The organism is Cupriavidus sp. UYPR2.512, assembly GCF_000379565.1.
In the GTDB taxonomy this organism is placed as follows: Bacteria; Pseudomonadota; Gammaproteobacteria; order Burkholderiales; family Burkholderiaceae; genus Cupriavidus.
Window position 1 is genome coordinate 1 of sequence record NZ_KB903031.1, and the last position, 56,488, is coordinate 56,488.

Sequence of the window (56,488 nt, forward strand, 5' to 3'; positions counted from 1 at the left end):
AGCACGAAGGTATTGCCGCACGCCAGCGCCACCGGGAACATCCACATCGGCACCATCACCGGGAAGTTGAACGGCGTGATGCCCGCCACCACGCCCAGCGGCTGGCGCAGGTTCCAGTTGTCGATGCCGCCGCCGATGTTGTCGGTGAAATCGGTCTTGAGCAGGTTGGGGATGCCGCAGGCAAATTCCACCACCTCGATGCCGCGCGTGACTTCGCCCCTGGCGTCCGAGAACACCTTGCCGTGCTCGCGCGTGATCAGCGCGGCCAGGTCGTCGTGGTGCTGGTCGAGCAGCTCCTTGAACTTGAACAGGATGCGCGCGCGGCGCAGCGGCGGAGTGTCGGCCCAGGCGGGGAATGCGGCCTGGGCGGCGGCGACGGCATCGGCCACGTCCTGCGCGGTGGCCAGTGCCACGCGTGCTGCGACTTCGCCGGTGGCGGGGTTATAAATATCGGCCAGACGCTGCGATGCGCCGCGTGTCTGCCGGCCTGCGATGCTATGGCCGATGATGGTCTGCACCGCGCTGGCTTCTGCAAGGATGTCTTCCACTTCCGCTCCTGAATGCTGGGTCGCTGACGGCATGCGGCTTGCCCGATCTTTGCGTCTGGTGAAGACGCTGGCGCAAGCATGCGCCAGTCTCGCACTGGCGTCGATGCCGCGCCGCACAAGGCGTACCGGGCCGTATTGAGCGCAAGCTTGGTGCAGTTGCGCGGCCCCGTCCAATGATTTATTGTCAATCGCAATATAAGCCGCGCAAAATATTGCGCTGCACCACACACGCTCCCGCGCCACCTTTCGCCCCGACACTGCCTTGGACCTCCACCACCTGCGCGCCTTCGTTGCCGTCGCGCGCGAGGGCAACCTGACCCGCGCCGCGCAGCGGCTGCACCTGACGCAGCCTGCAGTGAGCCTGCAGTTGAAAGCCCTGCAATCGGCGTGGCGCATCCGGCTGTTCGAGCGCACTGCTGCAGGCCTGACGCTGACCGCCGACGGCGCCGCATTGCTGCCGCTGGCCGAGCGCATCCTCGACGGCGTGGGCGACCTGCAGCACACCGTCAGCGCGATGCATCACACCGTGCGCGGCCGGCTGGCGATCGGCACCATCCTCGATCCGGAATTCACGCGGCTGGGCCCGATGCTGCGCACGCTGGTGGAACGCCATCCGCAGATCGGCACCGAGCTGCGCCACGGCATGTCAGGCTGGGTGCTGCAACAGGTACGCAGCGGCGCGCTCGACGTGGGCTTCTACCTGGGCCAGCCGCCCGACGCCGGCTTCCATGCGCTGACGCTGACGCCCTTCTCGTACTACGTGGTGGCGCCCAAGGGCTGGAAAGAGCGCACCGCGCTGCGCTCATGGGGGCAGCTGGCAACGCTGCCGTGGATCTGGACGCCGCCGGAATCGGCGCACAACCGCCTCTTGTCCGCGCGCTTTGCCCAGGCCGGCGTCGATCCGGCCGGCGTGCCCAAGGTGGCGCATGTCGACCAGGAGGCGTCGATGCTGGACCTGGTGCGCTCCGGCGTGGGGCTGTCGCTGGTGCGCGACGCGATCGCGCTGCGCGAATCGCATGCGCACGGGCTGGTGATCGTGGAAGGGGTCTCGGTGCAGACGGAGCTGACGCTGGTATGCCTGGCCACGCGCCGCGACGACCCGGTCGTCGCGGCAGCGTTCGGCGTGGCCGAGTCGGTGTTCCGGACCTAGCCCAACGTCCCTACTGCTGCAGGTGACGCTGCAGCCAGCCGGTCAGCGCCGCGAACACTTCGCCGCGCAGTGGCTGGGCTTCATTGAAGATCTCGTGGTAGCCATGCTCGAACCAGACCGCTTCGCGCAACTCCGGCGGCGCTTTGTCGAAGAAGCTGCGGCTGCCGGCGGGGTCCACCACGCGGTCGGCGCCGCCGACCAGCATCAGCGTGGGCGCCTCCAGCAGCGCGGCATCGGCCTGAGCCTGCGCCATGCCGCGGATAAAGCTCTCCAGTACGCTGGCGGTGATGGTGGTTTGCACCAGCGGGTCTGAGCGGTAGGCTGCCACCACGGCGGGATCGTGCGACAAGAGCCGCGCATCGATCGGATTGGGCACGCGCAGCCGCGGCGCCAGCAGCAGCACGCGATGCAGCGCCAGCATCGGGCCTGACAGCCTCAGCGCCAGCGCGGGCGAGGACAGCACCAGCGCGCGCACCGGGCGCACGCGCGCGGTGGCAAAGCGCGCCGCGATCAGCCCGCCCATGCTGTGGCCCAGCAGGATCGGCAACTCGTTCCAGCCAGGCACCGCGGCATCGTAGATCTCGGCGAGGTCGTCCAGGTAGGCATCCGGATGGTCCGCCACCATGCGCGCGCCGCCGCTGGCGCCATGGCCGCGCAGGTCGTGCGCACGCACGCGCAGGCCCAGCCCGCACAGCACATCGGCCACATGCTGGTAGCGCCCGGCATGCTCCGCAAGCCCATGCACCAGCAGCACCGAGCCGAGCGGCTCGGCAAAGCGCGCCGGATCGGGCTGCCAGGTGCGCAGCAGCAGTTCGGTGCCGTCGCGCATGCGCTGGCGGCTCTGCACCGGCGCGTGCGTGCCGGCGGGGGTATCGGCAGGAATGCCGGCAACACCGGCAATAGCAGGATCGTCCGTCATCGGTTGTTCCATTCGCGCAAGTCTCCTCCCGGCACGGACCGCCAGCAAAGCGCTGGCGCCGGCTGTCGTTATTCTTTGTGGTGCTGCCTGCTGCCTGCCTAGCCTAGCCTAACCTTGCCTTGCACTGCCTGTCCCGCTCAACTGTGGCAGGCAAGCCTGCCCTGCGCTTGCGGCTGCGTTTCCGGCTGCGCCATATCGGCCAGGATCGGGCAATCCGGCCGGTCGTCGCCGCTGCAATGCTGCGCCAGCTCGCGCAGCGTGTCGCGCATTGCGGCCAGTTCGGCGATGCGCAGCTCCAGGTCGGCCACATGCCGCAGCGTCAGCGCCTTGACGTCGGCGCTGGCGCGGCCGCGGTCATGCCAAAGCGACAGCAGGTTGCGGATCTCGTCGAGCGAGAATCCCAGATTACGGGCGCGCCGCACGAAGCGCAAGGTATGCACCGCGCGTTCGTCATAGCGGCGGTAGCCGCCCTCGGTACGCGGCGGTGCCGCCACCAGCCCGATCGATTCATAGTGCCGGATCATCTTGGCCGACACGCCCGACGCCTGCGCCGCTTCGCCGATATTCATCACTCGCCTCCCTGTGCCGTGGCGGCCCCGGCTTGCGGACGCCAGCGTCGCAGCAGCAGCGCATTGCTGACCACGCTGACACTGGAGAACGCCATCGCCGCACCCGCCACCACCGGATTCAGCAACCCGGCCGCGGCCAGCGGAATGCCCACCACGTTGTAGAAAAAAGCCCAGAACAGGTTCTGCCGGATCTTGCGCACGGTGCGGTGCGAGATCGCCAGTGCATCGGCCACCAGCGCCGGGTCGCCGCGCATCAGCGTAATGCCGGCGGCGTGCATGGCAACGTCGGTGCCGGTCGACATGGCAATGCCCACGTCCGCCGCGGCCAGTGCCGGCGCATCGTTGATGCCGTCGCCCACCATCGCCACCACCGCGCCGCCCTGCCCCAGCGCCTGCACCCGGGCGGCCTTGTCTTCGGGCAGCACCTCAGCCTGCACGTCGTCCAGCCCCAGCGCCTGCGCCACGCGCGCCGCCGCGCCGGCATTGTCGCCGGTCAGCATTACGGTGCGCACGCCGGCCGCGCGCAGCCGTGCGATCGCCGCGGGCGCGCCCGGCTTGATGGCATCGCCAAACGCGACCAGCCCGGCCACGCGCGGCGGCGTGGTTTCGACCAGCCACGACACGGTGCGGCCGTCTGCGCGCAACTGATCCGCCAGCGTTGCCAGCGTGCCTGCCTCTGCGCCCAGCGCTTCACGCAGGCGCTCGCTGCCCAGCTGCAGCGCGTGGCCGTCCACCACGCCGGCAATGCCGCGGCCCGGCAGGGCCTGCACCTCGGTGGCCTGTGGCACGGCCATGCCGCGCGCCTGCGCCGCGGCCAGCACCGCGCGGGCCAGCGGATGCTCGCTGCCGGCCTGCAGCGCGGCCAGCCGCACCAGCAGCGCGCCAGCATCGGCATCGGCGGGATCGGCCGCATGCAGCGCCACCACTTCCGGCTTGCCGACCGTGAGCGTGCCGGTCTTGTCGAATGCCACCACGCTGACGCGGTGTGCCACCTCCAGCGCCTCGGCGTCCTTGATCAGGATGCCGGCGCGCGCGCCGGCGCCGGTGCCGGCCATGATCGCCGTGGGCGTGGCCAGGCCCAGCGCGCACGGGCAGGCGATCACCAGCACCGCCACGGCATTGAGCAATGCGGTTTCCCAGTCGCCGGCAAAGAGGCCCCAGCCCAGCACCGTCACCAGCGCAATGCCCAGCACCACCGGCACGAACACCGCGCTGACCTGGTCGACCATGCGCTGGATCGGCGCCTTGGCCGCTTGTGCGTGCTCGACCATGCGGATGATGCGTGCCAGCACGGTCTCGGCGCCCACCGCCTCGGTGCGCGCCACCAGCAGCCCTTCGAAATTGATGGCGCCGCCGGTGATGCGGTCGCCGGGCTTCTTCGGTACCGGCACGCTTTCACCGGTCAGCATCGATTCGTCCGCGTGGCTGCTGCCTTCGATCACCTCGGCGTCCACCGGAATGCGCTCGCCGGGCCGAACCACCACATCATCGCCCACGCGCACCGCCGCCAGCGGCACGCTCTGCTCCACGCCGCCGCGGCGCACGCGGGCGGTATCGGGACGCAGCGCCGCGAGCGCGCGGATGGCATCGGCGGTCTGGCGCTTGGCGCGGGTCTCCAGCCACTTGCCCAGGCGCACCAGCGTGATCACCACCGCCGCGCTTTCAAAGTAGAGGTGGGGCATGGCGTCGGCCGGCGTGCGCCACATCAGCCACAGCGACAGCCCATAGGCCGCCGTCGTGCCCAGCGCCACCAGCAGGTCCATATTGCCCGCGCCGGCGCGCACCGCCTTCCAGCCAGCCTTGTAGAAGCGCCAGCCGAACACAAACTGCACCGGCGTGGCCAGCAGCCACTGCACCCATGCCGGCAGCATCCAGTGCACGCCGAGCCATTCCAGCACCATCGGCGCCACCAGCGGCAGCGACAGCGCTGCCGAGATCGCCACCGGCCAGGGGCCGTCCCAGAAGGCAGTGCCCTGCCCCGCCTGCGGCGCCTGCGATGCGGCATCCGCCACCGGCGTCGCGCCATAGCCGGCGCGCGCGACCGCGGCCACCAGCGCCGCGCTCTCCGCCGCGCCGCGCAGCAGCGTGACGCTGGCGCGCTCGGTCGCCAGGTTGACCTGCGCGTCCATCACGCCCGGTACGGCGCGCAGCGCCTTTTCGACCCGGGCCACGCATGAGGCACAGGTCATGTCGGCAATATTCAGTTCGATGGTGTCCTGCGGCACCGTGTAGCCGGCATCGGCCACGGCACGGGCGACGGCCGGCAGCACCGCGCCCGAATTGGCGCGCAGCGTTGCGGCTTCAGTCGCCAGGTTGACGGCCACGTCGCGCACGCCCGGCACACGCGCCAATGCGTTCTCCACGCGGCGCACGCACGAGGCGCAGGTCATGCCGTCGACCGGCAGGCGCCATTCGGGCATTTCGTCGCCCAGCCGGTTAGCCGGCCGGACAGGTGGTGAAGCGAGCACAGCGCTGGAATCTGGCATGGTTCTGAGTCATCCACAGTATCGATGTCAGCATCATGGACCTTACCATCATTGGAAGGTCAAGACCGAAGGCACAGGCAGTTGTCGCCACCTCGGAAAGAACAAATTTCCCTTGCGCTTCCCATCATGGGAAGGTTCAAACTACGATTGTCGCGGCCCCCTGCCGCCTGTTTCCGTCCAGGAGATTCCCACCATGATCCAGTTCCACGTCGAAGGCATGTCGTGCAACCACTGCGTAGGCGCCATCACGCGCGCGGTCCAAGCGGTCGACCCGGCGGCGCGCATCAGTGCCGACGTATCCACCCAGGCCGTGCGCGTGGAAAGCGGCGCCGACACGCAGGCACTGCGCCATGCCATCGAGGAGGCCGGCTATCCGGTCAAGTCCATGGCGTGATCGGCAAGGATCGCCCAAAGATAAAGGGCGCCTCGGCGCCCTTTTCACTGTCCGTGTGCCGCGCTCAGAAGCGGTAGCCCACGCTCAGGAAGGTCACCACCGGATCGATCTTGATCTTGGTGTGCGACACGATCGTCACCGGGCCAGCCTGCGTGGTGAAGGTCGCGCGGGTCGACAGCGGCAGGTACGACACCGACAGGCCGACAAACCAGTTGTCGTTGATCGCGTAGGTGGCGCCGATGTTAAACACCGGGTTCCACGACGGCTTGGCGCTGGCGGTCATGTGCGCGCCCGGCACGAATTCGCGGTTGACGAAGTTCTGGTTGGTGATGGTTTCGTCAGTGAACCAGGTGTAGTTCACGCCGAGGCCGACGTAGGGTCGGAACTTGGTCTTGGCGTCAAAGAAGTGGTACTTGACCAGCAGCGCCGGGCTCCACTGCCTGACCGAACCCAGCTTGCCGTATTGGGCGAAGTTGCCGGTGCCCTTGACGTCGTGCTTGGGCGGGATGCCGGCGACCAGTTCGCCGGAGATGTTGTCGGTGAAGTAATGGCTGAACGCCAGGCCGACCGTGTCGGCAGTTTCGATGTCGGCGCCGGTATTGGGCTTGGTCAGGCCGACCGGGCGGCCATTGATGCTGTCGACGGTCAGCGGATCGGCGGAACTGTTCGGCATCACGCGGAACCAGCCCAGGCTGACGATATTGCTGCCTGCCGACTGCGCGTGTGCGGCTCCTGCCAGCGCCATGACAGCACCGGCCGCCAGCATCTTCTTATAGGTCGATTTCATAATCCTCTTACTCCTCTTTCGGTTACTGCCGCGTGCATTATCCGACTAGCCCGTGCGCGACTGTTTCACCGATGACACTGATTCGTAGAGGACGCCCCCTAAAGGGAGGGTTAACCACTAAAAACCAGGGCAGGAGTGGCCTCCAGGGGCCTCCACCGAGGCATCCGCGCAACGGTTTATGCCGCGCGCAGGAAAAAACCCTGAACAAGACGAGGTTTTATGGGTCAGACGCGCAACAGAGAGCGCGCGCCTGCCCCATGCAAGTGCACTCAGGGCGTCACGATGCCGAAGTTCGGCTCGGACTTGTCCATCAGCGCCGTCCATGCCGCCAGCGCCTGCGGGTCGCCGTCCACACGGGCGCGGCCGGCCTGGGTCTCGGCCTGCAGCGTGGTCTGGCCTGCCAGCACGCCCATCAGCACGGCGCGCGGCATGGCCAGCGTGGCCTGCGGCGACGCGTGCTGCGCATCGGCCTTGTAGCGGAACACGCCGTTTTCCACCGTCAGCGCAAAGCGCTTGCCGGTGTCCGGCTGTACCCAGTTCAGCGCCAGCGTCTTGCCCGCGGCGCGGTCGCCGTTAAGGCTGATCGCCAGGTAGTCCAGGAACATGGTGTCGGTCATGGCGCGCAGCACGTCCGGGCTGCCGGCGCGGCGGCCGGCCTTGGGCGGGCCGCCGCGCAGTTCGGCGGCACCGGTCAGGTAGGCATTGCGCCAGGTCGAGGATTCGGCCTGGTAGCCGAGCTGCTCCAGTGCGTCGGCTTCCAGCTGGCGGGCAGCCTGGTTGGACGGATCGGCAAAGACCACGTGCTTGACCACCTCGGCCACCCAGCGATATTCGCCCCGCGCGTACGCCGCGCGCGCCTGCTCCAGCACGCGCGCCGCGCCGCCCATGAACTCGACGTAGCGCTTGCCCGCTTCTTCCGGCGGCAGCGGGTTCAGGTTGGCAGGGTTGGCGTCATACCAGCCGAGGTAGCGCTGGTATACCGCCTTGGCGTTGTGGCTGACGGTGCCGTAGTAGTCGCGCAGATGCCATTCGGCGGCCAGCGACGGCGGCAGCTTCACGCGCTCGGCGATCTCGGCCGGCACGTAGCCCATGTTGGCCAGCCGCAGCGACTGGTCATGGATGTACTTGTAGCCGTCGCGCTGCTTGCCCAGGTAGGTGACGATGTCCTGGCGGCCCCACGTAGGCCAGTGATGCTGGGCGAACAGGACGTCGGTGCGGCCGCCGAAGCGGTCGATGGTCTCGTCCAGCGCGCGCCACCACTGGTTAGCGTCGCGCACCTGGGCGCCGCGGATGGTGTACAGGTTGTGCAGGTTGTGGGTGGCGTCCTCGGCGGCGCACAGCGCCTTCCACTGCGGGAAGTACATCAGCATCTCGGCCGGGGCCTCGGTGCCCGGCGCCATCAGGAATTCGATCTGCACGCCGTCGATGGTGCGGGTTTCGCCGGTCTTGTGGATCAGGTCCGTCGGCGGGATCAGCGTCACGCTGCCGTGCGCCACCCCCTTGCCCAGCCCCGCATCCACCTGCCCGGTGGCCGAGCGCGGCAGGTTGAAGCCATACATGTACTGCGCGCGGCGGCTCATGGCGTTGCCGGCAAAGACGTTCTCGCTGACCGCCTCTTCCATGAAGCCTTCCGGGGCCAGCACCTTGACCCGTCCGGCCTTGACGTCGTCTTCGCTGATGACGCCCTTGACTCCGCCAAAGTGGTCGCCATGGCTGTGCGTATAGATCACCGCGACCACGGGCTTCCTGGGCCGGTGCCTGAAGTACAGGTCGAGGCCGGCGCGCGAGGTCTCCATCGCCGTCAGCGGGTCGATCACGATCAGGCCGGTATCGCCCTCGATGATCGTCATGTTGGCGATATCGAAGCCACGGACCTGGTAGATCCGATCCGTCACCTGGAACAGCCCGTTGTGCATGTTCAGCTGCGCCTGGCGCCACAGGCTGGGGTTCACGGTGGCCGGCGCCTTGTCTTGCTTGAGGAAGCCGTAGGGGTCCAGCGCCCACACCACGTTGCCCTTGGCGTCGCGGATCTCGGTGTTGTCCAGCGTGCCGATAAAGCCACGGCGTGCCGCCTCGAAGTCGCGCCGGTCCTGGAACGGCAGTTGTTGCAGCACGGCCGCATTGGCACGGGCGGTGGCATCGGTGGCGGGATTGCCCGCGGTGGCCGGGGCAGATGCGGCGCCGGCGCTGCCGGCTAGGCCGATGGCGGCTGCAGCCAGCGCGGCGGCGGCTGTGGCAATGGCAGTCGGGTACGACATCGAGGTCTCCTGGAAATCCTGGGGCCGGATGTCCGCTTCCGGCCTGCAGCGCTTCTGTAATTGTACTGAATGTTCAGTACAATACTGGAGTTTGCTGGCAGACCCCGGCCGTTGTCAAATAGGCATCCGGTCCGACTATTCCTGGTTTTTCCTGATTTGCCGCCGGCACCACCTGTCTTCCGCCCCCGCCCATGCCACCGACCCGCCCGGCCGCACAAAAGCCTCCAGCCTCCGTCACCAAGAACCGCCGCGGCCTGGAGACCCGCGAACGCGTCATTGCCGCAACGCGCGGGCTGATCAGCGCGCACGGCTACGCCGAGGTAACCCTGGACCAGATTTCCGCCGAGGCCGGCGTGGCCAAGAGCAGCCTGCTGTGGCATTTCGGCAGCAAGGAAATGCTCCTGGCGGAGGCCGCAACCAGCCTGTTCCGGGACATCGGCGAGGGGCTGGGCGCAGAGCCGCACCGGGGCAAGACCGCGGCGCGGCGGCTGGAAAACGCCTTCGACGGGGTGGCCGACTATTTCACGGCCAATCCGGAAGCCAAGGGCGTCGTGCTGGCCCTGCTGTTCTCAGGCAGCGTGCCGCCCAGCGTGCGCGAGGAGATCCGCCGCAGCTGGGACGCGCATATGCAGGACCTGGTCGATGCGCTGTCCGCGCCCGGGCGCCCACTGCCCGCGCCGATGGCGCGCCTGATGGTGGCCACCATCCACGGCTGCTACTGCCACTGGTATGCCAGCGACCGCAGCGAACCGATCGCCGCCTTCCTGGCGCCGGCACGCGAGCTTTTCAGCGACTGGCTGCGTGCCCGCGATGGCGCGGGGTAATCACCCGCCGCTGGCCAGCACGCAGGCCGCCAGGTCCCACAGCGCGTAGCCCACGCTCTTGAACAGCAACGGGCTGCCAGCCCGCGCGCGGATGGCATCGGCCTGCAGGATCGCGGTCTCGAACGGCTGCACGTCGGCCCAGCCGATGCCGGCCTGCAGCAGGTCGCCGGCCTCATCCTCGATCCCGAACAGCGTATCGGCCAGCAGCCGGCCGCTATCCGCGGCCGCATGGCACAACGCCGGCGGCAGCTCGCACATGTCAGGCCGGAACGCGCCGACCGCGGCAATGAAGTGATCGTCGCGCCAGAGGCCGCTGTCCAGGTCCGGCAGCACCGGGCTGCGGCTGGACGTGACCGTGACCACCATCGATACACGGGGCAATACCAGCGCGACCGACTCGGCCACCTGCGCTTCCACGCCCAGCGTGCGCGCGTGCGCGGCCAGCGCCTCGGCCTTGTCGCGCGTGCGCGAATGCAGCCACACCTTGCCCACGCCCAGCCCGGCCACGAAGGCCTCAAGGTGCGTCAGCGCCTGCACCCCGGCACCGACGATCAGCAGCTCGCCATCCTTGCGCGCGGCAAAACACTGCGCCGCCAGCAACGACACGGCCGCGGTGCGCCGTCCCGTTACCGTGGGGCCGTCGAGCATGGCGATGCGCTCGCCGGTGTGCGCGTCGGCCACCACCACCTCGCCGAGGATATTAGGCAGCCCGCGCTGCGGGTTGCCGGGATGGACGGTGATGTTCTTGGTCATCACCAGGCTGCGGTTGCGCGCGGGCATCACCAGCAGCGTGCCTTCGCCACCTTGCGCATCGCCCACCGGCAGCGCAATGCGCGGCGGCGCCATGGCGGTGCCGTCGCGCAGCTCGGCCAGCATGCCGGCGATGGCTTGCGCCAGTTCGGGATAAGGCAGGCGCGCCGCCGTGCTGGCGGCATCAAGGGGGACGAGGGACATGCGCTGGCTCCGGCAAGACGTTGCGAAGCGCCATTATTGCGCATGGCCGCACGCGCGCTTCAGCCCGCCAGCAATGCCATCACTTGCGGGGCATAGCGCGTTCCCGCGGCTGCGCCGGCCGGGAACACCGCGTCGATGTCAGCCAGGTCCTGCGCATCCAGCCGCACCGCCAGCGCGCCAAGGTTATCGTCCAGGTTGGCGATGCGGCGCGTACCCGGGATCGGCACCACCTGCGGCCCGCGTGCCAGCACCCAGGCCAGCGCCAGTTGCGCCGGCGTGCAGCCCTTGTCCGCCGCCAGCGCGCGCACCTTGTCGACCAGCGCCAGATTGCGCGCAAAATTCTCGCCCGTGAAGCGCGGGTTGGTGCGGCGGAAGTCGTCCTCGGCAAAATCCTCCGGGCTGCGGATTGCGCCGGTCAGGAAACCACGCCCCAGCGGGCTGTACGGCACGAAGCCAATGCCCAGGCGTGCGCAGGTGGCGAGGATGCCGTCCTCGTCCGCGTCGCGTGTCCACAGCGAGTATTCGCTCTGCAGCGCAGTGATCGGATGCACCTGGTGCGCGCGCTCGAGGGTGGCGGCACTGGCTTCGGACAGCCCCAGCCAGCGTACCTTGCCTGCCTTGACCAGGTCCGCCATCGCGCCCACGGTCTCTTCGATCGGCACTGCCGGGTCCACGCGATGCAGGTAATACAGGTCGATATGGTCCGTGCCCAGCCGCTTCAGGCTGGCCTCGCAGCTGGCCCGCACATAGTCGGGGCGGCCATTGACGCCGCGCGTGGCCGGGTTGGCGGGGTCGCGCACCAGGCCAAACTTGGTCGCCAGCACGACCTGTCCGCGCCGCCCGGCGATGGCACGCCCCACCAGTGCCTCATTGGTGTGCGGGCCATAGATATCGGCGGTGTCGAGCAGGTTGAGGCCGCGTTCGAGCGCGTGGTGGATGGTGCGGATCGACTCGGCGTCGTCATGCGCGCCATAGAAGTCGCTCATGCCCATGCAGCCGAGGCCAAGCGGAAAGACGCCGGGGCCGGACTTGCCCAGCTGGCGGGATTGGATGGAAATGGCGTTCGCGGTCATCGAGGGCTCCTGTTGGCCGGTCGGGCACCGGCGGTGCGTCGGATGCGGCAAGTATGGGCACTCGACCGGCGCGGAAACAGCGTGCTACGCTGCATGCATCATGAAGCCAGACTTCACAATCGATGCCGATTCGCTGCCCGCGCTGGCGGCGTTCACGCGCGTGGCGCGGCTGGGCAGCTTTACCGCAGCCGCGGCGGCGCTGGAGGTCAGCCCCTCGGCGGTCTCGCAAACCATCCGCCAGCTGGAAGCGCGCCTGGGCGTGCGGCTCCTGCAGCGCACCACCCGTAGCGTCGGCCTGACCGAGGCCGGCGCCGCGCTGCTGGCGCGCGTGGAGCCGGCGCTGGCAGAGATCGGCGCCGCCACCGACGATATCCGCCAGCAACGCGACCTGCCGGCCGGGACGCTGCGCCTGACCACGCCGACCACCGCCGGCGCGCTGGTGCTGCGCCCGCTGCTGGCCGACTTCATGCGCGCCTGCCCCGGCCTCACCGTCGACGTGGTCACCAACGACCGCTTCACCGACCTGGTGGCCGAAGGCTTTGACGCCGGCCTGCGCCTGGGCGAGGCGCTGCATCGTGATATGGTCGCCATTCCGGTCACCGGCCCGCTGCGCATGGTGGTGGCCGGCTCGCCCGATTACCTCGCACGCCACGGTACGCCGCGCCATCCGCGCGACCTGCACACGCACGCCTGCCTGCACTACCGCTTCGGCCCGCATGGCAGCATCTATCGCTGGCAGTTCGTCGAAGACGGCCGCACCTTCACCGTGGACACGCGCGCCGCGCTGATCGCCAACGACAGGACCCTGCTGCACCAGGCGGCGCTCGACGGCACGGGGCTGATCCACGAATTCCCGGTGCATATCCAGCCCTCGCTCGACAGCGGCCGTCTGGTCACCGTGCTCGACGCGTGGCTGCCGCCGTTTGACGGCCTCTACCTGTATTACCCGAGTCGCGTGCTGATGCCGCCCAAGCTGCGCGTGTTCGTCGATTTCCTGAAAGCCCGCGCCGGCATCAGCGCTTAGTCACCGCCGCCGGTGCGCGCACCGAGGCCCCGCGCACTTCGATGCCGATGCGGTCCACTACCTTGCCCGCGGCATCGAGCAGCTCCACCTGGTGCCGCCCCGGCCACGGCAGCCATGCCACCTCGCCGCCGCGCCCCAGCGGCTTGCCGTCCATGCGCCAGCTGACCGTGCGCGCGGTCTGGCCGGCCACGCCCTCGGCATGGAACCAGACACGCTGCGCCGCGGGCGGCATGTCGGGATCCAGCGCAAACACGGTGCCGTCGGCGGGATTGGCGATCACGGGTGCGGTCGGGCGCGCGGCCGGTGCGCTCACGCTGACGCGCCGGATCGCGGTGCCGGCCAGAAAGACTTCATCGCGCGCTGGCTCCAGCCCGTCGTCAAAGCTCAGCGCCACGCGCTGCACGCCGGCGGGCATGGCGGGCGCGTGGCTGGCGCGCGTGCGGTGCAGCGCTTCCATCACGTCGTGCCAGACCGGCGCCGCGCCTGACACGCCAGAGACATCATGCATGCTCGCGCCACTGGCATTGCCGACCCACACGCCCACGGTGTAGTGCTGCGACCAGCCGATGCACCAGTTGTCGCGCATGTCCTTGCTGGTGCCGGTCTTCACCGCGGTCCAGAAGCGCGTGGTGAGCGGGCTGTCCAGGCCGAAGGTGCGCGCGCGCGCATGGCGGTCCGACAGGATGTCGGCAATCACGTAGCTCGCGCCTGGTTGCATCACCGCTGTCATCGATGGCGCGGCTGCCCCTTCCCGCAGCCGCGGCGGCGCGTAGCGCCCGCCATTGGCCAGTGCCCGGTACGCATTGGTCAGTGCCAGCAGCGACACGTCGGCACTGCCCAGCGCCAGGCTGTAGCCATAGTAGTCGCCGGCCTCGGTCAGCGGCAGCCCCAGCGCCACCAGCCGCTTGTGGAAGCGGTGCGGGGTCACCATCACCAGCGTGCGCACCGCGGGCACGTTCAGCGATGCGGCCAGTGCCGCGCGCAGGCTGACCCAGCCGGCATAGCGGTGATCGTAGTTCTGCGGCACGTAGAGCCCGCCTCCGACCGGCAGGTTCACCGGCCGGTCGTCCAGCAGCGAGGCCGCCGTCACCCGCTTCTCTTCGAGCGCCTGCTCATACAGGAAGGGCTTGAGCGTCGAGCCCGCCTGCCGCAGCGCAGCCGCGTGGTCCACCTGCGCGGCGCCTGACAGCGCGCCCGACGAGCCCACATAGGCCAGCACGTCGCCGCTGGCATTGTCGATCACCACCACCGCGCCGTCCTCGACATTGCGCCCGGCCAGTTCGCGCAGGTGCCGGTCCAGGCTGGTGGCAGCCGCGCGCTGCAGGCGGGCATCGAGCGTGGACGTGATGCGCGCAGGCATGGGTACGCCCGCAGCCAGCTGCGAGCGCGCCTCGCTGGCCAGGCGCCGTGCCAGGTGCGGTGCCAGCTGCGGCGACGCCGCCGACGGCGTGGCCGCCGCGGCGCGCTGTGCCACCGGCCCGGTGCGCAGCAGCGCCAGTTGCGCGAAGCCTTCCAGGCCATCGCACTCGCGCGGCAGGCGCATCTCGCGCAGGATGCCGCAGGCGCGGCTTGCCACTTGCCCGGCTTTGGCATTGGGCGCGCGCACCAGCGCCACCGCCAGTGCCGATTCGCGCGCGTCGAGCCCTTCCGGGTACTTGCCGAACAGCACCTGCGACATCGCCGACAGGCCCACCAGCTCGCCGCGGAACGGCACCAGGTTCAGGTAGGCCTCCAGGATCTGGTCCTTGCTCCAGCTGCGCTCCAGCGCCGCCGCACCCGCGGCCTGCCCCAGCTTCTGCGTGAAGCTGCGGCCCTGCCCCGGCGCGCCCGGCCGGCGCAGGTCCTCGTCGAGCAGCCCCGCCAGCTGCATGGTCAGCGTCGAGGCGCCGCGCGTGCGCGTGTTCCACAGGTTGGCCCAGGCCGCGGCCGCCACGCCCTGCCAATCGACCCCGCTGTGGGCATAGAAGCGCCGGTCCTCCGACAACACGATGGCAGTGCGCAGCGCGGGCGAGGCATCGGCCAGCGCAACCCAGTCGCCACGGCGCGCGCGGAAGTCGTCGCGCACGCGGCCCACGGTGTCGCCGTGGCGGTCCAGCACCACCACGTCGGCACTGCGCCAGTCGGCACGGACCTGCCCGAAGGACGGCAGGGCCATGGCCGGTGCGGACCAGGCCAGCGCCGTCACCAGCACCATGCGAATACTGTGCTGCCTCATGCCTGCCTGCGTCCCGCCACGATGCCCGCCACCAGCAGCACCTGCGCCGCGGCGTAGGTCCACCAGATGCCAAGCTGGAAGGATTCGAACGGCACCAGGAAGCGCGCGATGCCGATCATCATGTCCGAGGCGGCAAAGCACAGCGCCCCCAGCGCCGCCAGCGGCGTGGGCAGGCGCGCCACCAGCGCGCTGCAGGCCATCGCCGCCAGCACGCCCACGTACAGCGCCACCGGCACCGTCAGCGGGCCCATATTGGGCCAGAAGCGGCCCAGCATGGTGCCCGCCACGCCCAGCATGGCGCCGCACGCAATCAGCCGGTGCGGGCGGGTGTCGCCCGCCAGCGGCACCAGCACGCGCAGGTAGGCCAGGTGCGCCAGCAGGAAGGCGCCAAGCCCGCCCATGAACGAATAGGACAGCGCCGGCAACGCCAGCAAGAGATCGCCCAGGGCTGAGAACAGCAGCGCCGTGACCAGCCAGCGCCGCTCCACAAGCGGCCGGTGGAACCACGCGGCGCGTGCCAGCAGCAACGCCATCGCGGTCTTCCACGCGGGCTGCATGGCGATATGCCCGGTCAGCGGCGCGCCTTCAGGCAGCTCGATCGCCACCTGCACCAGCAGCGCGCCATAGAGGATGCCGGCCAGCGTGCCCGCGAGCCACCACTCGCGCACGCGTGCCGGTATCGTCATTGCCGGCCAGCTCATGGGCGTGCCCCCACCGCCAGCCGCGCATTGGGCGCTACGCCGAACACGTCGGGCGCGTACATCGCTTCCACGCGCGAGGGTGGCAGCGCGAAATCGCCGGCGTTGTTCAGCCGCACCGTGTATTCAACCGATATCGTGCCCTTGGGCAGGTAGCCGAAGTACTCCCGATAGGCCTGCGGCGTGCGCTCGGTGTAGGCCGGCCAGGCCGCGCCCTTGCGCCGCTCGCCGCGCGTGGCGATCTCGGAGTCACGGCCCAGGCCGCTGCCGAGGATGGTGGCGCCGGCAGGCACCGGATCGCTGACCACCACCCAGGTCATGTCGGCCTGCGCATCGATCTCCAGCTTGACGCGGTACACATCGCCGCGCGACCACTTGCCCTTCACCGCCTGCTCCTGTGGCGTCACGGTGCGCGTGATGCGGTAGCCCGCGGCCAGCGGCGCAGACACCGGCACCGCCGCCAGCGCCCGCACCGTGGCCCACGGATGGCCGGCGCCGGCGTGTTCCACCTGCAGCGTGCCGCCGTCGGCGCCGGTCGGCCACGGCAGGTCGACGCTGCCCTGGGCCACGCCGTCGGTGCGCTGCGCGCGCGCCCAGTCGAAACTGCGTGAGGCGTCGGCCGCATTGCTCACGCTCGCTCGCGTGGTGCCCGCCACCGGCGACTTCTCGAACGCCTGCGAGAAGCGCGTCACCGCCAGCATGCCCCAGGCATTGGCAGTGGTGGTGCCCCAGGCACCATGCACCTGCCGGCCCAGCAGCCCGGTGGCCAGTTGCGGCGCATCTTCCTTCCAGCCCGGCAGTTCCGACGCCAGCGCCAGCAGGCGCGCGGCATTGGTGTCGCCGCCGGTCATCATCCACCACCAGTTGTCGTTGCGCTCGGTGGAGAACGCCAGGCGCGTGCCCTGCACCGTCAGGCGCGAGCGCAACAGCTGCTGCGCCTCGGCCAGGCGTTGCTCGCGCTGCGGGATGTCCTGCATGCGCGTGAGCAGCAGGGTCCAGTCCAGCAGCGCAGAGGTCGGCCACTGCGCCGGCAGGATCTGGATCGAGCCCAGCATGCGCGCCTGCGCATGGCCGGTGCGCGACAGGGCCTCGAGCGCGGCCAGCTTGCGCGCCTCCAGGTACTGCGTGCCGGCCACTGGCGCCCAGCTGTCGCGGCGGATGCGGCCTTCGACGAAGTCGGTCAGCCCGCGCTCCATCTGCGTGCGCTGCGCGTCGGGGATGCGCAGCGCCAGACCGGCGCGCGCGGCCTCGTCGGTGACCGCCAGCAGGTAGGCGGTCAGCACTTCGCTGCCAAAGTCGCCATCGGCGGTCAGCGGGAAGTACGAGGCCAGCCCGTTCGCATCGAGGTAGGATGGCAGCTGCGTCATCAGCGCGTCCCATGCGGCGGTGTCGTTCAGGCCGATGGCCTTGGATGCGCGCTGCTCCAGGCAAGTGAACGGGTAGTTGCGGAACCACTCGCGCACGCCCGGCATGCCGCCCGCCAGCGACGACTGGAAGCTGACCTGCAGCCCGCCGCGCACCTTGCCCGCCGGATCCGCCAGTGCGCCCGGCGGCGCCTTAATTGGCACCGACAGTGACGGCGACACTTGCGCCAGCGTGGCCTGCTGCACCGTCACAGGCACCGCCGGCACGATCTGCTGCGACACCTTGATGCGGTCGGCCGCGCCGCCCCCATCACGTCCACCCGCCTGCTCGCTCGCCTGCACTTCCCACATCACCGTGCCGCTGCGCGAGTACGCCAGCAGCGCGGGCGCGGTCACGTCCCAGCCGATCTCGCGCGCTTCGCCGGCAGGGATCTGCACGGTCTGCGCCGGCAGGCTGGTCTCATTGCCGAGCAGCGTGCCGCGCGCGCTGGCCTGCACCGTCATCGCGCGCCTGGTGGTATTGCGCAGCGTGAACATAGCGCGGTAGCGGTCGTCCTCGCGCACCAGCAGCGGCAAGCCGGAAATCAGCTGCAGATCCTGCGTCGCGGCGATGGTGGCGCTGCCCGTGCCGAAGCGGCCGAGGCCGAGGTCCGCCACCGCGACGATGCGGAAGCTGGTCAGCGAATCGTTGAGCGGCACCTCGATGCTGGCGCGGCCCTCGGCGTCGAGCTGCACGCGCGGGTTCCACAGCAGCAGCGTGTCGAACAGTTCGCGCGTGGGGCTCTTGCCGCCGCCGCCGCCCGCCGGCACCGCCTTGCGCCCGTAGTGGCGGCGCCCGATGATCTCCATCTGCGCGGTCGACGTTTCCACGCCGTAGCCGCGCCGCTGCAGCATCGCATCGAGCAGGTCCCAGCTGGTGTTGGGCATCAGTTCCAGCAGCGCCTGGTCCACCGCGGCCAGCGCCACTTCGCCGTTGGCGGCGGGCTTGCCGTCGGGCAGCTTCACCTGGATCGCCACGCGGGCCTTGCCGCGCACCGGATAGCTGGCCTTGTCCGGGGTCACGGTAACGTCCAGCCGGTGGCCCGCATTGCCGACGCGGATTTCCGCCAGCCCCAGCCGGAAGGCCGGCTTGGACAGGTCCACCAGCGCTGTCGGCGCGGCGTACTCGCGGCCCTCGCTGCGGAACGCGCGCCACCACTCGCCCGGCTGGCGCCAGCCCCAGGTGAAGAACGAATACCAGGGCACCTCATGCAGGCGCCCGCGCAAGGCCAGCACCGACACGTAGACGTTGGGCCCCCACTCCGGCTTCACCTGCACGCGCACGGTGGGATCGCTGCCATGCAGCTCGACCACCTGCGTCTGGTAGATGCCCTCGCGCTCCACCGCCACCAGCGCGGTGGCATGGCGGAACGGCATGCGCACCTGGAACACCGCGGTGTCGCCCGGCGCGTAGGACTTCTTCTCGGGCAGCAGGTCAATGCGGTCATGGTTCTCGCCGCCGAACCAGAGCTCGCCCTGGCGCGTGACCCAGACCGTCGAGGCCGCCTGCGCGGTGCGCCCGTCCTTGTCGCGCGCGCTCGCCACCAGTTCGATCTGGCCGGCCTGCTCCAGCGCCACGTCGCAGCGCGCGCGGCCCTGCGCATCGGTGCGGGTCTCGCACACGGTGCCGAGGTCGCGCATTTCGGTGCGATTGTCATAGCGGTAGAAGCCGCCCACCACGCGTTTGCGCGCCGAGGTGGTGATGCGTACCCGCGCATTGATCTTGACCGGAGCATCCGCCACCGGCTTGCCGTTGACGTCCAGCACCACGCCATGCACGGCCAGCTTCTGCTTGACCGAGACCCAGCCATCGGTACGGATGCCGGCCACCACCGCCGCCGGCCACACCGGCACGGTCTGGCGCAGCGTCTGGATCTCGCCGTTGGGGTCGGCAAAGCCGGCTTCGAGCAGCAGGTCGCGCGGGGCTTCGGTCTTGGGCAGCTTGCGCAGCGTCACGGTGCCGTTGCCGTTCTTGTCGAGCGTCACCGGCAACTTGTCGGCGACCAGCTTCTGGGCGTCGGCACTGGCATCGCCCTGCTCGCCCTCATCCGTCTCCTCGTCGCCGCCGGCGCTTTCGCGCTGCGCGCGCGGCGGGTTGAACGAGAACTCGTCATAGCCGGGGAAGCTGACGTATTTGTCGCGCAGCAGCGCGGACACGCGCACCGGCAGCCCGGCCGCACCGCCGCCGGAGAGGTAGTGGATCTCCACGCCGACCGGCAGTTCGGCGGGCGCCACCACGGCTCCCGCCTTGCCTGCCACCTGCAGCGTGCCGGCCAGCACCGGCAAGCGGAATGCCTCGACCCGGAAACTGCCGCTGGTGTAGCTGCGCGCGCCGCCATCATCCTGCGCGCCTTCGCCCTTCTGCGTTTCCAGTTCCACGCTGTAGACCCCCAGCTTGGCCGCCGCCGGCACCTGGAAGGTGCTTTCCGCGCTGCGCCCGCCGGTCGCGGTCTGGCGCCATTGCAGCGGCAGCTCGTAGGTCTGGCCGCTGCCTTCATGGCGGATCACCACACGCGTGGGCAGCGGGCGGCTGGCCGGCGGCAGGGCAAAGCCCTGCGCGGTCTCGGCACGGATCAGGTGCTTCATCGACACGGTCTCGCCGGCGCGCAGCAGCGTGCGGTCGAAGATGGTGTGGGCGCGCACCGTGGGTGCGGTGCTGGTGTCGGTCGGCACATTGAAGCGCCAGGTCTCGATGCCGCGGTTCCAGTCCGACATCACGAAGGCCATGTCGGCCTTGCCGCGTGCCTGCGGGTGGCCGGCCGCGATGCGCGCCGAGACGAAATAGCCCGACAGCCCGTTCTGGTCGCAGGCGCCCTCGGGCGCGGCCGCCAGCCTGGCAAAGCGCACCACACCGCTGGCGTCGGTACGCTCTTCGCCAAGCAGGCGGCCGCTGCAGTCGCGCACCGCCACGGCGGCATCGGCAACCGGCTTGCCGTCGTCCAGCGCGGTGACCCAGGCCAGCCCGCTGCGGCTGCCATCGTCTTCATTGCCGGCGCTGCGGCCCAGCTTGAAATGCACGCCCAGGTTGGTAACCAGCGCCGCGGTGCGCACGTACATCGGCGCGCGCTTGCCCAGCAGCGATTCGCCCAGCATCGGCGAGGCGATCTCCACCACATGGAAGCCCGGTTCCGGCAGCGGGATGCCCACCACCTCGAACGGCCGCGGCGCATCGCCCGAAGGCTTGGGCACGGCCAGCTTCTGCACCCCGGGGGCGCGCTCGAGCACAGACACCGAACGCGTCTCGATCGACACCGCATTGCGCGGGTTGCTGACGCGATACGGGGAGCGGCCCGCCAGCACGGCGTCGAGCTCGGCCCGGGTATAGCTGGCCTCATGCATGCGGCGCACCAGGCCAAACCACTGCATCACGGCCGCGTCATCGTCCACGCGCAGCTTCATCACGGTGCCGGCCTTGGCCTGCACGCCGCGCACGGCGAGGTCAGCCTCGACGTTGCGCAGCGTCACCGGCAGCAGCGGCGGGTAGTCGGCCGGCGCCTTGCCGCGCGGCAGCTCGCCGAAGCGTTCCACCACGCCAAACGGCGCCGCGGCAAACTTGGCCAGCGGCGGCATCGATGCGGTGCCCACCTTGAGCGGGAACAGGTCGGCATTGGCCAGCGTGCGGCCGCTGTCGTCCTTCAGGTTGCGCGGCACTTCGATGGTGAACTGGGCCTTCTCCGCGAACGGCGCGGCAAAGGTCAGCGCGCTGACGCTGGCGTCCGGCGCCAGGTCAGGATCGAACTTCGGCGCGCGCGGGCCGGACGGCGTCTTCAGCACCACGCTCTCGGCCAGCTTGCGCGGCACCGGCGAGGAGAAGGTGACCGACATCGGCCGCAGCGGCGTGCACGGCGACTGCGCGTGTTCACGCTCGCAGCTGAAGCTGGCAGTGAAGGGTTCGCGCACGGTGTAGTCAAAGCGGCGCTCGTCGCGCGTGGCCACGCCGGAGGGCGTGGCAATGCCAGCGCCCAGAACCAGCTGCACCCGCGCCGCCGCCGGCAGCCGCTGCTGGCAGGCAAGCAGGTGCACGGCATCGGGCGCCTGTCTGGCGATGCGTTCCCAGTGGATGGCTTCGAGCACGGCATCGCGCTCCTTGCCAGTGAGCAACCGCACCGGGATGCGCTCGCCCAGCCCCTGCGACTGGCACCAGGCGTGCTCGCGCACCGAGGCCGCGGTGGCGGCGCCATTGAAGCGCAGCGCAAAGACCTGGTCTTCCTCGATCTCGCCGCCCGAAGGCCGGCTGGACACGACCGTCGGGCCGCCGGTCTCGAACCGGTACTCCGGCTTGCCGGCATAGGCGGTGCCGGCCACGCTGCGCAGGCCGGCACGCATGCGTACGGTGCAGCGCACGCCCGGCGGCAGGTCGCTGGCAAAGTCGTAGACCCAGTTCTTCGCATCGATCCAGCGGGCCTGCCCGCCGGTGCTGGCGCCGGTGCAGGAAACCGCCGCGGGCGCGGTGGCCTGGACGTCGCCCATCGGCACCATGGCCTCGTCGAAGCGGACTGCCACCTGCCTGACCTGCCCGACCGTGCCTTCGGGGGAGAAGCGCGTCACCTGCGCGGCCTGCGCGCTGCCGGCTGCCAGGATTCCAAGCGTGGCCACCACGGCCAGGACTGCGCGCCGCGCATGCGATTGCATTGGCAACCTGCCAAGACCCCGATCCGCTCGGGCGACGATTCCCTTCATGCTGCCATCCTCCGTTCCCGCCACGTTTGCGGCACCCGGCGAGGGTGACACGCACGCCACAGGAGCGCAAGACCAGCACGCAAACCTGCGACGCGCCGCGGGAAAAGTTTCAGCGCAGGTGCGACAACGGGAGCGGGCCGTCGCACTTGATGGCGGTCAGCACGATATTCGAACGCACGCTTTCCACGCCGGGCACGCGCATCAGCCGCTTCATGGTGAATTCGGCCAGCGTGGGCAGGTCGGGCACGACCACGCGGATCAGGTAGTCAGCCTCGCCGGCCACCGAATAGCACTCCTGCACTTCTTCCAGCAGCAGGATCTCTTCACGGAAGCGTTCGATGATGGTGTCGGCATGGTGGGCCAGCTTGACGCTGATAAAGACCATCACCCCCAGGCCCAGCGCCTGCGAGGACAGGTTGACGCGGTAGCCGGTGATGACGCCGTCGGCTTCCAGCCGCGCCAGCCGGCGCCCGACCTGGCTGGGCGACAGGTGCACGCGTTCGGCCAGCTGCTGGTGTGTGGTGCGGCCGTCGGCCTGCAGGACGGCCAGCAGCGCGAGGTCGAAGGGGTCCAGGGAGATGCCGGGGACAGTCATACACAAATTCCGCATTCTTTACTTTAATGATGCACATTATATGCATCATTACACCAAAACCAGCGGATTTTGCGGCCATTCTGCATGCCTGACTGTCTAAACTACGCAGTAAATCCGCATTCATGCTGCCGCCGATGCAGCAAGCACGCATTAACAAGGAGACGCGCACCATGTCCATCGCCACGGCCACTGAAGCTCCCGGCGCCTTCCAGGGCACCCTGACCGACAAGCTCAGGGAACAGTTCGACGCCGGCCTGCTGTCCGGCCAGGAACTGCGCCCGGACTTCACCATCGCCCAGCCGGTGCACCGCTACACCAGCACCGACCACGCCATCTGGCGCAAGCTGTACGAGCGCCAGGCCGCGATGCTGCAGGGCCGTGTCAGCGATGAATTCCTGCAGGGCCTGGCTACCCTGGGCATGGACAAGGACCGCGTCCCTGATTTCGACCAGCTCAACGAAACCCTGATGCGCGCCACCGGCTGGCAGGTCGTGGCCGTGCCCGGCCTGGTGCCGGACCAGGTGTTCTTCGAGCACCTGGCCAACCGCCGCTTTCCGGCCAGCTGGTGGATGCGCAAGCCCGAGCAGCTGGACTACCTGCAGGAGCCGGACTGTTTCCACGACGTGTTCGGCCATGTGCCGCTGTTGATCAACCCGGTCTTTGCCGACTATATGGAGGCCTACGGCAAGGGCGGCCTGAAGGCGGCCGGGCTGGGCGCGCTGGAGATGCTGTCGCGGCTGTACTGGTACACGGTTGAATTCGGCCTGATCCGCACCCCGCAGGGCCTGCGCATCTACGGCGCGGGCATCCTGTCGAGCCAGGGGGAGTCGGTCTACAGCCTGGATTCGGCCAGCCCCAACCGGATCGGCTTCGATGTGCGCCGCATCATGCGCACGCGCTACCGCATCGACACCTTCCAGAAGACCTATTTCGTGATCGACAGCTTCGAACAGCTGTTCGACGCCACCCGGCCGGACTTTGCGCCGCTCTACGAAGCACTGCGCGCGCAGCCGACGCTGGGCGCGGGCGACGTGGCGCCGGGCGACCAGGTGCTCAATGTCGGCACCCGCGAAGGCTGGGCCGATACCGAAGACATCTGATCCGACCCTCCCCGGCAAACCCGCGGCGGCCCTGCCCCGCTTCGCGCTTTGTGAAACAATGCCGGCATGCCCGCCGCCACGGCGCGGGCGGGCCGGCTGTCCGCATGATTTGCGGCCTTCGTTTTCGTTACGACCAGATCGAGCCCCCTATGACCCCTCTTTCCCCGCAAGCCCGTGCCACGCTGCTGGCAGACCTGCCCGGCTGGACCACCGTCCCGGACCGCGACGCGATCTTCAAGCGCTTCACCTTCCATGACTTCAATGCCGCCTTCGGCTTCATGACGCGCGTGGCGATCCAGGCCGAGAAGGCCGACCACCACCCGGAATGGTTCAACGTCTACAACCGGGTCGACATCACGCTGTCCACGCACGATGCCAATGGCCTCACCCAGCGCGACATCGATCTGGCCCACTTCATCGAGCGCGCCGCCGACGCGGTAACGGACTAAGCGCGGGCACGGCGGCAGCCGGATCGGGCAGCTGTAGGCTATCCGTAAGGAAGCGGGGGCCCGCGCCTAGTACAATCTGCGGCAGGCCCGCACCTTCCGTGTGCGCCAAGAGGCCTTCCCTCCAGCCATGCCCAACGTCCTACCCGAGCTGCCGCCATGCGTATCCTGCTGATCGAGGACGACCGCCAGATTGCCAGCGGCGTCGAAGCCGGCCTGTCCCGCGCCGGCCACCAGGTGCGCGTCGTCCACGATGGCGTCTACGCCACCGAACACCTGCTGCGCGAGCAGCACGACCTGGTCATCCTGGACCTGGGCCTGCCCGGCATCGACGGCATGACCCTGCTGGCGCGCTACCGCGCCCGCAACCGCACCACCCCCGTCATCATCCTGACCGCGCGCGACGAGCTGGAAGACAAGCTCTCGGGCCTGAACGCCGGCGCCGACGACTACCTGATCAAACCCTTCGCCCTGCCCGAGCTGGAAGCGCGCGTGCGCGTGCTGCTGCGCCGCAGCCAGCAGGGCGAGGCCGCACCCGAGCGCGACGTGCGCCTGGGGCGCCTGCGGCTGTCGGGCAACGACCGCCGCATGTTTATCGACGCCCGCCCGCTGGAGCTCTCGCCGCGCGAGTTCGCGGTGCTGGAACTGCTGCTGCAGCGCCAGGGCCGCGTGGTCAGCAAGGCGCAGCTGCAGGACCACCTGGCCACCTTTGCCCACCCCGCCGGCGAGGGCGGCGACACCGTGGGCGACACCGCGATCGAAGTCTATGTGCACCGCGTGCGCAAGAAGCTCGAGGACAGCGATGTCGAGATCGTCACCGTGCGCGGCTTCGGCTACCTGCTGCAGATCCGCGCCGGACAATGAAACCGCTCCGGCCGCCGCGGCCATCCGACACGCGGCACCGTCCTTCGGCCTAGCCGGCAATGTGGCCTCGCTCCCGCACCTCTTCCCGGGTTTCCTGGCGCACGGCCTCCCGCATCGCAACGCGGAACGTGCCCCCATCTTCCGCCGCGGCTGACGCCGCCGGCGCCAGCCCTATGCCCGCGGCGACGCGCCAGGCCTCCCGCCCCGGCTCCAACATCAGCCTGCGCGTGCACCTGCTGCGCGCACTGGCCACGCCGCTGTTTGCGCTGGTGCTGACCAGCGGCTCGCTGTCGTACTGGCTGGCGGCACACTACACCACGCAGGTGTTTGACCGCGCGCTGTATGGCGTGGCCAACAACATCGCCCAGCAGATCCGCATTGCCGGCCCGCGCCTGGAGCAGGACATCCCGATGATCGCGCAGACGCTGGTCGAGGCCGAGGGCACCGACCGCATCTACTGGCGCATCCACGGCCCCGACGGGCTGATCGGCGGCATGGACACCTGGCTGGGCTACGGCACCGGCCAGACCACGCTGCACGACGCGCGCCTGTTCTACGCCTGGTTCAGCGGCCGCCAGGTGCGCGCGGTGCGGCTGCCTGTGATGCTGCCCAGTGCCGCGGTGGACGAACTCGGCACCAGCGAGGCCGGCAAGGCCGCGCGCGGGCCAATCGTGGTGGAGGTGGCGGAGCTGCTGGACCGGCGCGAGACCGCCGCCAACGAGATCCTGCTGTCGGTGTCGGTGCCGCTGATCCTGCTGCTGCTGGTCGGCAGCCTGATCCTGTCGCACGTGCTCAAGGAAGAGCTGGTGCCGCTGCAGATCCTGGCCGACAAGCTCAACCGGCAGACTGCCCGCTCGCTCGCCGCGCTGGACGAGACCCAGGTGCCGGCCGAGGTGGCGCCGCTGATCCGCGGCCTCAATGCGCTGCTGGCGCGGCTGCGCGACGCGCTCGACGCGCAGCGCAAGTTCATTGCCGATGCGGCACACCAGCTGCGCACGCCGCTGACCGCGGTCAAGCTGCATGCCGACCGGGCCCAGCAAGCCGATTCGCTGGAAGTCGCCCGGCATGCGCTGCGCGAGGTGCAGACCGCCGCCGACCGCGCGGTGCGGCTGTCCAACCAGCTGCTGTCGCTGGCGCGCGCCGAGCCGGGGCTGTCGCTGGAGCGTCTCGGGCCGGTGGAACACTTCGACCTGGCCGAGCTGGCCTTCGAAACCGGCGCCGAATGGGTGCCGCAGGCGCTGGCGCAACACATCGACCTGGGCTTCGAGATCCTGCCCGGCCCCACCTTCACCGGCAGCGCGCCCGCCGTGGTGCGCGGCAACCGGCTGCTGATGCGCGAGGCCTTGTCCAACCTGATCGACAACGCGGTGAAGTACGTGCCCGCGGGCGGGCGCATCACGGTGCGCGCCGGCGGCGAGGCCATGGGTCACCGCGGCATGGCGGTGGTGATGGTGGAAGACAACGGCCCCGGCATCCCGCCACAGCGGCGCGAGGAAGTCTTCAAGCGCTTCTTCCGCGGCGACCGCGCCCCCGAACCGGGCGGCGGGCGCGCGGCCCACAGCGGCGGCGCCGGGCTGGGGCTGGCCATCGTCCATGAGATCGTGACGCTGCACCAGGGCACCATCCGCATCGAGGACGTGCCGCCAGTGCCGGGTGCTGGCGATGTGGCGGCCGCGGACGGGCCCGAACGGCGGCCGGCCATGCGCTTCGTGATCCGGATCCCCTGCGAACCGCCAGGATCGGTGGCCTGACCCGCTGCTGCGCTGGCAGCGGCGCGGGTCGAGACGCGCGCCTTACTTGGCCTTCTTCTTTTCCTTCGGTGCCAGCATGGTGCCGCGGCATTGCGGGCTGCCGCAGCGGCACTCGAATTCCTTCTTCAGCTTGGCGGTATAGCGCGCGTCGATCACCAGGCCGTAGTCGTAGAACAGTTCCTCTCCCTCGGCGATGTCGCGCAGCGCGTGGATAAACACGCGGCCCTTCTTCTCGCGCGCCTCGCAGTTGGGTTCGCAGGCATGGTTGATCCAGCGCGCGCGGTTGCCGCCGTACTTGGCGTCGATCACGCTGCCGTCGTCCAGGCTGAAGTAGAAAGTGTGGTTGGGATCGCTGGGATCGTGCGGATGGCGCTCCAGCGCCTTCTTCCACGAAATGTGCTCGCCCTTGTACTCGATCACGCGTTCGCCTTCGGCGATCGGGCCGATCGCATAGACGCCCTTGCCGTGCACGCCTGACTGGCGCACCTCGATCCGGTCGCTCGCCGTCTTCTTCTTGCCCTCGCCTGCTGCCTTGCGCTTTGCCTTGTCCGCCATTTGCCTTTCCGTGCTCGTCGCCTGTTGTGCCTGAGTGGCCCGCTGTGCCGGGCGTTCCGGCGCGATCGGGGATGATACCGGCGCAACCGTGACACGTATACGCACCCCCCCCCCCGGCGCACCTCCCCTTTGCCGGCGCCGTCACCGTATACGTCTTTGGGTGCAGTTGACAGGTATACGGCACCCCCATTTTCACCCTAACCGCGACGCTCGTTTACCTGCGCGCATGTGGATAACCCCGCCCCGAACTGTGGACAAGCACGCGGATTCGATGTGGGCTGCCTGGGGCTGGCATGGGGATGCCTCAGGCATAAGTCGGAGGGGGTTCGGCACCAGCCTCGCCCATCGGGCTGAGTCATCCACCTCGGCCAACATTGGATACGACCACTTCTCGTTTACGTAAACCGTTGAACAGAAAGACGTTTACGCGGTTTTCCACAGAGGGGGCGGGTGTTTACTTACTACTACTATTTGTATACATGAAAGAAAAAGGTAAACCGAAAGAACGAGGCAGCGCGTCAGCAAAAGAGAAGGCGTCCAAAGCATCATCCGAATAGCCAGGGCCGTAAACGTTGCAATAGCGCGAGACTTCGGGTTTGAAGGGGGCGTATACCTTGGGCGTATACGCCCAATCACACCAACGTGCGCGTATACGCCGGCACCAGGAGAGGAGGCGGGGCGTAAACCGATCCGCAAGGCGCCATGCATGCGCCGAATAGCCGTGTGGTCCACCGCCAGGCCGGTGATCCGACAACATGCAACATAGTGCAGCTTATGTCTGCGAGACTCGCAGAGCCCCTGCAAGCGCTTGCGGCCGGCGCTGGCTCTCCAACCCTGTCCAATACGCCTGGGCGTGCGCAGAGGGCCTCTGAGAGCCTCTGGCGAGGGATGGATAAGGTGCAATGGCCTCCATCGCGTTGCGCGAGTCCCGGGTGCCCTGCCCTGTCACCTTAGGGCGCTTTCGTCACCTTCCCCCACGTGCCATGGCTGCGTCCGGCTGCGTCGAGTTGCCGCGAAGCCCAGCCTGGCGCGGCCTCGCGGAAACTGCCAGGTAACAATCTGTTCCCGGTGCGCCTTGCCCGACACGGTATCATGTGGCCCGCGGCGTCTTTGCCGGAGCGGTGCCAGCCAGGCCGCCCGGCATGCGGACGCCTGTGTTTTATCAACTCGATACGGAGTGAAGCATGACGAAAACCGAACTGATCGACGCTATCGCAGCCGGGGTGGACGGTCTGACCAAGGCCAAGGCGGAACAGGCACTGAACGTGACCCTGTCGGCCATCATGGACGCAGTGGCCAAGGGCGACACGCTGAGCCTCATCGGCTTTGGCACGTTCAGCAAGGGCGAGCGTGGCGAGCGCATGGCGCGCAACCCGCGTACCGGTGAAGAAATCAAGGTCGAAGCAGCCAAGACCGTGAAGTTCAAGGCAGGCCAGAAGTTCAAGGACGCTGTCAACCAGTGAGCCTGACGGGCTGCACTGCAGGGCCCGAATTGTCAGACCCCGCCATGCCGCCGCCCGGTGCCCGAGGGCGCAGGCGAGCGCCAGGCGGGGGACGTTATCCACAGCGGTAAGCTGATTTTCTGCAGTATCCGCCGCATCGCTGAATCCGCCATCGGGGCGATCGCGCGCGAAGTCTTCCAACAGGCGTCCAGCCGTGGCCGTGACAGGCCGGACCGGGTGCCGTGCCACATGGGGCCTCCATGCTCGCCCGTCCGCCGCGCCGCAGATCTCCACAGCGTTATGCACAGCGCTTTCCACAGTTGGTTCCACAGCTTTCTCCACAGGCTGCGGGCGCCATGCGCGCGGCTTGCGTTGCCGTGGCGCTGGCATTGCTGAGTGCCTGCACCACCGTCAGCGAGCCAGTGCGGCCGCAGGCGCGCGCCCTGCCCGACACCGAAAGGCCGGTGACACGCCCGGGCGCCACGCCGCGCGAACGCATCGTCGAGATTGCCACGCAGGAATGGACCCGCTGGGGCGGGCAGGTGGTGCGGCTGGGCCGGGACGACACGTCCTGCGTCACCTACAGCCCGGTGCCCGCACCGGAGCTGCCTGCGCCACTGCCAGAGATCCCGGAGGCCCAGCCACTGTCCCCCGCGGTGGCCGGGGTGCCCGCTGCCGCCACCACCGACACCGAATCCAAAACCAACGGCAATCCCCCACCCGTGGCCAGCTGCCTGTCCTTTCCGGACGGCACCGGCATGGAAGCCACGCCCTTGGGCTGCTCCCTGGCGCGCCGCTACTGGAGCATCGTCGGCGAAGCGCCCGGCTGCCGGCAAGTGACCCAGGGATCCTGGGCCTGGTCGGCGGTGTTTATCTCATGGGTGCTGCGCAAGGCGGGGCTGGACGAGCGCCAGTTCCTGACCGGGCAGTCGCACTCGATGTACGTGGTCGATGCCCGCGACGGCATCCTGCCCAGGCCGGCCTTCCATATCGAGCCCGTGCCCGCCATGCCCCGACCCGGCGACATCATCTGCGCCGGGCGCGGGCGCGACCGCTATCTCGAGGACATCGCCGAAATCGGTTTCGGCACCACGCCCATGCACTGCGACATTGTGGTCGGCGTGGATCCGGCCACGCGCGTGGTGCGTGCCATCGGCGGCAACGTCCAGCAGTCGGTGTCGATGGAGGAGATCGAGCTGGGCGATTCGGGCCGGCTCGATGGCATCACCAATTCACATATGCCATGGCTGCTGGTGATGCGCAACGACCTGCAGTAGCTGGTTTATTGATGCGATTTATCGTGGAATCATAATTTTATGCGGTTTGATTATTCGCTTGAATAATCCTGCGCTCAGTCGAACAGTTCCAGCTGCGATGTATCCCGGTCGCTGGTCCCCACCCCGACCCCCAGCAGCCGCACTGGCAAGCCCCGGCGCGCATGGCCCTCGGCCAGCAGGCGCGCATAGACGGCGCGGTCCGGTGCGTGGCCGCGGCATTCCACCGTGGTCTGGCGGAAGTCAGAGAAGCGCAGCTTCACGGTCAGCTTGTCGATGGTGTCGTGTGCCTGTGCCCGGTCAATGCGCGCTTCGAGCATGGCGATCAGCGATTCCAGCTCGGCCATGCAGGCCTGCAGGTCGGGCAGGTCGTCGGCATAGGTCTCTTCCACGCTGATCGACTTGCGCTCGCGCTCGGGCGTGACCTCGCGCTCGTCGACGCCGCGGCACAGCTTGTAGAGCCGCGCCCCGAAGACACCGAACTCGCGGTGCAGCCGGTCCGGCGACCACGGCCGCAGGTCGCCGCAGGTCTCGGCACCCAGGCGCCGCAGCTTGGCCGCGGTGACCTTGCCTACGCCGTGGATGCGCTCCACCGGCAGCGCGGCGACAAAGCCATCGACTGCCGCCGGCTTGACCACGAACAGCCCGTCGGGCTTGTTCCAGTCGCTGGCGATCTTGGCCACGAACTTGCTCGGGCCCACCCCGGCCGATACCGTCACACCCACTTCATCGCGCACACGCTGGCGGATTTCCTGGGCGATGCGGGTGGCGCTGCCGGCGTGGCGGGTGCAAAGGCTTACGTCCAGGTAGGCCTCGTCCAGCGACAGCGGTTCGACCAGCGCGGTGTATTCGCGATAGATCGCGAAGATCTGGCGAGAAACCTCGCGGTACTTGTCCATCGCCGGGCGCACGATCAGCAGGTCCGGACAACGCTTGACCGCCTGTGCCGATGGCATTGCCGAACGCACGCCAAAGGCGCGCGCTTCGTAGTTGCAGGTGGCAATCACCCCGCGCCGGTCGGGCGAGCCGCCCACGGCCATCGGGCGGCCGCGCAGCGACGGGTCGTCGCGCATCTCGACCGAGGCGTAGAAACAGTCGCAGTCGCAATGAATGATCTTGCGCTGGACCGCGGGCGTGGCATCAGGCGGGGCAGACATGGTGGCCAGGCACCGTATCGGTTATCCGCGCGATGAATGAAATGGTTTGCTTTTTAGTTCGTTTCATTGATCGACTGGATGGTGGCGGGCTTCTGCCGCGTATTCATCCATAGCCCCTCGGCCGCATACAAGGCCAGCGACAGCCAGATCAGCGCGTAGCCGACCTGCTTTTGCACCGGGAACGGCTCGTTCCACAGCCACACGCCCAGCAGCAGCTGCAGCGTCGGCCCGGTGTACTGCAGCAGGCCCAGCAGCGACAGCGGAATGCGCCGCGCACCGGCCGCAAAGAACAGCAGCGGCACCGCCGTCACCGGCCCGGCCAGCAGCAGCAGCCACTGCGTACCCGGCGCTGCGTGAGTGAAGCTGTCCTGGCCGGTGGCGAACAGCCAGGCCAGCGCCGCTGCGGCCAGCGGGAACAGCAGCAGCGTTTCCAGCGACAGCCCTTCCAGCGCACCCAGCGCGCCGGTCTTGCGCAGCAGGCCATAGCCGCCGAAGCTGGCCGCCAGCCCCAGCGCGATCCACGGCAGCTGGCCTGCCGCCACTGTCAGCCAGGCCACCCCGGCCGCGGCTACCGCGATCGACAGCCATTGCACCAGGCGCAGCCGCTCGTGCAGGAACACCACGCCCAGCAGCACGCTGAACAGCGGGTTGATGAAGTAGCCCAGGCTGGCATCGACCACGCGGTTGGCCGACACCGCCCAGATATAGAGAAACCAGTTGGCGCACAGCAGCGCCGCGCTGGCGGCGAACGACAGCAGCAGGCGCCGGTCCTTGAGCACCCGGCCCAGCCACGCCCACTGGTGCCGCCACGTCAGGATCAGGCCGAGGAATACCAGCGACCACACCATCCGGTGCAGCAGGATCTCCAGCGGTGCAATGCCGGGCAGCGATTTGATATAGAGCGGGAGCAGCCCCCAGATGACGTAGGCCAGGAGGGCGTAGAGAATGCCGAGTTGCATAGGGATTTCCGGTAGATGCCGGCGATTCTACCGGCGCCGCGCGATCCCCGCCCGGCGGGCGCCCGCGTGCCGTGGCCAACAAAAAACCCCATGCTCCCGAGGGAACATGGGGTTTGCGGCAGGCCGCGGACGGACCAGAGCCGTGTGCCGCTTACAGCTTGCGCGCGAAGCTGAACTGGGCGAAGCCCTGCTCGGCCACGTTGAACCAGGCGGCCTGGTTGTTGCGGAACACGCGCCAGTCGTCGTAGATCTTCTTGAACGACGGGTTCTTGGCGGTTTCGTCAGCGTAGGATTCCTGGGTCGCCTTGAAGCAGGCCTCCATGATTTCCTTGGAGAACGGGCGCAGCTTGACGCCGTTTTCCAGCAATCGGGCCAGCGCCTGCGGGTTGACCGTGTCGTACTTGGCCATCATGGTGGTGTGTGCCTCGATGGTGGCGGTTTCCAGCGCGCGCTTGTACAGCGCCGGCAGCTTCCCAAACTCGGTGGCCGAGGCGTAGAACGACAGCTGCGCGCTGCCTTCCCACCAGCCCGGGTAGTAGTAGTACGGCGCGACCTTGTAGAAGCCCAGCTTCTCGTCATCGTACGGGCCCACCCATTCGGCCGCGTCGATGGTGCCTTTTTCCAGCGCAGGATAGATGTCGCCGCCGGCGATCTGCTGCGGCACCACGCCCAGGCGCGACAGCACCACACCGGCAAAGCCGGCGATGCGGTACTTCAGGCCCTGCAGGTCGGCCACGGTCTTGATTTCCTTGCGGAACCAGCCGCCCATCTGTGCATTGGTGTTGCCGCCCAGGAAGTTGATGACGTTGTATTCCTTGAAGAACTCGCGCATCAGTTTCATGCCGTTGCCCTGCAGCATCCAGGCGTTCTGCTGGCGTGCGGTCAGGCCGAACGGGACGGTGGTGTCAAAGCACAGCGTCGGGTTCTTGCCGAAGTAGTAGTAGCCGGCGGTGTGGCCGATCTGCACGGTGTTGTTCTGCACCGCGTCCAGCACCTGCAGGCCCGGCACGACTTCACCGGCGGCAAACACCTTGATGTTGAACTTGCCGTCGGTCAGTTCCTTGACGCGGGCCGACAGCAGCTCGGCACCGCCGAAGATGGTGTCGAGCGACTTGGGGAAGCTCGAGGCCAGGCGCCATTCCACGGCCGGGTTGCTGCCGACCACGGCCGGCGCTGCCGGGCCGCTGGCGGCGGCAGGCGCTGCCTTCTCTTCACTCTTGCCGCACGCGGCCAGTGCCCCGGTGGCGGCCACGGCCGACGCTTTCAACAGGAAGGAACGACGTTCCATCTCCACTTCTCCTCTTATAGATATTGATTCGGATGCAGGCGCGCGGCTTGCATGATGCCGCGGGCCGGACCGTGACGCACCAGCCGCCGGGGTACAGCGGCTTGCGCAACGCTGTGCCTGTTGCGAACGGGCACGGCGGCGTGCCCTGCATGCCGGGCGCCTGACGCGCGGCCCACGGCAAAGGGCTGTCTTACCCGAAAGACAAGCCAGCCGATTATAGCGGTGGCTCTTTCGCCACGGGGTACCGTCCAAGTGCGGGTTTTCGCTAGTCAATGGCGCCATATCCGGGGTTTTTTCGCATTGTGAGACGTCGCATAGTGTGATGGATTTTGTAACCCGGCTTGCGGTCAAATGGGTCGGCTGATAAAAAACAGTCCCGCCTCCGGAGCCCTTGCCTGCTCCGGCCATCGTTGTTGCTTGCCTGAATTACTGTCCGAATTGCCGCCAGTCTCCCGTCGAATTCCCGCCACACCGCTCTGTCTCGGCCCTGCCGGCCCTGCCGGAGGCGGTGGCCTGCCCCTGCGCCGCCTCGGCTTTGCCGTGCTGGCCGCGTGGGGCCTGGCCGCGTGCGCGCAGACCGGGGATGCGACCACCAGTGCCACCACGCCGCCGCCGCGCATCGAACCGCGCCCGGCGGTGCCGCCGGTGGTGACCGCGGATGCGGCGCAAGCCGCCCGGCCTGCCAAGCCGGCCACAGCAAGCACGGAGGACCCGCTGGCGGCGCTGATTGCCGGCGACGCGGCACCCGCGGCCAGCGTGACCGTGCCGGCGGCACCGGCGCAAGGCACCACGGGCGAGCTGGCTGCCCAGCCTGCCGTGCCGCCTGACGGCAGCGCGCCGGCAACCCTGGCCGGCACCAGCCCGGCTGCCGATCCCAATTTCGTCGGCCCGCCCGAACCGCCACCCCAGCAGCCGCCGCCACTGGTGCTGTTCCCGCCCCGCCTCGGCCAGTTCCAGGCCGAGGCGCCTGCCCAGCCGGCGGACAGCGCCACCGGTGGCACCCCGCCAGACGCCCCGCCGGTGCTGCACTCGCAACTGCCCGCTGACGACCCCGCCGGGGATTCCGTGTGGCGCCTCGGCTACAGCGGCCGCGCCGCGGCCGAGGAACGCCCGGCCACCATGCGCGCCTGCCCCGGCGGCGCGCTCTCCACCGGCATCGGCAACGGCCTGGCCTGCCGCAGCGCTGGTGAGGTCAAGATCCGCGAATCGGTGCTGGACCTCGACGGCGGCGCGCAGGTGATGCTGATCGCGCAGGCGCGCGGCACCGACGCCACCACGGTCAATGGCCGCCCCGCGGCGATCGATCCCTATGCCCTGGTGCCGCAGTTCTATACCGCCGTCAGCGGCCTGGCAGTGCTGGACGGCGCCACCATGTGGGCCGGCCGGCGCGACAATGCGCCGTTCCTGCTGTCGTCCGGCCTGCTGCCGCCCAATTCCACGGCGATGCGCTTCGGCGTGGACAACGCCAAGGTGATCGGCGATATCGGCCTGAGCTACCAGTACACCGCGCGCGCCGACCAGAACGGCCAGAACCTGCCCAGCTACCACTCGCTGCGCACCGCGCCCATCAACACCAACGAACAGGGGTCGGTCCAGCTCGGCTTCACGCGGGTGGAGGCGCAGCCGCTGGTGGAAGACAACGGCGGTGCATGGTGGGCGTCTGCGTTGCATGAGCAGAAAGGCGTGCTGTTCGGCACCAACCGCCTCGGGGTGCAGTTCGGATCGGGATCGCGCAACGCCATGAGCGGCTACACCGGCATGGGACCGGCGCTGTCGCGCACGCGCGTGGCGGAATCGATGGAATGGAAGGGCCGTTCAGGGCTGAGCGGCGCGGTGGAGCAAAGCCTGCAGTTCGACCGGTCGCCGCTCGGCACGCTGCAGTGGACCACCACGCGCTTGCGTCCTGCTTACATAGCGAGCAACCAGTTCCGCCTGAATTTCGAGGTCTCGCACGACCAGATCTCGTCCGGCTTCGGCGTCAGCGGCCAGCGCACCGCGCTGACCGTGGCGCCCACGCTGACGCTGGGCAAGTCGGCCGGCAATGCCAACCTGCGCGCCTTCTACACCTACAGCCGCGCCAGCGACGTCGAAGGCATCGGGTACACCGCGCCGGCCGACGCGTGGGCCTCGCAGGCGGGCGGCTCGATCTTCGGCGTGCAGCTCAATCGGCGCTGGTAGGGGCGCTGGCGGGCGCAGCGCGCCAGTCGGCCTGCGCCGTGGCAGCGGTGGTGGCCGCAGCGGGCTTGCGGCACAGCCAGTGGAACAGCAGCGTGGCGCTCAGCCCGCCGCCGATCTGGGCCAGCACGAAGCCCGGCACGTCCTGCGGCCGGATCCCGGTAAAGGTATCGGTCAGCGCGCAGGCGATGGTCAGCGCCGGGTTGGCAAACGAGGTCGACGACGTGAACCAGTAGCCCGCGGTGATATAGCCTGCCACCACGAACGGCACCAGCTGCGGCCGGCTGCGCAACGTGCCGATGCCCACGCCGACCAGGCCGAAGGTGGCCACGCACTCGCTCCACCACATCGCTGCGCCGGTGCGGCTCTGCGCCGACCAGGCCAGCGCCGGCTCGCCGAACATCGCATGGGCGGCCAGCACGCCGCAGACTCCGCCCGCCACCTGCACCAGCACATAGCGCAGCACATCGCGCGGCGCCAGCGTGCCCTGCAGCAGCGCCGACAGGCTGACCACCGGGTTGAAATGCCCGCCCGAGACCGGGCCCAGCGATACCAGCAAGGCCACCAGCCCGGCACCGGTCGCCAGCGAATTGGCCAGCAGCGCCAGCGCGGTATCACCGGCGGCGAGGCGCTCGGCACGGATGCCCGAACCCACCACGATCGCCACCAGCAGGGCGGTGCCGAGACCTTCCGCCACCAGGCGGCGTGCCAGCGTACTCATCGCTGCGCTGTGCCGGCGCTGTGCAGCGGCGCACGGACGTGGCAAGGGACCGGCCGCAAGCGTGCGGAAAAACCGGCGGCAAAAACGGCGGGGAGAAGGTGCAGCGGCAAGATGGACAACGTCGCCTGAGACGACGCCTCGAACAGTGGCGGAACAGTGGCAAGACCGGCGCGCAGGGGGTGCGCGCGCCTCGCGACAGTGTTCCGTCTGGGCCCGGGTGCGTCAATGCGCGGCGACTTTGTTGTGTGCTGACACTGGGTTTCGAATCGCTGCTGCGCCGCCGCCGTGGCGGAATCCGAGGTGGGCGTGCCGCTGGCCCTTGATGCCTTGCTGGCGGTTGCGGACCGGCACCTAGACGATGCCAGGCAGCACCGCCGCAACCGCGTCGTCAGCGACGACCGGCTGCCCGCGCCGGCGTCGTAGCGTTGCGCCTCAGCGCAGCAGGAACGCGATGTCCTCGACGCTGATCTGTGCCACCGGAATGCCCTTGCGGCGCTGGAACAGGATGTGCTGCTGCACGCGGCCGCGCTGCTCGGCAAATGCCGCGGGATCGATCGGCGTGCCCAGGCGCATGTAGTGCTGCACCAGCAGCTTGTAGGCGCGGTGGCGCACCTGCATGGCCTCGGTCTCTGCACGCAGCCGCCGGATCTCTGCCGGGCTGCGGTCGATCGCCTGGTGCAGCTCCTCGACCGTGCGCGCATGCAGCTCGCGGTAGACGTCGCGCTCGGCCTCCATCTGGTGCAGCTCGTCGCGCAGCGCACGGATCTTGTGCTGCAGCTTCAGCGTCTGCGAGACCGCCTGCTGCACCCGCCCCGCCGCCCCCAGCGCGTGGCTGGCCGCGGCCATGGTGCTCTTCCACAATCCGCGCTCGTCGCCCGCAGTCTGCGGCGGCCAGCGGTTGTCTGTCCCGATCAACGTATCCATCAGACCCCCCGGGTAAGAAAGTAATAGCCCTGGACCGGGTGTCCGCGTTATGGGTGCGGCTTGGCCGGCTCGGTACGCGCCGCCGGGCGGCAGCGTGTCAGGGCATCGTAGAGATACATAGATCGGCTGCCAAGTAGAAGATATTTACTTCTGGGTTGGCTGTTGCGCGTTGCACAAACCACCGGTCTGCGGTGGTCAGCTACGGGGCAGCATGCGGTGCGATTTGGCGTAGGCACGCAGCACATCGTTGATGCGGGTCTGCCATCCTTCACCGGTGGCCTTGAACGCCTCGACGACATCACGGTCGGCACGCATGTTCAGCGTGACCTTGCGCTGATCCGGCGGCAGCGCCGGCCGGCCGCGGGGCCGCAGCAATGCCTGTGCCGCCTTGTCGCCGACCAGCCTGGGCAGCGCTTCCCGCGCGGGCCGCAGGCGCGCCAGTTCGGCATCGGTCAGCGGCGGGTTGTCGGGGTCTGCCTGCGCGGCGCGCGTCAGCGCCTTGCCCTCGGTGTCAGTCGGGATATGGATCCTGCGTTTCGTCGACATACTTCAATACCTCGCGGCGGTTGGCTTTGCGCAGGCTGATGACGCGCATCGTTTCGCCTCGCATCGTGTAGACCATCACAAACACACGGTTGCCGATCAGGCCGGTAGCGACCATGCGCCCTTCACCGTATGCAAAGCGCAGATCGTCCCGGATCAGCGCCACCGTCCATCTCAAACGCTTCGGCCAGTGTCAGCGCTACGCCATGCTTGATCTGGTTGGCCAGATCCTTGACCGGATCGAACACAAGCGGCATCTATTTATTGTATGGGCGTTAAATTGGCAAGGCAAGGAATATTTGCCTATACAGAAATTGCGTTGCGCCGGTCGGTGCAAGCGACGTCCGGCTACTTGCGAGGCAAGTCGTCAAGATGGGCCTGCACGCGTGAGGCGACCTTGACTTTGATCACTGGCGTTGAGCCGAGGGGGCACGGGCAACGTGCAGAGCCTGGAATCGCTGTCGCGCACGCTGGCGAACCTCATCAAGCTGGAGCGCGAAGCCTACGGCATCGATGCCAAGGCGAAGGAAGAAAGCTCGTTGGAGCGGCTGATGCGCGAAGTGGCGGCTGCGGAAGCGGCTGCCAGCGGCGGCAGCGGGACGCGTCGGCTACGAAAGCGCGTCCCAATTCAGCCGGGAGTTCAAGCGCCTGTTTGGCCGGACGCCGGTCGAGGAAGTGCGTGACATGCGCGAATCATTCACGCTCTCGCCGGCGGTCCGCTTCGGTACCTAGGCGCTCGCTAGGCGGCCACATCCAGAACCACCTTCCCCCGTACGTGGCCGCCCATGCTCCTTGCCAGGGCACGGCTTGCCTCTTGAAGAGGAAAGACCGAATCGACATGGGTGCGCACCTCGCCGGACGCATGGAGCGCGGCCAGCGCGGCAAGCAGCGGGCCATCGGCACGGGTCGCGAAATGCCTGCCGGTTACCTGTGCCGGGTTGCCGGCGCGCTCGGCATCCGGCTTGCTGACGGTGGAAACCAGAGTGCCGCCGCGCTTCAGCACCGACCACGACCTCGCCTGCGTTGTGCCGCCGACGAGGTCGAGCACCAGATCGACCTCGGAGGCTTGCTCCGCAAAATCCTGCGCGCGGTAGTCGATGAACGCCGCCGCACCGAGGCTTTGCACGTACTCGCGATTGCCAGCCGAAGCGGTGCCGATGACGTGCGCGCCGGCCAGCTTCGCCAGTTGCACTGCCGCGCTCCCCACGCCGCCCGCCGCGGCATGGATCAGGACCGTTTGACCGGCCTGCAACGCACCGTGTTCGTGCAGCGCCTGCCAGGCCGTCAGCGTCGCTGCGGGCATCGCGGCCGCCTCGGCGAAACTCAGCCGCCCTGGCTTGCGCGCCAGGCGGCTGGCATCCACCACAGCCCGGGTGGCATAGGCGCCGACGATGCCAATGAACCCCATGACCTCATCCCCCGGCGCCAGCGTGGTGACGTTGCGCCCGACTGCGACGACGGTGCCGGCGGCATCCACGCCGGGTGTGAAGGGCAAGGGAAGCGGGATGAACGCTTTCATGGCGCCACTGACGATCTTCCAGTCGATCGGATTCACTGCGGCAGCGGCGACATCGATCAGGACCTCGTTATCGCCGGGAACGGGATCGTCCAGTTCGGCGAGGGTCATGGCGTCCGGGCCGCCATAGGCAGCGACTTGTATGGCTTTCATCAGATGCTCCTCGAAGGGACGCCCACAATCGGAGCGTCTAGGGCAAGCGCGGCCTGTACCGGATCGAAATACTCCCGCAAATGGACAATCCGTCTGTCACGCGCGGTCAGGAAGACCACGTACTCTTGCCGGTAGGTCCGCCCGGTTGCAGCGATCAACCCTTCGGCCCGCACGCGGGCGATGGCATGTTGGGGGTCGTCGGTGGCGGTGACCACCGTATCGAAGAAGCGAAAGTCCTTGACCGCGCCGACGAACCAGCTCACGTGCCGTAGCACGGACTCCCGGCCGTCAAGTTGCAACGGATGGCCAAGGCTCGGTGCATAGGGCAGATCCCACACGATGTCGTCAGCAATCAATTCCTGCCATTGCTGGTTGTCGTCAACCAGCCACTGGAGGTGCTGTTGCAAAAGTTCTGTTGCGATGGTCATGATGCATTTCCTCTTTTGGTGCCCGCGATTAGGCGATGACCCGCTCGGCCAGCGCGCGACGGTTGTCCAGGCTGAACGCGCCGGCGCCGAACGCCACGACCTGCAACAAGCCACCGGCCATGGCGAGGTTCTTCAGGAAGTGGAACATCTGATTCTGGTCTGCCAGCGCATGGTGGAAGATCAGCGCGGTCACCACGGCGTAGGCCGCCAACAGCAGGGCGATCAGGCGAGTCCGATAGCCGACCACCAGGAGCACGGCACCAGCCAGTTCCAGTACCAGGGCGCCCACCAAGCCGAGCGCAGGGGCGGGCAGTCCCAGCGAGCCGATGTACGCCATCGTGGCGCCAGGCGCCATCAGCTTGCCGATGCCGCTGATGAGAAAGATGGCAGCGATGAAGATGCGGCCGATGGCAGGAATTGCCGGGTGGGCATTGAGGTTCGAGTTCATGTTGATCATCCTTTTCAAAGAGTGGATGTACGAAGATTAGAGACTTGACACCTATCCAGGAAGCCTATATCTCTAGATAACATCCATCTATATGGTAGATACATGCTCGATGCTGTCTCGTTGGACCAGCTCCGCACATTCATTGCCGCCGCCGACGAAGGCAGCTTTTCCGCTGCGGGCCGCAAACTCAGGCGTGCGCAGTCGGTTGTCAGCCATACGCTGGCCAATCGGGAGGGGCAGATCGGCGTTCAGCTCTTCGATCGCAACGGCCGCTATCCTCGGCTGACGGAGGAAGGGGCCGCCCTGCTGGCACAGGCTCGCCTGGTGGTGAGCGGCATGGACGGTTTCAAATCGAAAGCGCGAGCCATTGCCGACGGGCTGGAGCCCGAGTTGTCGGTCGTCGTGGATGTCATGTACCCCATGGCATCGTTGACCGATGCCGTCGGCGCATTCCGGAAGGCATTTCCTCATACACCGCTGCGGCTCTACGTCGAGGCGCTTGGCGCCGTCATGCAACCTGTGCTGGGACAGGCTTGCCGGCTTGGCATTAGCGGTTCGATGCCGGCGGTTCCGGAGGTGCTGGAGGCGGAGAAGCTGTTGGACGTAGCCATGGTCACGGTCGCTGCGCCGTCACACCCCCTGGCGTCCCACAAGGGACTTATCCGGCCCCGCGACTTGAACGACCATGTGCAGTTGGTGCTCACCGACCGCACGACGCTCACAGAAGGCTCGACATTCGGCGTTTTCTCGCCTCAGATCTGGCGGCTTGCGGATCTGGGCGCAAAGCATGCGTTCTTGCGTGCTGGCTTCGGGTGGGGTCACATGCCGATGGCGATGGTCCAGGCGGACCTAGATGCCAGCACTCTGATTCCTTTGCGGATCGAGGCCTTTCAACCGCATACGCCACCGATTGCCATGTTTGCGGTGTATCGGAAAGACACACCGCCCGGCCCTGCGGGTCGATGGTTTCTCAAACGGCTTAAGGGTGCGCGCGGCGCGGACGAACGCTGACTGCCTTGATTATTCCTGAGTGTCTTCTTCCCATCCGGTTTTGGGCGGATAGAGGGCCGACACAACTGGCCGATACGGGTTGCGGATTCAACCGGTCGATGCAACAGCTTGATGGAATCGTTCAGCCGGTTCCCGACGCTGACGAGTGTCGTAGCCCCGGTGCGGGCCTTTTCATCGATCTTGCGACGCCATCCGCAATGTCGGAATGCCGTCCTCGAAACTATCGAACCACTCCCGGATCGCGTCGGCCACAACACCTAGATTGCAAGTGGCGGCATCCGGAACGCACGCATGGATGAGAGCTTCGACGTCAAAGCGTCGATCCGCCCGAGCCCGCCAGGCATCGCGGTCGCGGGCTAGGATAGCGAGGTGCGGTGACCCACTCTCTCGCTTCCGTCAGCCAAAGGGCGCCGGTGAACCGGAACCGCCCAAGTCTTGGCTCAGCGTCCCGGGATTGCACGCCAGTCCGCCTAATTCCGGATTTCCAGTCCAGCAAACTGTTTTGTAGTCCGGCTAATTCCGGTTTCCTACAATCGCGGCGCGACCCCGTTGTCTACGGCGTGTTCGACCTGCTGGTCGGCAAAGGAAAGGATCTGCGTGGGCAGCCGCTGGAGCGTCGGAAGCCGGCCCTGCGGAAGTTGATCGGGCCGGCGGATGTGAGTCTGCGGTTCCTGGACAGCGTCGAGGATGGAGCCTGGCTGTACGGCCCTGCCTTGGCGCTGGGTCTGGAGGGAGTTGTAGGCAAGCGAGCCGGCTCGACGTATCAGGCCGGCGATCGGTCACGCGACTGGGTGAAGGTCAAGCGGCCGGGCATGGTACCGCCGGAGCGGTTTAAGCGATAATTAGCGCCGCAAGCGACGCTTCTCACCTCAGCTACTTCACTTTGCGCAAATGTCTCAAGAACAGCCCTCCCCAAGCGAACTCCGTCGGAGTATCGATGCTTACCGAGCAGACATGCGAAAAGTGGCTGTCGATTGGCACAAAGAGCAATCAGGGCAGTCGGATTCATGGGTCCTTGAGACGGTCAAGCATTTGGCATTCGTCAATAGCGCGGGGCTCACGGGCGCGGCTGCTCTGGCAGCTACAAGCAAACCACTTCCACCGATCGGCCCGATCCCAGCAGAGGTCTCATTTAGCCTTGGCTTACTCTTTGCTCTCGCGGATATGTACATGAACCACCGCGGGCATGACAAGCGCCGTGCTGAACTGCTGACCCGGATTCGCACGTATGACGAATCGGCCCACAAGTGGACCGCACCCAAGACTGTTTTCGATGCCGCGGAGAGGCTGCTTCAGGATGTAAGGTCCGGTGAGCCGTACTTTAGGCTGGCAGAAGTATTCGGCTGGCTCTCTGTCGGTTTTTTCGTCTTGGGTGCCCTGCCCTTTGTGCTGAAAGCCTTGAACTAAGCAATATGGTCGCTACGGCGCCCTTAGCGGCACCGGCGGCCAAGGCGTTGCCCGGTTGATCGAAGGCAATCAGGCCGTTCCACAAGCCGTCGCCTCATATCCAGTCATGCTAGGATGGTTGGGTCACTTGGATAGACACATGCCGTCATGAACGCTCTTGGCATCGTTGGCGCCCTAGCAGTGCTCGCGCTGATAGCTGGCCTGTACCTTCGGCGGAAGCTCCGCACACGTGCCCAACGGACGAACCTTGGTCCGGTCGTGCGTCCGGAAGGTACGCGGGACGCGCTCGATAATGAGGTCGGCCTCGTCAGCCGCCAGCCCGACTGGCGCGACCTTGACCAACCTGTCGAGTTCCTTGTCCGGTCCCCGGGAAAAGTCGACCCCGACGACACCAGCATCCCCGCGTTTCTGCTGCGCACCGGTGTTGAGTGCGTCCACCTTGCGGACGGCACCATCCTTTCCTACGCCAGAGAGCCCGGCGGCGAAGCGCCCGTCACCCTCCCCGACCCCCTCCCCGACTTCCTCCGTCGACCCTGAACGGAGCATCGTCACGTCAGTCGGCGCAAAGCGCAGGTTGGCAGCGCGGCGCGCAAACCGGCTGGCGGGGGTGAACAAATTCCACCGCGCCAGCCAGGCGAATCCCACTCAGCGTCGTATCGCTTGGCGCCACCGACCCATCTGTGGCCATTCGCGCAGTCAGACGCTGCTCCGTTTTAGGTCATTTCTTTTTTCTGCGCCCTTCCGTCACTGGCCGCCAGCCAAGTGCTTGCTCGATTTGACTCCACGCAGCATTGATAAGCGTCCGTTCGCTTTGTGCTCGTACGCCAGTGCGTAAGTCATCCAGCGGATACCAGCGGTCGTCGGACTCCTGGTAGAAGCAGTGCCTGTAGACGTTGCCGGTGTTGGAGATGCGGTGCGTCTCATACGTCTTCGAAAGTAGCGTGAATGCATGGTTCAGGCTCACCGCGGAGTTCGATTGCAAGCCATCCGGCATCAGGACAGTGCTACACGTCAACTCTGACCGCTCGAGGCCCTTGAGTCGCAGCCACAGCCCTCCTGACTCGGGCGGGCCAATGAAGAGGCGGGCGGCCTTTGTGCGGGGGTGTTTGGCTTCGGGCGGGCCGATCACAATGCGTTCGAAGCGTGTCGTGCCTTGCGGGACGTCTTCCGGGGCGACGTCCGGCCATGGCGTCTTCTTAGGGAAACTGCGGTCGCTCAATGCGACCATCAGGGGCGTGCCCTCTTCCAGGATTTTGACCTTTGTCGTCTGGGTCATGCGGGCGATGAACAATTCATCCGTGATTTCGGCGGTGCGGATGGTCAGTTCGGCCAGCGCGCCCTGCTCAACGGGCACATCCCCGCCGTAGAAGCATTCCCAGCGTTCGCCAACGCGCCTGATGGGGACTGTGACAGTTTGCGTCCAGTCGAAACGGAAAATGGGACTTGCAGGCACGTTCAGCTCCAGGTTGCGTAAGCAGGCCTACCCACATTGGTCTTGGCCGCACAGCGGACTTCTGCGCATGATTCGATCGTAAGGGCAGGGTATGCTTGCGAATGTGCTATCCCCCACCTCCTTGCTGTGGCCATGAAAATACGCACCTTGAGCAAACGGCGGTCGGCGAAGTCGATGCGCTGTGTCGTGTTGGCGAAAACGACGGTCCGCGTGCCCGCCTTCCTGCTGCCCGGGAACAAGCCACGGTAGTCGTACCACCGCGTGGGCGCACGTGGAATCAGCGCAGCGTTATCTCGAATGGTTGGACGCCAAACTGCATCTGTAGGTGTGCAGCCGAAAGCCCGGCGCGAAGGCTCGGGCATGTTTCTTTGAGGCAAGGCATGAAGATACGACTACTGGCGAAGCAACACGCCGAGCACTGGATGCGCTACAGGATTCGCTCCAAACGGAGGCAATGGCTGCCGGTCTTCGTCTCGCACGGGCCGAAGCCAAAGCATTTGCTACATCAACGGCTGCTCGGGGAATTTTCCCAACCCTAGAAGCCAATTGACACCCACGCCCCTATTAGGCCCCCCGGTGAAGCAGCAGGGGTTAGCCGCGAGCCAGCGCAAGGAAAGGTCGCCAACCGATTTCGCGGACGCCAATCCATCTGAGGTAGGGGACATGAGAGAGCCCCGTCTCGGAACGGGCCCACCACTGACCTGGCAGCCTGCGGCGGTTTTCGAATGCGCCGTTCTGCGGGCAGCGACCGACTGAGCCAGCCGTCGACGCAAACCGCTTACATGCGGTGTTACATGGCGCCCAAAACGGACAAGGGGCTACAACGCGATGCGCTGTAACCCCTTGATTTGTCTGGTGGCCTGGGACGGAATCGAACCGCCGACACAAGGATTTTCAATCCTCTGCTCTACCGACTGAGCTACCGGGCCAAAGAAGCGAAACTATAACTGGACTTTTTTGGTCAGTCAAGCGTCATGTGCGTCACTGCCTTATTGCTCGGCCGGCTCGGGCTTGTTGCGGCCCAGCTCGACGCCGAGCTGCTTGAGCTTGCGGTACAGGTGGGTACGCTCCAGCCCGGTCTTCTCGGCCACGCGGGTCATGCTGCCGTGTTCGCGCAGCAGATGGTATTCAAAGTAGGCGCGCTCGAACAGGTCGCGCGCTTCGCGCAGCGGCATGTCGAAGGAGAACTGCATCTCGGCCTCGGGCACGCGCGCGGGGTTGCCGTTGGGGGCGGCCTCGGCGGTGGTCTCGGGCATGGCGTCGGCCGAACCGGACTCGGCCGACGGTGCCGTGGCGGGCGCGGCGGTGGTGGCCGCGCTGCTGCGCGGCCGTTCGATGCCGCGGGCCAGGCCCTGCTCGACCGCGGACAGCAGCTTCTGCAGTGCGATCGGCTTCTCAAGGAAATTGAGTGCGCCGATCTTGGTCGCCTCGACCGCCGTGTCGATGGTGGCGTGGCCCGACATCATGATGACGGGCATCGTCAGCTGTCCCTGCGCGGACCATTCCTTGAGCAGGGTCACGCCATCGGTATCGGGCATCCAGATATCGAGCAGCACGAGGTCGGGCGTACCCGCCGCGCGGTATTCGCGCGCCTGCAGCGCGTTCTCCGCGAGTTCGACCACGTGGCCTTCGTCGCTGAGGATCTCCGAGAGCAGCTCCCGGATTCCCATTTCGTCATCGACTACGAGGATCGTTGCCATACTTCCCCTCTTAACCCCACCGCAGCGTTCCGGGACCGGACGCCATTGTTGACTATGTCAGTTTAACGAACAGGATCGAGATCTGCGCACCGACGATCTCCGCACCTTCCATGCGATTGCGCAACTCGATTCGCGCGCCGTGTTCGTCAATGATCTTCTTTACCATCGCGAGCCCCAGACCCGTGCCCTTGGCTTTCGTGGTCACGTAGGGCTCGAACGCACGGCTCAGGATTCGTGGTGCAAAACCGGGACCATTGTCCGCAATGGTGAGCTTGACGGCCTGGCGGTTTTCGCCGGCAGAATCTTTGTATTCTACAGTCTCGGTGTGCAGAGTGATATGGGGCGCCGCCCTACCGGCCGCGACGTTCTCGGCGGCGGCATCCTGTGCGTTCTGCAGCAGGTTGTGGATGACCTGGCGCAACTGCGTCGGATCGCCCTTGATCTCGGGCAGCGCGCTGCCCAGCGTCGGATGGATCACCGGGTGCTCGTGCACCGCGGGATCATCAATGCCGTACAGGTGCAGCACCTCCGCCACCAGGCTGTTGAGCTGCAGCGACTGCAGCACCGCGGGCGGCGTGCGCGCGTAGTCGCGGAAGTCATCGACCATGCGCTTCATCGCGGCCACCTGGTTGACGATGGTGGCGGCGCCACGCTTGAGCACATCGGCGTCGGTGCCTTCGAGCTTGGGCGAGAGCTTCATCTGCAGGCGCTCGGCCGAGAGCTGGATCGGTGTCAGCGGGTTCTTGATCTCGTGCGCAAGGCGCCGTGCCACCTCGCCCCAGGCCACCGAGCGTTGAGCGGAAATCACATCGGAGATATCGTCGAAGACGATCACGTAGCCGGGCTCATCGCGCTCGCCGCCGGGCAGGCGTGCGCCGCGCACCAGCAGCGTAAGCGGCTGTTCCTCGCCCTGTGGCAGCTCGATCTGCTTCTGCCAGTGCTCGGCGCCGCCCAGCACCTCGCTGGTGTTCTGGTCCGAGAAGGCCTGGCGCACGATCTCGCCGAACGGCCCCATGCCAGGAATGTGCTCAACCGGCAGGCCCAGCACCGCGCCGAACGGCTGGCGGAAGATGCGCTCCGCGCCGGGATTGGCGGTAATCAGCACAAAACGGCGGTCGAACACCAGCACGCCGGCAGTCAGGTTCTGCAGCACGCTTTCCAGGTAGGCCTTCGATTGCTCCAGCGCGGTGCGGTTCTCTTCCACCGCCAGCCGCGCCTCGGCCAGCTGGCGCGTCATCTGGTTGAACTGCTGCGTGAGCATGCCGAGCTCGTCGCGGCTTTTCAGTTCGCGCTTGGGCGAGAGGTCGCCCTCGGCCACTTCCTTGGTCCCCTGCAGCAGCATCAGCAGCGGCCGCGCCAATTGCCCGCCCAGCAGCAGCGCCAGCATCACCGCGATGAAGACGGCCAGGAACAGCGTCAGCGTCAGCGTGCCGATATACATCTTGCGCAGGCCGGTGCGGCCCAGTGCCTTTTCCTGGTATTCCTGGTACGCGCGCTGGACCTCGTCGGCATTGCGCGCGAGCACCGCCGGCACCGGGTGCAGCACCTGCAGGTAGCGTTCCTCGCGCACGGTCTCGCCGACCAGCCCGAAGCCGCTCGACGGCGATTCTTCCGGGCGGCGCTCCACCGACAGGCCGGAGCCGGCCCAGCGCGGCGTCTTGGCCAGCGCGCGAGGTGCGCTGCCGCCTGCTGTGCCATCCTGTGCCGTGGTCGGGCTTGCGCCCAGCGGAATGATCACGCGCAGCCGGTACAGGTGGCTGCTGTCGACGCGCTCGGTGCCCGGGCTGCCGTCGCCCGACGAGTCGGTGCCGCCCTCCACCGCTGCGTAGCCGCCGGCCAGCCGTGCCTGTTCGGCCAGCACGCCGGAAGGCAGGTCTGGCACCAGCGACGCATAGCTGCTGGACGCCGTGGCCAGCACGCGGCCGCTGCCGGTGAAGATGGCGGCTTCCTGGACGCCATACTGCTCGCGCAGGCGGTTCAGTTGCAGCGAGGTGGCCACGCCGGAGGCGCCGGCGAGCTGCTCGGCCATCAGGCGTGCCTTGACCTGCAGGTCGGCGAGTGAGCTGTCGATGGTGGAGCGGCCCAGGTTCAGGCCGGCCTCGAGCGCGGTTTCCACGCGCACGTCGAACCAGGACTCGATGCTGCGCGAGACGAACTGCAGCGATACCAGGTAGATCAGCACGCCGGGCAGCACGCCCACCACGCCGAAGAACACGGCGAGCTTGGTCATCAGCCGCGTGCCGAACTTGCCGCGGCGATAGCGCAGCCACAGCGTCAGCGCCAGTGCACCCACGATCAGCACCAGCAGGGCGCCGATCACCAGGTTCACCTTGAACAGCAGCGTGAAATAGCGATCGAAGAATTCGGTGTTGGCCGATGCCCCGGCCAGCAGGCCCACCAGCACCAGCGCCAGGAAGACGATGATCCCGGCCACGACGCGGTACAGCACGCGCCGGAACCGGCTGTCCCACAGCGAGTTGTTCATGGCTGGTTCGATACGGGCTGCAGCAGCAGTGCGGGCGACAGTCCGTATGACACCGCCTGCATGGTCAGGCCGCGTGAGTCAATGGCAGCGGCAGGCGCCGACGCAGGCGCGGGTACGGCGGGCGAGGCCGGCAGCACCGGCGATGCGGGGCCTGGGGCCGGCGCGGGCGGCGGCGCTGCGGGCGGCGGGGGTGGCGGCGGTGCGTTCAGGTCCGTCGGCACCGTATAGACAAAGCGCCGCCAGTCGGAGGCCAGGTTCCATTCACGCGTGTTGACGGCGTTGATCTGGAACGGCTTGGGCAGTTGCGACAGGTCCAGCCGCATGCGTACTTCCGCGTGGTAGGTCTCGCCCGGCTTGATCGCATTGCGCTCGAACACGCGCCAGCCGCGCACGCGCTGGATAAACTGCAGCGCGCTCTTCAAGCGCGTGAACGGCAGCTGCAGGCCGCCGGTGGAAACACGGTACTGGCGCGTCAGCGGCTGGTACGACAGGCGCACGCTGCGGGTGGTGTTGACCGGCTTGTCGTCGAACCAGTACCAGCGCGAGCGCGAGAGCTGGAAGTCAATCGCGAAATAGAGGGAGATGCCCTTGTGCAACGCGTCTTCCAGCGCGGGCGGCAGGTCGAAGTCGAAGCTGGCGGCAAGCTCGAAGCCGCCGTCCTGGAATTCGATGCGCGCCTCGGTGGCCTCGATGACCTGCGCGCGCGCGGCGGGCGGCAACCACAGTACCGAGGCGAGCGCCAGCACCAGTGCAAGCCACCACCGCGCCAGCAGGCCACGCCTGCCCGCGCCGCCGGGGCGCAGATGCAGGCACGCCTGGTCCGCGGTAGTGTCCACGTTCGTGTCCACCATGACGCGGAAGTCTGACAGGCGCGGCGTGCTCAGCATCGGATCAGATCAGGCGCGTTTCTGGAAGCGGGCGTAGAAGAAGCCATCGTGATCCGACGGCAGGCTGGTGCCGGCACTGGCGTCCTTTTCGCCATTGGGGCCGGCTGCTTGCGTGGCATGGGTGCCGGGCAGCAGCTGCCCCGGCGCCTGCAATCGTATCGCATCTGCCAGCTGTGCACCAAACCAGCGCGCCTGCTCCTCGCCTTCCGTTGGGAAAATAGAACAGGTGACATAGACCAGGATGCCGCCCGGCTTGAGCAGCGGCCACAGCTGCGAGACGATGCGGCGCTGCTCGGTGATGAGCTTGGCAATATCGGTCTCACGGCGCAGCCAGCGGATATCGGGATGGCGCCGCACAATGCCCGAAGCCGAGCACGGCACGTCGGCCAGGATGCGGTCAAAGGGCTGGCCGTCCCACCAGTCGGCGGGCCGGCTGGCATCGCCGACCACGATCCTGGCTTGCTTGCCCAGGCGCGCCAGGTTCTCGCCGATGCGGGTGGTGCGCTGCGGGTCGCTTTCCACCGCGGTGACTTCAATATCGGCCAGTTCCAGCAGGTGCCCGGTCTTGCCGCCGGGTGCCGCGCAGGCATCCAGCACGCGCATGCCGTCGGCCACCTCGAGCAGCGGCGCGGCCAGCTGCGCGCCGGCATCCTGCACCGAGACCACGCCTTCGGCAAAGCCCGGCAACTGCGTCACCGGCACCGCGCGCACCAGGCGCACGGCCTGCGGGCCGACCACGTGGCCAGCCAGGCCGGCGTTGGCAAGGTCGGTCTGGTACTGCTGCACGGACACGCGCGCGGTGTTGACGCGCACCGTCATCGGCGGGCGCACGTTGGCGCTGGCGGCCAGGGCCATCCACTGGTCCGGGTAGGCCTCGCGCAGCATGCGCAGCCACCACGGCGGCAGGTTCCAGCGCGCCTGCTCGTCGCGGGTGACCTCGGCCAGCAGCGCCTTGCGTTCGCGCAGGAAACGGCGCAGCACCGCGTTGACCAGGCCGCGCGCATGCGCAGTCTTGGGTTCGGAGGCGGCGGCGCTGACCGCCTGGTCGACCACCGTGAAGGTGCTGTAGCCCGGGCGGCCGGCGTCCGCGTCCTGGCGCGCCTTGTCCGTGCTGTCCTTGTCGCGCGGGCCCGGCGTGTGCTCCAGCAGCAGCGCCAGCGCCACGGCCAGCAGCGAATCGACTTGCGCGCCCGGCGGGCGCGTGACCAGCTTTGTCACCAGTGCGCGTGCCGTGCCGAACTGGCGCATGGTGCGATAAGCGATGTCCTGCAGCGCGCCGCGCGTGGCGGCATCGCGCACGCGGTCCAGCCGCAACTGTGCGGCGGCGTCCTCGATCGCCTGGGGCAAGGCTGTGCCTTCGCTGACGGCGCGCACCGCGGTGGCGGCGCCAAGCATCTGGAAGGCAAGCGAATCGGGAGGCAGGCGCATATCGGTCAGGCGGCGGTCAGGCAGCGGGTCAGGCGTTGAATCGGGAAGCAGGCCGGCGCGGGCAAAAAAAAGCCCGCCGGTCCATGCGGAACAGCGGGCAGTTTACCCTGTGCGGGAACTCTACCCCGGATTTCCGGCCGCTCAGGCGGGATAGGTGCCGGTCTGGGCCATCTGCATCAGGCGCGCGATGCGCTCCTCGGTGGCCGGGTGGGTTGAGAACAGGTTGGCGATGGCGCCCCCCGAGAGCGGGTTCATGATCATCATCTGCGCCGTGGCCGGGTGTTCTTCGGCCGCCTGGAACGGGATGCCCTGGGCGTAGCGGTGGATCTTGTCCAGTGCGCTGGCCAGCGCCTGGGGGTCGCCGCTGATCTCGGCGCCGCCGCGGTCGGCCTCGAATTCACGTGCGCGCGAGATCGCCATCTGGATCAGCGATGCCGCCAGCGGGGCCAGGATTGCCACGGCAATGCTGGCGATCGGGTTGCTGCGGTTGCCGTTCTCGTCGCGCCCGCCGAAGAACATCGCCATATTGGCCAGCGCCGAGATCGCACCGGCCATGGTGGCGGCGATGGTCGAGGTCAGGATGTCGCGGTGGCGCACGTGCGCCAGCTCATGCGCCATCACGCCGCGCAGTTCGCGCTCGGACAACACCCGCAGGATGCCGGTGGTGGCCGCCACCGCGGCGTGCTCCGGATTGCGTCCGGTGGCAAAGGCGTTGGGCGCGTCTTCATTGATCAGGTACACGCGCGGCATCGGCAGGCCGGCGCGCTGCGCCAGTTCCTGCACCATGCCGTAGAACTGCGGCGCGCTGCCGGCGTCGACTTCCTGCGCGTTGTACATGCGCAGGACCATCTTGTCCGAAAACCAGTAGGAGAAGAAGTTCATGCCCAGCGCAAGCAGCAGCGCCATCATCATGCCGCTGCGCCCGCCGATCATGCCGCCGATGACGATGAACAGCGCGGTGATGGCCGCCATCAGCATGAAGGTCTTGACCCAGTTGAACATTGCGGTGATCTCCGTGTAATCGTGAGCCGCGTCCCGGGGCGAGAGCGGACGCGATGACCGTTAGATAGGGGGTGATACCCGAAAATTCAACGGCTGTTCAACGGTTTCAGGGGGAGCCCTGGCCGGTTGCGCCCGCCGGGCGGTTCCGCCGGCACTTATGCCGCCATGTGCGGCAAAGGCCGGCCCGACCGGTTATGCCTGCGCCTCGCCGTTGCCGGGAACCGCGCAGCGCGTGCCCGGGGGCAGCGGCAGGGCTTGCAGGAACTGCTGCGCCGGCTGGCGGCGCCCGCCCGGCTTCTGCAGCTCGGTGACCTGCAGTGCGCTGCCCTCGCCGCAGGCGATGATAATGCCGGCGGCGTCGGCCGCCAGCACCGTGCCGGGCGGATGCGGCAGGCTGCTGGCGGCGGCCAGCGGCACGGCCCGCCAGCACTTGATCACGGTATCGCCCACCTGCACCGTCGCGCCCGGGAAGGGGTTGAACGCGCGCACCTGGTTGGCCAGCGCCGCGGCCGGGCGGCGCAGGTCCAGCGGCGCCTCGTCCTTGGCGATCTTCCCGGCGTAGGTGACGCCTTCGGCCGGCTGCGGCGTGGCGGCCAGCGCGCGGCTGGCGGCCAGCTCCTGCAGCGCTGCCACGGTCATGCGCGCGCCCAGCGCGGACAGGGTGTCGTGCAGCGTGCCGGTGGTGTCGTCCGGGCCGATCGGCACGGCCTCGCGCGTGAGCATGTCGCCGGTGTCCAGGCCTTCGTCCATTTGCATCAGCGTGATGCCGGTCTCGGCATCGCCCGCTTCGATGGCACGGTGGATCGGCGCCGCGCCGCGCCAGCGCGGCAGCAGCGAGCCGTGGATATTCAGGCAGCCCAGGCGCGGCAGGGTCAGCACCTCGGCCGGCAGGATCAGGCCGTAGGCGGCCACCACCATCACGTCGGGGGCGATGCCGGCGAGCGCGTCGATGGCCGCGGCGGCGTCTTCCGGATACTTGCCCTGGCGGCGCAGCGAGCGCGGCTGCAGCACTGGCCCAAGGCTACTGGCGGCGGCGAACTGCTTCACCGGGCTGGCCTGCAGCTGCATGCCGCGACCGGCGGGGCGGTCAGGCTGCGTCAGCACGGCCACGACGGGAAAACCGGCGGCGTGGATGGCTTCCAGCGCGACGCGCGCGAACTCGGGCGTGCCGGCAAAGGCGACGCGCAGGGGTCTGGCTTGTGACATGGCAGGTTCCGTGGCCTGAAGCAGAACCGGCCGCTATCGCGGCCGGTACTTTTGTTCTTCGGAAGTCATAAAGATAACAGACCCCGCGCGGGTGCCGCGCGCTGGCGGCGGGATTCCGGGCGGGCTGTTACATCTTTGTGGCAGGGCGCCGCTTACATGCGGGTGCGCTCGCGCTTCTGCAGCCTGCTCTTGATGCGGTTGAGCTTGAGCGGCGACAGGTACTCGACAAAGACCTTGCCGCGCAGGTGATCGATCTCGTGCTGGATGCAGACCGCCAGCAGGTCGTCGGCTTCGAGCTCGAAGCTTTCGCCCTTCTCGTTGAGCGCGCGCACGCGCACCCGGTCGGGGCGCTCGACGCGGTCATAGACCTCGGGCACCGACAGGCACCCCTCTTCCCACACCTTGCGGTTGTCGCTGGCCCAGACGATCTCCGGGTTGATGAAGACCTGGAGCTGGTCGCGCGTTTCCGAGACGTCGATCACCACCACCTGCTCATGCACGTTGACCTGCGTGGCGGCCAGCCCGATGCCTGGCGCTTCGTACATGGTTTCAGCCATGTCCTTCACCAGCTGGCGGATACGGTCGTCCACCGCCGCAACGGGTTTGGCAACGGTGTGCAGGCGGGGATCGGGGTAGGTCAGGATATCGAGTTTTGCCATGATGCTCAGGCGCAACGCCGGCTGCTGCCGGCAACCGGGCCGCGTTGCGGCGGCCGGTGTTTACATGCAGAATCGGGGCGCAAGTACAAAAATTCAAGGCGCGCCGCAACAGGCGCGCTCTCCCGGGTCAATCCGGCCGAACCACCGGCCGGTCAGGAAAATGCGCGATCTTACCAAAGAACACCAGGCGGCGTCGGGCCGCAGGCTGCACGCGTTCACCTCTAAGTTTGCCCGTGCGTTGCTGAGTGCCGCTGGCTTCACTGCCGCGGCCACGCTTCCGGCGCTGGCCGCGGACCTGACGGTCACGCCGGCACAGCAGGCCGAAGCCCAGCGCACGGCCCAACAGGGCATCCCCGTTTCAGACCTGTCTCCCAATGCGCCGTCGCAATACACGGTGCGCAAGGGTGACACGCTGTGGGGCATCTCGGGCAGTTTCCTGCGCCAGCCATGGCGCTGGCCCGAACTGTGGGGCATGAACCGGCAACAGATCCAAAATCCGCACCTGATCTATCCGGGACAGATCCTGTACCTGATCCAGCGCGACGGCCGCGCCTGGCTGTCGACCACGCCGGGCGGCAGCGGCACGGTGCGCCTGTCGCCGCAGATGCGCGGCGCCGCCGCCGATGGCGCCGCCATCCAGAGCATCGCCGCCACCGATATCGAGCCCTTCCTGATCCGCCCGCTGGTGGTCGACCAGGACACGCTGGCCACCTCGGCGCGCATCGTCGCCGTGTCCGAGTCGCGCGTCATCCTTGGCCGCGACGACACCGGCTACGCGCGCGGCATCCCCGCCGACGCGCCGCAGGGCAGCGACTGGCAGGCCTACCGCCCGGCCACCCCGGTGCGCGATCCCGTCACCAAGGCCGTGCTCGGCTACGAGGCCGAATATGAAGGCAACGTGCGCCTGGCGCGCGGCGCGCAGGGGCCGGACGCGGTCTCGACCATGCAGGTCACGCAGGCCAGGCAGGAGATGGGCGTGGGCACGCTGCTGATGCCGCAGCCCGCGCGCGAAGCGCTGCGCTATGTGCCGCACGCGCCTGATGCGCAGCTCGACGGCCGCGTGGCCAAGGTCTATGGCGGGGTCGAGTTCGGCGGCGCCAGGCAGGTGGTGGTGCTCAACCTCGGCAGCCAGGCCGGGATTGAGCCCGGGCATGTGCTGGCGCTGTCGCGCACCGGCGAGACCGTCGCTGACAAGACCGACAGCAACCGCGCCATCCGCCTGCCCGACGAGCGCTACGGCCTGGCCTTTGTCTTCCGCGTGTTCCCGGGGGTGTCGTATGCGCTGGTCACCGACGCCTCCAACGTGATCGCGGTCGGCGACCGGGCGACCTCGCCGCGCTGAGCCGCTCTTGGCGACATCGCAGGCGGCCCCGGCGGCCGCCGCTTCCCTTTGCCACGCCGGCGCTGCCCGGCAGGTCACCACGCGCGATGCCGACGAGCTGAAGGCGTGGCTGCAGCTCGCCTGTGCGCCCGGGGTCGGTCCGGTCACGGTGCGCCTGCTGCTGGCCGCATTCGGGCTGCCGCAGCAGGTCCTGTCGCAGAGCGTGGCAGCGCTGTCTTCCGTCGTCCCCAAGAAACACGCCCGCGCGGTGCTGGCCAGGCCCGGCACCGGGCTGCCGGCACTGGTCGAACGCACCCTCGCCTGGCTCGGCACGCCCGGCAACCACGTGGTCACGTTGAGCGACGACGCCTACCCTGCCCGCCTGTTCGACCTGCCCGATCCGCCGCCGCTGCTATATATCAAAGGCGATCCCGCACTGCTGGCGCGTCCTTCGGTGGCCATCGTCGGCGCGCGCGGCGCCACCGAGCAGGGCAAGCGCGATGCGCAGGCCTTCGCGCGGGCGCTGTCGGAGTCGGGGCTGGCGGTGGTTTCGGGGCTGGCGCTGGGCGTCGATGCCGCTGCCCATGCCGGCGGGCTGCAGGGCTGCGGCGGTACCGTCGCGGTTACGGGTACGGGGGCCGACCGGGTCTATCCGGCCGAGAACCTGGCGCTGGCGCACGAAGTGGCCGCGCGCGGCGCCATCGTCACCGAATTCCCGCTCGGCATGCAGGGCCTGCCCGCCAACTTCCCACGCCGCAACCGCATCATCGCGGCCCTGGCGCGCGGGGTGCTGGTGGTGGAGGCCGCGGCGCGCTCGGGCTCGCTGATCACCGCACGGCTGGCGGCCGAGCTGGGGCGCGAGGTATTTGCGGTCCCGGGCTCGATCCACGCGCCGCTGTCAGCAGGCTGCCACCTGCTGATCCGCCAGGGCGCGAAGCTGGTGGAGAGCGTGGAAGACGTGCTGGAAGAGATCAACTTGCTGCCGGCCCCTGCCCGCCCTGCTGCCAGGGGCGTGCCCGCGTCCGCGCCGGAGCAAACGGATCTTTCTGACTTTGCTGGCCACGCCGACCCCCTGCTGGCCGCTCTCGGCTACGATCCGGTTACGCTGGATGCGCTGTGCGAGCGCAGCGGCCAGCCGCCGGAAGCCGTCGCGGCGCGCCTGCTGGAACTGGAACTGGCCGGGCACGCCGAGCGTCTACCGGGAAGCCTGTTCCGGCGGCTTGGGTGAGCCGCGGCGCAATACCGATACAATCGCCGGCAGCCCGCGTGCCGCGGGCGCCTCATGTTTCCGATGCCATGACCGTTTACTTTCCAGAACGTGACGCCGGCGCCATTGCCGCGTGCCTGGCGGCGCGGCCGCAGGGCCGCCTGGTGGCCTGCCTGTGCGCGCAGTGGTGCGGCACGTGCCGGGACTACCTGGCAGCGCTGACCGCGCTGGCGGCGCGCCATCCGGAAGATTGCTTTGTCTGGATCGACATCGAGACGCATGCGGATGCGCTTGGCGATATCGATATTGAGAATTTTCCGACGCTGCTGGTGCAGCCTGCGTCGGGTGGCACACCCCAGTTCTATGGCACCCTGCTGCCGCACATCGAGGTGCTGGAACGC

General features: G+C 68.1%; 49 protein-coding genes, 1 tRNA gene and 1 pseudogene (1 of these 51 cut by a window edge). 18 read left to right on the forward strand and 33 right to left on the reverse strand.

Going from position 1 to position 56,488, the window contains the following annotated elements; translation table 11 throughout:
* Positions 1 to 548: aldehyde dehydrogenase family protein (locus A3A5_RS0118360; RefSeq protein ID WP_018312003.1), on the reverse strand; the 548-nt coding region annotated here is incomplete at its 3' end.
* A 262-nt stretch (positions 549 to 810) separates the two neighbouring features.
* Between A3A5_RS0118360 and A3A5_RS0118365 the strand changes: the two genes are divergently transcribed.
* The gene (locus A3A5_RS0118365; RefSeq protein WP_018312004.1) at positions 811 to 1,698 is read left to right on the forward strand and encodes a LysR family transcriptional regulator; all 888 of its coding nucleotides are present in this window, start codon (positions 811 to 813) and stop codon (positions 1,696 to 1,698) included.
* A 10-nt stretch (positions 1,699 to 1,708) separates the two neighbouring features.
* Here the strand turns inward: A3A5_RS0118365 and A3A5_RS0118370 are convergent, their stop codons facing one another.
* The 3 genes from A3A5_RS0118370 to A3A5_RS0118380 form a co-directional block, all read right to left on the reverse strand.
* Complete coding sequence (locus A3A5_RS0118370) at positions 1,709 to 2,629, reverse strand: alpha/beta hydrolase (RefSeq protein ID WP_018312005.1); 921 nt, start codon at positions 2,627 to 2,629, stop codon at positions 1,709 to 1,711.
* Between the two features lie 125 nt (positions 2,630 to 2,754).
* Positions 2,755 to 3,186 carry a Cu(I)-responsive transcriptional regulator gene (cueR, locus tag A3A5_RS0118375; protein WP_018312006.1) on the reverse strand — a complete coding sequence of 144 codons (432 nt, stop codon included), beginning with the start codon at positions 3,184 to 3,186 and terminating at the stop codon, positions 2,755 to 2,757.
* Positions 3,186 to 5,672 carry a heavy metal translocating P-type ATPase gene (locus A3A5_RS0118380; RefSeq protein ID WP_026200892.1) on the reverse strand — a complete coding sequence of 829 codons (2,487 nt, stop codon included), beginning with the start codon at positions 5,670 to 5,672 and terminating at the stop codon, positions 3,186 to 3,188. The genes cueR and A3A5_RS0118380 overlap by 1 nt, the downstream gene beginning before the upstream one ends.
* 193 nt (positions 5,673 to 5,865) lie before the next feature.
* Between A3A5_RS0118380 and A3A5_RS0118385 the strand changes: the two genes are divergently transcribed.
* Positions 5,866 to 6,066, forward strand: a complete 201-nt coding sequence (locus tag A3A5_RS0118385; RefSeq protein WP_018312008.1) for a heavy-metal-associated domain-containing protein — start codon at positions 5,866 to 5,868, stop codon at positions 6,064 to 6,066.
* A gap of 64 nt (positions 6,067 to 6,130) precedes the next feature.
* Here the strand turns inward: A3A5_RS0118385 and A3A5_RS0118390 are convergent, their stop codons facing one another.
* Both A3A5_RS0118390 and A3A5_RS0118395 read right to left on the reverse strand, forming a co-directional pair.
* Positions 6,131 to 6,853: an OmpW family protein gene (locus A3A5_RS0118390; protein ID WP_018312009.1), complete on the reverse strand. Its 723-nt coding sequence runs from the start codon at positions 6,851 to 6,853 to the stop codon at positions 6,131 to 6,133.
* A gap of 269 nt (positions 6,854 to 7,122) precedes the next feature.
* Positions 7,123 to 9,111, reverse strand: a complete 1,989-nt coding sequence (locus tag A3A5_RS0118395) for an alkyl/aryl-sulfatase (protein WP_018312010.1) — start codon at positions 9,109 to 9,111, stop codon at positions 7,123 to 7,125.
* A gap of 191 nt (positions 9,112 to 9,302) precedes the next feature.
* On the opposite strand from A3A5_RS0118395, the gene A3A5_RS0118400 reads away from it, so the two are divergent.
* The gene (locus A3A5_RS0118400; protein ID WP_018312011.1) at positions 9,303 to 9,935 is read left to right on the forward strand and encodes a TetR/AcrR family transcriptional regulator; all 633 of its coding nucleotides are present in this window, start codon (positions 9,303 to 9,305) and stop codon (positions 9,933 to 9,935) included.
* Here the strand turns inward: A3A5_RS0118400 and A3A5_RS0118405 are convergent, their stop codons facing one another.
* Both A3A5_RS0118405 and A3A5_RS0118410 read right to left on the reverse strand, forming a co-directional pair.
* Positions 9,936 to 10,889: a delta(1)-pyrroline-2-carboxylate reductase family protein gene (locus A3A5_RS0118405; protein WP_018312012.1), complete on the reverse strand. Its 954-nt coding sequence runs from the start codon at positions 10,887 to 10,889 to the stop codon at positions 9,936 to 9,938. It lies immediately after the preceding gene.
* 59 nt (positions 10,890 to 10,948) lie between these two features.
* Complete coding sequence (locus A3A5_RS0118410) at positions 10,949 to 11,962, reverse strand: aldo/keto reductase (RefSeq protein WP_018312013.1); 1,014 nt, start codon at positions 11,960 to 11,962, stop codon at positions 10,949 to 10,951.
* 100 nt (positions 11,963 to 12,062) lie between these two features.
* Here A3A5_RS0118410 and A3A5_RS0118415 point away from each other — a divergent pair, with 100 nt between their 5' ends.
* The gene (locus tag A3A5_RS0118415; RefSeq protein ID WP_018312014.1) at positions 12,063 to 12,986 is read left to right on the forward strand and encodes a LysR family transcriptional regulator; all 924 of its coding nucleotides are present in this window, start codon (positions 12,063 to 12,065) and stop codon (positions 12,984 to 12,986) included.
* Here the strand turns inward: A3A5_RS0118415 and pbpC are convergent.
* From pbpC to A3A5_RS0118435, 4 genes are all read right to left on the reverse strand, one after another.
* On the reverse strand, positions 12,976 to 15,201 hold the full coding sequence (gene pbpC / locus A3A5_RS0118420) for a penicillin-binding protein 1C (protein ID WP_051108542.1): 2,226 nt from the start codon (positions 15,199 to 15,201) through the stop codon (positions 12,976 to 12,978). The genes A3A5_RS0118415 and pbpC overlap by 11 nt on opposite strands.
* The gene (locus A3A5_RS0118425; protein ID WP_026200894.1) at positions 15,198 to 15,902 is read right to left on the reverse strand and encodes a lysoplasmalogenase; all 705 of its coding nucleotides are present in this window, start codon (positions 15,900 to 15,902) and stop codon (positions 15,198 to 15,200) included. Before A3A5_RS0118425 ends, pbpC begins: the two co-directional genes overlap by 4 nt.
* On the reverse strand, positions 15,899 to 21,982 hold the full coding sequence (locus A3A5_RS0118430) for an MG2 domain-containing protein (protein WP_026200895.1): 6,084 nt from the start codon (positions 21,980 to 21,982) through the stop codon (positions 15,899 to 15,901). The genes A3A5_RS0118425 and A3A5_RS0118430 overlap by 4 nt, the downstream gene beginning before the upstream one ends.
* Before the next feature lie 109 nt (positions 21,983 to 22,091).
* A complete protein-coding gene (locus A3A5_RS0118435) occupies positions 22,092 to 22,577 on the reverse strand; it encodes an Lrp/AsnC family transcriptional regulator (RefSeq protein ID WP_018312018.1) in 486 nt (161 codons plus the stop codon).
* 170 nt (positions 22,578 to 22,747) lie between these two features.
* Between A3A5_RS0118435 and phhA the strand changes: the two genes are divergently transcribed.
* The 4 genes from phhA to A3A5_RS0118455 all read left to right on the forward strand — a co-directional run bounded on the left by phhA (position 22,748) and on the right by A3A5_RS0118455 (position 26,738).
* Complete coding sequence (gene phhA / locus A3A5_RS0118440) at positions 22,748 to 23,677, forward strand: phenylalanine 4-monooxygenase (RefSeq protein WP_026200896.1); 930 nt, start codon at positions 22,748 to 22,750, stop codon at positions 23,675 to 23,677.
* Between the two features lie 149 nt (positions 23,678 to 23,826).
* Positions 23,827 to 24,126 (forward strand): 4a-hydroxytetrahydrobiopterin dehydratase, encoded by a 300-nt coding sequence (locus A3A5_RS0118445; protein WP_010811305.1) that lies wholly within the window; start codon positions 23,827 to 23,829, stop codon positions 24,124 to 24,126.
* A 156-nt stretch (positions 24,127 to 24,282) separates the two neighbouring features.
* Positions 24,283 to 24,987, forward strand: coding sequence for a response regulator transcription factor (locus tag A3A5_RS0118450; protein WP_013958427.1), 705 nt, complete (start codon positions 24,283 to 24,285; stop codon positions 24,985 to 24,987).
* Between the two features lie 173 nt (positions 24,988 to 25,160).
* Positions 25,161 to 26,738, forward strand: coding sequence for a sensor histidine kinase N-terminal domain-containing protein (locus tag A3A5_RS0118455; protein WP_018312021.1), 1,578 nt, complete (start codon positions 25,161 to 25,163; stop codon positions 26,736 to 26,738).
* A gap of 42 nt (positions 26,739 to 26,780) precedes the next feature.
* On the opposite strand, the gene A3A5_RS0118460 is transcribed toward A3A5_RS0118455, so the two are convergent.
* Entirely contained in the window at positions 26,781 to 27,293 is a 513-nt protein-coding gene (locus A3A5_RS0118460; protein WP_018312022.1) for an SET domain-containing protein, read from the reverse strand.
* A gap of 1,184 nt (positions 27,294 to 28,477) precedes the next feature.
* Between A3A5_RS0118460 and A3A5_RS0118465 the strand changes: the two genes are divergently transcribed.
* Positions 28,478 to 28,756 carry an HU family DNA-binding protein gene (locus A3A5_RS0118465; RefSeq protein WP_012354324.1) on the forward strand — a complete coding sequence of 93 codons (279 nt, stop codon included), beginning with the start codon at positions 28,478 to 28,480 and terminating at the stop codon, positions 28,754 to 28,756.
* A 239-nt stretch (positions 28,757 to 28,995) separates the two neighbouring features.
* Positions 28,996 to 30,012, forward strand: coding sequence for a DUF2272 domain-containing protein (locus A3A5_RS0118470; protein ID WP_026200898.1), 1,017 nt, complete (start codon positions 28,996 to 28,998; stop codon positions 30,010 to 30,012).
* A gap of 74 nt (positions 30,013 to 30,086) precedes the next feature.
* Here the strand turns inward: A3A5_RS0118470 and dinB are convergent, their stop codons facing one another.
* The 3 genes from dinB to A3A5_RS0118485 form a co-directional block, all read right to left on the reverse strand.
* A complete protein-coding gene (gene dinB, locus A3A5_RS0118475; protein ID WP_018312024.1) occupies positions 30,087 to 31,166 on the reverse strand; it encodes a DNA polymerase IV in 1,080 nt (359 codons plus the stop codon).
* 53 nt (positions 31,167 to 31,219) lie between these two features.
* Positions 31,220 to 32,125, reverse strand: a complete 906-nt coding sequence (gene rarD, locus A3A5_RS0118480) for an EamA family transporter RarD (RefSeq protein ID WP_018312025.1) — start codon at positions 32,123 to 32,125, stop codon at positions 31,220 to 31,222.
* 151 nt (positions 32,126 to 32,276) lie between these two features.
* Positions 32,277 to 33,413 carry a TRAP transporter substrate-binding protein gene (locus A3A5_RS0118485; RefSeq protein ID WP_018312026.1) on the reverse strand — a complete coding sequence of 379 codons (1,137 nt, stop codon included), beginning with the start codon at positions 33,411 to 33,413 and terminating at the stop codon, positions 32,277 to 32,279.
* A 540-nt stretch (positions 33,414 to 33,953) separates the two neighbouring features.
* Here A3A5_RS0118485 and A3A5_RS0118495 point away from each other — a divergent pair.
* Positions 33,954 to 35,591, forward strand: coding sequence for a carbohydrate porin (locus tag A3A5_RS0118495; protein ID WP_018312028.1), 1,638 nt, complete (start codon positions 33,954 to 33,956; stop codon positions 35,589 to 35,591).
* Here A3A5_RS0118495 and A3A5_RS0118500 read toward each other — a convergent pair.
* The 4 genes from A3A5_RS0118500 to A3A5_RS38910 form a co-directional block, all read right to left on the reverse strand.
* The gene (locus A3A5_RS0118500; protein WP_018312029.1) at positions 35,575 to 36,309 is read right to left on the reverse strand and encodes an MIP/aquaporin family protein; all 735 of its coding nucleotides are present in this window, start codon (positions 36,307 to 36,309) and stop codon (positions 35,575 to 35,577) included. The genes A3A5_RS0118495 and A3A5_RS0118500 overlap by 17 nt on opposite strands.
* A 432-nt stretch (positions 36,310 to 36,741) precedes the next feature.
* Positions 36,742 to 37,233: a hypothetical protein gene (locus A3A5_RS0118510; protein ID WP_026200900.1), complete on the reverse strand. Its 492-nt coding sequence runs from the start codon at positions 37,231 to 37,233 to the stop codon at positions 36,742 to 36,744.
* 195 nt (positions 37,234 to 37,428) lie between these two features.
* A complete protein-coding gene (locus A3A5_RS0118515) occupies positions 37,429 to 37,779 on the reverse strand; it encodes a BrnA antitoxin family protein (RefSeq protein WP_018312032.1) in 351 nt (116 codons plus the stop codon).
* A complete protein-coding gene (locus A3A5_RS38910; protein ID WP_018312033.1) occupies positions 37,745 to 37,942 on the reverse strand; it encodes a BrnT family toxin in 198 nt (65 codons plus the stop codon). Before A3A5_RS38910 ends, A3A5_RS0118515 begins: the two co-directional genes overlap by 35 nt.
* Before the next feature lie 419 nt (positions 37,943 to 38,361).
* Here A3A5_RS38910 and A3A5_RS43430 point away from each other — a divergent pair.
* Positions 38,362 to 38,508, forward strand: a pseudogene (locus A3A5_RS43430) (AraC family transcriptional regulator); the annotation flags it as partial.
* A 7-nt stretch (positions 38,509 to 38,515) separates the two neighbouring features.
* Here the strand turns inward: A3A5_RS43430 and A3A5_RS0118530 are convergent.
* The 3 genes from A3A5_RS0118530 to A3A5_RS0118540 are packed head-to-tail and all read right to left on the reverse strand — an operon-like array spanning position 38,516 to position 40,330.
* Complete coding sequence (locus A3A5_RS0118530) at positions 38,516 to 39,445, reverse strand: NADP-dependent oxidoreductase (RefSeq protein ID WP_018312035.1); 930 nt, start codon at positions 39,443 to 39,445, stop codon at positions 38,516 to 38,518.
* Positions 39,445 to 39,873: a nuclear transport factor 2 family protein gene (locus tag A3A5_RS0118535; RefSeq protein WP_018312036.1), complete on the reverse strand. Its 429-nt coding sequence runs from the start codon at positions 39,871 to 39,873 to the stop codon at positions 39,445 to 39,447. Before A3A5_RS0118535 ends, A3A5_RS0118530 begins: the two co-directional genes overlap by 1 nt.
* A gap of 28 nt (positions 39,874 to 39,901) precedes the next feature.
* Positions 39,902 to 40,330, reverse strand: coding sequence for a DoxX family protein (locus A3A5_RS0118540; RefSeq protein ID WP_018312037.1), 429 nt, complete (start codon positions 40,328 to 40,330; stop codon positions 39,902 to 39,904).
* A gap of 93 nt (positions 40,331 to 40,423) precedes the next feature.
* On the opposite strand from A3A5_RS0118540, the gene A3A5_RS0118545 reads away from it, so the two are divergent.
* The 3 genes from A3A5_RS0118545 (at position 40,424) to A3A5_RS0118555 (ending at position 42,739) form a co-directional block, all read left to right on the forward strand.
* Positions 40,424 to 41,332: a LysR family transcriptional regulator gene (locus A3A5_RS0118545; RefSeq protein ID WP_018312038.1), complete on the forward strand. Its 909-nt coding sequence runs from the start codon at positions 40,424 to 40,426 to the stop codon at positions 41,330 to 41,332.
* A gap of 413 nt (positions 41,333 to 41,745) precedes the next feature.
* Positions 41,746 to 42,174, forward strand: a complete 429-nt coding sequence (locus tag A3A5_RS44920; RefSeq protein ID WP_255343521.1) for a hypothetical protein — start codon at positions 41,746 to 41,748, stop codon at positions 42,172 to 42,174.
* Positions 42,175 to 42,286: 112 nt separating this feature from the next.
* Positions 42,287 to 42,739, forward strand: a complete 453-nt coding sequence (locus A3A5_RS0118555; RefSeq protein WP_018312040.1) for a hypothetical protein — start codon at positions 42,287 to 42,289, stop codon at positions 42,737 to 42,739.
* 174 nt (positions 42,740 to 42,913) lie between these two features.
* Here A3A5_RS0118555 and A3A5_RS0118560 read toward each other — a convergent pair whose 3' ends face one another.
* The 10 genes from A3A5_RS0118560 to def form a co-directional block, all read right to left on the reverse strand.
* Positions 42,914 to 43,354, reverse strand: coding sequence for a hypothetical protein (locus A3A5_RS0118560; protein ID WP_018312041.1), 441 nt, complete (start codon positions 43,352 to 43,354; stop codon positions 42,914 to 42,916).
* A gap of 103 nt (positions 43,355 to 43,457) precedes the next feature.
* On the reverse strand, positions 43,458 to 44,192 hold the full coding sequence (locus tag A3A5_RS0118565) for a hypothetical protein (protein ID WP_018312042.1): 735 nt from the start codon (positions 44,190 to 44,192) through the stop codon (positions 43,458 to 43,460).
* Positions 44,193 to 45,045: 853 nt separating this feature from the next.
* A tRNA-Phe gene (locus A3A5_RS0118570) sits at positions 45,046 to 45,121 on the reverse strand.
* 60 nt (positions 45,122 to 45,181) lie between these two features.
* The gene (locus A3A5_RS0118575; RefSeq protein WP_018312043.1) at positions 45,182 to 45,892 is read right to left on the reverse strand and encodes a response regulator; all 711 of its coding nucleotides are present in this window, start codon (positions 45,890 to 45,892) and stop codon (positions 45,182 to 45,184) included.
* Positions 45,893 to 45,944: 52 nt separating this feature from the next.
* The gene (locus A3A5_RS0118580; protein WP_018312044.1) at positions 45,945 to 48,377 is read right to left on the reverse strand and encodes a PAS domain-containing sensor histidine kinase; all 2,433 of its coding nucleotides are present in this window, start codon (positions 48,375 to 48,377) and stop codon (positions 45,945 to 45,947) included.
* A complete protein-coding gene (locus A3A5_RS0118585) occupies positions 48,374 to 49,264 on the reverse strand; it encodes a DUF4390 domain-containing protein (RefSeq protein ID WP_018312045.1) in 891 nt (296 codons plus the stop codon). Before A3A5_RS0118585 ends, A3A5_RS0118580 begins: the two co-directional genes overlap by 4 nt.
* Before the next feature lie 9 nt (positions 49,265 to 49,273).
* Positions 49,274 to 50,692 carry a 16S rRNA (cytosine(967)-C(5))-methyltransferase RsmB gene (gene rsmB / locus A3A5_RS0118590; protein WP_018312046.1) on the reverse strand — a complete coding sequence of 473 codons (1,419 nt, stop codon included), beginning with the start codon at positions 50,690 to 50,692 and terminating at the stop codon, positions 49,274 to 49,276.
* 141 nt (positions 50,693 to 50,833) lie between these two features.
* Positions 50,834 to 51,694, reverse strand: a complete 861-nt coding sequence (htpX, locus tag A3A5_RS0118595) for a zinc metalloprotease HtpX (RefSeq protein WP_013958442.1) — start codon at positions 51,692 to 51,694, stop codon at positions 50,834 to 50,836.
* Between the two features lie 192 nt (positions 51,695 to 51,886).
* On the reverse strand, positions 51,887 to 52,900 hold the full coding sequence (gene fmt / locus A3A5_RS0118600) for a methionyl-tRNA formyltransferase (protein WP_018312047.1): 1,014 nt from the start codon (positions 52,898 to 52,900) through the stop codon (positions 51,887 to 51,889).
* Between the two features lie 152 nt (positions 52,901 to 53,052).
* Positions 53,053 to 53,559: a peptide deformylase gene (def, locus tag A3A5_RS0118605; RefSeq protein ID WP_026200901.1), complete on the reverse strand. Its 507-nt coding sequence runs from the start codon at positions 53,557 to 53,559 to the stop codon at positions 53,053 to 53,055.
* 160 nt (positions 53,560 to 53,719) lie between these two features.
* Here def and A3A5_RS0118610 point away from each other — a divergent pair, with 160 nt between their 5' ends.
* From A3A5_RS0118610 to A3A5_RS0118620, 3 genes are all read left to right on the forward strand, one after another.
* On the forward strand, positions 53,720 to 54,901 hold the full coding sequence (locus A3A5_RS0118610) for a LysM peptidoglycan-binding domain-containing protein (protein ID WP_018312049.1): 1,182 nt from the start codon (positions 53,720 to 53,722) through the stop codon (positions 54,899 to 54,901).
* Positions 54,902 to 54,908: 7 nt separating this feature from the next.
* Positions 54,909 to 56,108, forward strand: coding sequence for a DNA-processing protein DprA (dprA, locus tag A3A5_RS0118615; protein ID WP_018312050.1), 1,200 nt, complete (start codon positions 54,909 to 54,911; stop codon positions 56,106 to 56,108).
* A 68-nt stretch (positions 56,109 to 56,176) separates the two neighbouring features.
* Positions 56,177 to 56,488 carry the 5' portion of a thioredoxin domain-containing protein gene (locus tag A3A5_RS0118620; RefSeq protein WP_018312051.1) on the forward strand. It continues 93 nt past the right edge of the window, so only the first 312 of its 405 coding nucleotides appear in the window; the start codon lies at positions 56,177 to 56,179; its stop codon lies beyond the right edge, outside the window.

Bases quoted from the DNA above. Each gene is read 5' to 3' on its own strand.
- rarD (WP_018312025.1), bottom strand. From the start codon at position 32,125: ATGCAACTCGGCATTCTCTACGCCCTCCTGGCCTACGTCATCTGGGGG.
- htpX (WP_013958442.1), bottom strand. From the start codon at position 51,694: ATGTTCAACTGGGTCAAGACCTTCATGCTGATGGCGGCCATCACCGCG.
- A3A5_RS0118580 (WP_018312044.1), bottom strand. From the start codon at position 48,377: ATGAACAACTCGCTGTGGGACAGCCGGTTCCGGCGCGTGCTGTACCGC.
- A3A5_RS0118515 (WP_018312032.1), bottom strand. From the start codon at position 37,779: ATGTCGACGAAACGCAGGATCCATATCCCGACTGACACCGAGGGCAAG.
- A3A5_RS0118535 (WP_018312036.1), bottom strand. From the start codon at position 39,873: ATGACCATCGCAACAGAACTTTTGCAACAGCACCTCCAGTGGCTGGTT.
- A3A5_RS0118445 (WP_010811305.1), top strand. From the start codon at position 23,827: ATGACCCCTCTTTCCCCGCAAGCCCGTGCCACGCTGCTGGCAGACCTG.
- dinB (WP_018312024.1), bottom strand. From the start codon at position 31,166: ATGTCTGCCCCGCCTGATGCCACGCCCGCGGTCCAGCGCAAGATCATT.
- A3A5_RS0118435 (WP_018312018.1), bottom strand. From the start codon at position 22,577: ATGACTGTCCCCGGCATCTCCCTGGACCCCTTCGACCTCGCGCTGCTG.
- A3A5_RS0118500 (WP_018312029.1), bottom strand. From the start codon at position 36,309: ATGAGTACGCTGGCACGCCGCCTGGTGGCGGAAGGTCTCGGCACCGCC.
- rsmB (WP_018312046.1), bottom strand. From the start codon at position 50,692: ATGCGCCTGCCTCCCGATTCGCTTGCCTTCCAGATGCTTGGCGCCGCC.
- A3A5_RS0118610 (WP_018312049.1), top strand. From the start codon at position 53,720: ATGCGCGATCTTACCAAAGAACACCAGGCGGCGTCGGGCCGCAGGCTG.
- A3A5_RS0118555 (WP_018312040.1), top strand. From the start codon at position 42,287: ATGCGAAAAGTGGCTGTCGATTGGCACAAAGAGCAATCAGGGCAGTCG.
- A3A5_RS0118380 (WP_026200892.1), bottom strand. From the start codon at position 5,672: ATGCCAGATTCCAGCGCTGTGCTCGCTTCACCACCTGTCCGGCCGGCT.
- A3A5_RS0118405 (WP_018312012.1), bottom strand. From the start codon at position 10,889: ATGTCCCTCGTCCCCCTTGATGCCGCCAGCACGGCGGCGCGCCTGCCT.
- A3A5_RS0118400 (WP_018312011.1), top strand. From the start codon at position 9,303: ATGCCACCGACCCGCCCGGCCGCACAAAAGCCTCCAGCCTCCGTCACC.
- A3A5_RS0118385 (WP_018312008.1), top strand. From the start codon at position 5,866: ATGATCCAGTTCCACGTCGAAGGCATGTCGTGCAACCACTGCGTAGGC.
- fmt (WP_018312047.1), bottom strand. From the start codon at position 52,900: ATGTCACAAGCCAGACCCCTGCGCGTCGCCTTTGCCGGCACGCCCGAG.
- A3A5_RS0118545 (WP_018312038.1), top strand. From the start codon at position 40,424: ATGCTCGATGCTGTCTCGTTGGACCAGCTCCGCACATTCATTGCCGCC.
- A3A5_RS0118470 (WP_026200898.1), top strand. From the start codon at position 28,996: ATGCTCGCCCGTCCGCCGCGCCGCAGATCTCCACAGCGTTATGCACAG.
- A3A5_RS0118370 (WP_018312005.1), bottom strand. From the start codon at position 2,629: ATGGAACAACCGATGACGGACGATCCTGCTATTGCCGGTGTTGCCGGC.
- A3A5_RS0118410 (WP_018312013.1), bottom strand. From the start codon at position 11,962: ATGACCGCGAACGCCATTTCCATCCAATCCCGCCAGCTGGGCAAGTCC.
- A3A5_RS0118450 (WP_013958427.1), top strand. From the start codon at position 24,283: ATGCGTATCCTGCTGATCGAGGACGACCGCCAGATTGCCAGCGGCGTC.
- cueR (WP_018312006.1), bottom strand. From the start codon at position 3,186: ATGAATATCGGCGAAGCGGCGCAGGCGTCGGGCGTGTCGGCCAAGATG.
- A3A5_RS0118460 (WP_018312022.1), bottom strand. From the start codon at position 27,293: ATGGCGGACAAGGCAAAGCGCAAGGCAGCAGGCGAGGGCAAGAAGAAG.
- def (WP_026200901.1), bottom strand. From the start codon at position 53,559: ATGGCAAAACTCGATATCCTGACCTACCCCGATCCCCGCCTGCACACC.
- A3A5_RS0118530 (WP_018312035.1), bottom strand. From the start codon at position 39,445: ATGAAAGCCATACAAGTCGCTGCCTATGGCGGCCCGGACGCCATGACC.
- A3A5_RS0118465 (WP_012354324.1), top strand. From the start codon at position 28,478: ATGACGAAAACCGAACTGATCGACGCTATCGCAGCCGGGGTGGACGGT.
- A3A5_RS0118540 (WP_018312037.1), bottom strand. From the start codon at position 40,330: ATGATCAACATGAACTCGAACCTCAATGCCCACCCGGCAATTCCTGCC.
- A3A5_RS0118430 (WP_026200895.1), bottom strand. From the start codon at position 21,982: ATGAAGGGAATCGTCGCCCGAGCGGATCGGGGTCTTGGCAGGTTGCCA.
- A3A5_RS0118425 (WP_026200894.1), bottom strand. From the start codon at position 15,902: ATGAGCTGGCCGGCAATGACGATACCGGCACGCGTGCGCGAGTGGTGG.
- A3A5_RS0118575 (WP_018312043.1), bottom strand. From the start codon at position 45,892: ATGGCAACGATCCTCGTAGTCGATGACGAAATGGGAATCCGGGAGCTG.
- A3A5_RS0118455 (WP_018312021.1), top strand. From the start codon at position 25,161: ATGCCCGCGGCGACGCGCCAGGCCTCCCGCCCCGGCTCCAACATCAGC.
- A3A5_RS0118395 (WP_018312010.1), bottom strand. From the start codon at position 9,111: ATGTCGTACCCGACTGCCATTGCCACAGCCGCCGCCGCGCTGGCTGCA.
- A3A5_RS0118415 (WP_018312014.1), top strand. From the start codon at position 12,063: ATGAAGCCAGACTTCACAATCGATGCCGATTCGCTGCCCGCGCTGGCG.
- A3A5_RS0118390 (WP_018312009.1), bottom strand. From the start codon at position 6,853: ATGAAATCGACCTATAAGAAGATGCTGGCGGCCGGTGCTGTCATGGCG.
- A3A5_RS0118510 (WP_026200900.1), bottom strand. From the start codon at position 37,233: ATGGATACGTTGATCGGGACAGACAACCGCTGGCCGCCGCAGACTGCG.
- A3A5_RS0118585 (WP_018312045.1), bottom strand. From the start codon at position 49,264: ATGCTGAGCACGCCGCGCCTGTCAGACTTCCGCGTCATGGTGGACACG.
- phhA (WP_026200896.1), top strand. From the start codon at position 22,748: ATGTCCATCGCCACGGCCACTGAAGCTCCCGGCGCCTTCCAGGGCACC.
- A3A5_RS0118485 (WP_018312026.1), bottom strand. From the start codon at position 33,413: ATGGAACGTCGTTCCTTCCTGTTGAAAGCGTCGGCCGTGGCCGCCACC.
- pbpC (WP_051108542.1), bottom strand. From the start codon at position 15,201: ATGAGGCAGCACAGTATTCGCATGGTGCTGGTGACGGCGCTGGCCTGG.